This window comes from Staphylococcus sp. LCT-H4, assembly GCF_001866145.1.
In the GTDB taxonomy this organism is placed as follows: domain Bacteria; phylum Bacillota; class Bacilli; order Staphylococcales; family Staphylococcaceae; genus Staphylococcus; species Staphylococcus succinus.
Map to the genome: position 1 here is coordinate 1 of NZ_MODY01000006.1, position 41,468 is coordinate 41,468.

The following is a 41,468-nucleotide window of genomic DNA, read 5'->3' on the forward strand; positions in this document are numbered from 1 at the left end:
TTACACATGTGTAAATTACATTTGTGTAACGAATAATTGCTACAATAACCTATTTAGTCATACTCCTTATACAAACCACTTTGATAATCATTTTTTATCCTATATATAGTTTGTCTTGATAATCCTACTTTTTTTGCTATTTTGCTGATTGCCATTCCCTTATCTATAAATCCTACTACTCTAAAATATACAGCTTGTTTGTGAGGATCTTTAGCATTAGGACTATATAGTTTAGGTCGTCCTTTATATATGCCTTTAGACTTTGCAACAGATATTCCCTCTGCTTGTCTACGTTTACTATCATTTCTTTCTTGTTCTGAAATCATTGCTAATAATTGAATAATTAAGTTTTTTAAAAATTTATCAAACAACTCATTACCGACAATTTCATTCATCATTGGTAAACTTGTTATAATTAACTTAATCTTTTTTTCTCTAAGAAAATCTACCGTTTTTATTACTTCATCATAATTCCGTCCTAGTCTATCTAACGCATCTACAATTAATGTATCTTCTTCTCTTGCAAAATCCATGACTTCTTGAAAAACTTTTCTATCTTTTATATTTTTTCCAGATTGTTTTTCTTCAAATATTTTTGTAGCACCGTACCTCTTTAACGTTTCTATTTGTCTTTCTAAATTTTGTTCTTTTGTAGATACACGAGCATAACCAATTTTCAAATATACACAACTCCTTTTGTTACACCCTAATCATACAATCCAAACCTGTCACTTTATTTGGTATATGAGAATGATTTCACTTAATAAATGAGAAAAAAACAACGTACTTTAATATGGTACGTTGTTTTGTTATTAACGCATATTGTGTTTAACTATCATTGTTTAACTGCTCTCCATATTTCTTTCCGTAATTTTCCATCATGTCTATGATAGGGATTAAGTCTTTTCCTTTTTCTGTTAAAGCATAAATAACTTTTGGAGGAACTTCTGGATAAACAGTTCTACTTATAATGTTATCATCTTCTAATTCTCTAAGTTGCTTAGTTAATGAGCCTTGAGAAATACTTTCCAAAAATTTCTTGATTTGATTATAGCGTCTATCTTTTTCTTTTAAATACCATATAATTAAGTTTTTATAACGACCCGAGAGAATGTTTTGAGTATAGGCAATACCATAGATATCTCGTCCTTCTTCTATAAGTCTTCTGTCAAAACCATAATTACAAATTTTAACCATAAAACCCCTCCAATATAAAATAGCGTACTTTATGTATTATTAAATACATCTCAATTATCAATCCAATTATATACTAGCCTCAAATTAAAAAAACAACAAGGATTAACAGTTATAAAAGCTGTTAATCCTTGTTGTTTTTGGTTAATGTTAATTGCTATTTAAAATAATCTTTTGCCCATTCTTTCATAGTAATACCTGGGCGTCCAACGACTGTTTTTACATCGTCATGAATTATATTTTGATTCCATATTTTATTCTCTAAACCTAATTTCATAGTAATAACAGCGCTTTCCATATAAGCCCGAACTGAAGGTGATTCAATTTGAGAAATATATGCTTCTAAAGTTTCTGGACTACCCATATTGACTTCTATATTTTGGCCAGATACTTCAGATAAAATATCAGCAACTTCTAAGCTTGTAAGCACTTCAGTACTTAACCAATAATTAGCGCCCCCGTGTTTATCAGGACCTTCTTTTAAAACTTTAGCACTTACAGCACCTATATCTTCTGCAAATACCCAACCCTGTGAGGCGTTACCCCAATTGACTGTAAATGATTTTGTTTCTGTTATCGGAGGATCAATAATTAGAGTAGTATCAGCAATGACATTTGGATGAATATGTGTCCAATTAATACCACTTGATTCTATATAAGTTTCTACAAGGTCATGCCAATTAAAATGCGGTATCATATCACGACGAGAAGTAAACACACCTAAATGAACGATATGGTCTACTCCTGCATCAACTGCGGCGTCAACTAATCTTTTACTTTGATGTAACATATCAGAGGTATAGCCTGTTAATAAAAATACACGGTTAACATTTTCTAAAGCTTTTGGAAACGTTTCTGAATTATTAAGATCGAGTACAACGGCCTCTCTACCTTCGTTACTCCATGTTTCAGCTGTTTCTGGACGGCTTGTTGCAAGACGAATTATGATTCCTTCATTATTTTCGTCCAAATATTTAACTACTTTTGAACCGACTCTTCCCGAGGCACCAATGACCAATATTCTTTCATTCATATATAACTTCCTTTCTTTATAACTTTGTTTTTTAGTTAAAATCTATTTGTTAATTATTAATTATATGAGTGTTAGTTCATATTTAAAAGAAGGCAATAAAAATAGTGATGGTACTAAATAAAGTACTATTGTGTCGTTTCAAGTGTTAGAATTATAAATTCCTTTTATAATTCTTCGTTTTAATTGATCGGGGAACATTAACACATATGTTTAGAAAAAGAGTGTGCAGAAAACAACCATTTTCTGTACACTCTTCTTTTATGTCTAAATAAGTAAGAATTACATAGGATTATGTGTTCAAAAACCCAACAAAAAATCTATGTTCATAAAAGACCTTGTAATTAAGTTATGGTACACTAAAGGTGTATATAGGAGGTTTGTATTTTGAAAATAGGTTATGCAAGAGTTTCAACTGGATTACAAAATTTAAATTTACAGGAGGATCGATTAAATACATATGGTTGTGAAAAGATATTTAATGACCATATGAGTGGTTCAAAAAGTAAAAGACCTGGTTTAGATAAAGCAATTGAATTTGCGAGGTCAGGAGATACGATTGTTGTTTGGAGATTAGATAGATTGGGACGTAATATGGAGGATTTAATCACATTAGTTAATGAGCTTAACGAACGAGGTGTAAGTTTCCATAGTTTAGAAGAAAATATAACAATGGATAAATCAAGTTCAACTGGACAATTATTATTTCATTTATTCGCAGCATTTGCAGAATTTGAACGTAATTTAATTTTAGAGCGTTCTTCAGCTGGCCGAATTGCAGCACGTGCTAGAGGCCGATATGGAGGCAGACCAGAAAAATTAAATCAAAAAGATTTAAACTTACTTAAGACACTTTATGATAATGGCACGCCAATTAAGACAATTGCAGAACAGTGGCATGTTTCACGTACAACAATTTATCGTTACCTCAATAAATTGGAGGACAAGGAAGATGAAAAACAAGGAGAAGTATCTAACTAATTTTTCTGAAGCCAAACGTAAAAAAGCTACTCAAAAGTACAATATTATAAAACCTTTTATCCTAGGCGAACAATCTTTATCAAGTATTTCTAAAAGTAAAGGGATTGCGTTAAGCACCCTTTATAGGTGGAATAAGTCATATAAAGAACAAGGACTTAAAGGACTAGTCTATGCGACAAGAGCTGATAAAGGAACACGTAAAATAGAACCAAAGATAATTGATGAAATTGAACGCCTTGCGCTTATGAATAAAAGAAATAGTATTGCTACGATTCATAGGAAAATCGCTAATTATTGTATAGAGAATAATTTTGATAAACCAAGTTATAAACAAGTTTATAGTATTATTAAAGCAATGCCTAAGTCTGTTATTGATTTCTCTCACCAAGGTGAAAAATACTATCAAAATAAGTACGATTTAATACAAATAAGAGAATCCTCAAGACCCAATGAAATATGGCAAGCCGACCATACTTTGCTAGATATTTATATATTAGATCAAAAAGGTAATATCAATAGACCATGGCTAACCATTATTATGGATGACTATAGTCGTGCAATTGCAGGCTACTTTATAAGTTTTGATGCTCCCAATGCTCAAAATACAGCATTGACACTACATCAAGCAATATGGAATAAAAATGATACCAATTGGCCAGTGTGTGGTATACCCGAAAAATTCTACACAGATCATGGAAGTGACTTTACTTCGCATCACATGGAACAAGTCGCTATTGATTTGAAAATTAACTTGATGTTTTCGAAAGTTGGTGTTCCTCGTGGTCGTGGAAAAATAGAACGATTCTTTCAGACAGTTAATCAAACTTTCTTAGAACAACTTCCTGGATATATAAATAATAACGATACACTTAGTGATTTAATTGATTTTCAAAATTTCGAAGAAAAATTACGATACTTTTTAATTGAAAATTATAATCAAAAAGAACACAGTGCTATCCAGAGTACTCCTATCAATCGTTGGAACAGTAATCATTTTTTCCCTAATATGCCAAGCAGTTTAGAACAACTTGATTTATTATTATTAGAAATACCTAAATCCAGGAAAATTCATTCAGATGGCATTCATTTTCAAGGCTTTAGATACAGTAATACGAATCTAGCTGCTTATGTAGGTGAGTATGTACTGATTCGTTACAATCCTAATGATATGGCTGAAATACGCGTTTTTTATAGAGATGAGTTTCTTTGTACAGCTATATCTCCTGATTTAGCTGATTATTCAATTGATATAAAAGATATACAACACGCACGTAGTCAGAGAAGAAAACACTTAAAACAAAACATTGTTAGCCCAAGTACCACTGATTTAATAAAGGAAGAAAAGAATTATGGTTATTCACCTCAAGAAACGACTAAAAACGTCAAAAAATTAAAGAGGTATCGTAATGACTAAAAATCAAAATTTCATTGAAACGAAAGAGTATAAACGCTTTGCTGAATTTTGTGATGCTTGTATTAAATATCAGTATATTGGTATATGTTATGGTCAACCTGGTGTCGGAAAAACTTTATCGTCTAGATATTACACAAATTGGGATACTATTGAAAAACAAGTTAACCATAGAGGTTGGGAAGATTTAGCTAGTAAGACGACCGATGATATACTATCGGTGGATAAAATATTTTATACTGCACCAGCAGAAAAACAAACTAAATTAAGAAATGATTTATATAGTATTACTGCAAGCATTGATTTGGGGCAAAAATTACATGCTGTAAATAAGTATGGACATGAACATAGTAAACATTATAGTGATATGTTTAAATATATTGATTTAATTATAGTAGATGAGATTGATCGTCTTAAAGTGCAACATTTAGAGCAATTAAGAGCTATTTATGATGAACATAATTTAGCAATGATATTTATTGGTATGCCAGGTATTGAGAAGAAATTATCTCGTTATCCTCAATTATATTCGCGCATAGGTTTTGCGCATGAATTTGATAATCTAAGCAAAGATGAAACGCATCATATATTAGAATATAAGTGGCAAGATTTAGGATTTGATTTAAAACTCGAAGATTTTACTGATTATGAGGCAATAACAACGATTATTAAAATTACAAAAGGGAATTTTAGGCTGATTCATCGTTTATTTGCGCAGATAGATAGAATTATGGATATAAATGGTTTAGATAAAATAAGTACAGAAGTCGTAGAAACAGCTAGAGACAGTTTAGTTATAGGTATTCGATAATAGAAAAAGCAACGCATTTTAATATAGTACGTTGCTTTTCTCATTTATTAGGTGAAGTCATTCTCATATATCAAGTAAAGTGACAATCCAAACCTTAAAATAACAACTTTCTATAATTGACTGATTAGGGCTTACCCTAATCAGTCAATATCTAAAAATAAAATAACAAATACATTCAAGATATTTGTTATTTTATTATATAAATTCTTCTATTGTTTAAATTTATTTTTTTCACTTTTTATTTTGCATTTTATTACATATATCTTTTTTTTCATTTTCACTTAACTTTGTTAAACAATGATAAAGATACTCGAAGTGCAACAATAACATTACTGCATTTTGCTTTGTTCCATACTTATTATCATAACCATGCATGATAGAATTTCTATTAATTCCATTCATGTTTCCATCACCAAATTCAAAATTACTTTTTAATTTATATTTATAATATTCCTTAATTTTGTCATAATCATCATCAACATAATAATCATGATTAGATTTATATTTATTTATTGTTTCCTCAATTACAATATTAAAGAGATAGTAACTAGTTCTTCCTTTATAATTTACAGAATTAAATATCAGCCCTTCTAATCTTGCTAATAATGCAGGGATTATAAGATAATAATATCCATGCTTATAACCATCTAGTATCTCTTTTAATATAGTAATTTCTTCTTGGGGTAAGTTGTAAGTGGCTACTTGGCTTTCTAAATGATTAAAATGAATTTCATCAAAATACCTTGTCATTATCAAATTAATATTTTCTTTAGTTATCTGTTGCTGATTTGAATTCATTTCAATATAATTCATGACTTCATGTATATCTATATAATCTATTGGTGGATAATCATATCTAATAAAAATCGAATTTATTTTAGCTACATTATCAGTAAAGCTCTCTAAAGCTTCTTTTAGTTCAACTAAACTAGGCATACTTTCAGCTAAAACTTCCATTGATTCAAATATTTGCTTTCTGAATTCAGAATTTATATCTTCTATATTTTTATATATACTATTAAAATCTAATTTATTTACTCTAATGTGTTGACTAAAGTTATTTTTCATTTTTACAGTCCCTTCTTTGTTTACATAATGACCGTTATCATCATATAAAATTGCTTTTTGTATATTTCTAACTAATAGATAATTATATTAATTTCTTTTTAACTTCATCATTGCAGATACAATAATACTATTTGTACTAATGTTATTCTGATTTATAAAATATTTGAAATCATTTTTTACTTTAAAGAAATATAGTAGTTCTTCTTTATCAAAATTAGTATTTGCTAACTGATTAAACTCATTTATATCTTTCATATTTTCTATGTCACAGATTATTCTTTCTTTAACAGATATAGCAAGTTTATATTGTTTAGCTGTAGCAAATTCAAATGAGTTTTCTTGCATTATTAAACACTCCTTTTACACAAATGTAAGTTACACATGTGTTAATTACATTTGTGTAACTTACATTTACTTTTATATTGCAATATCATAGTCGAATATTGTTATTTGTTCTGAATTGTTTTCTACATAATGTATTAAACCTAATCCATACTCTTTCTTTTCTTTTCTTTCCATTAACCATAAATTAAACGTTTCATTTGTTTCGTATGGAACGTTTATAAATTCGCAAAACCATTTTGTATATTTTTTTAACATATTAAAACGCCTCCTATTGATTTATAGGCATTTATAAATTATTGTGTAGTTATGAGTATTTTTATAAATGCTTTGCTTAAGTCGTAGGGTCTACCAAGAATACCTACGGCTTATTTTTACACAAATGTAATTTACATTTGTGTAATTTACATTTGTGTAACTTACACATTATTTTTTATTTTTCACTCTTCTTAACTTTTGTTCATTCTCCTCAGTTTCTTGCTTTCTGATTTCTTGCTTGTTATCATTTGAAAAATCTTCTGTGAGCTTTTCTAATGCAGCATCTAAAACATCACTTATGCTATCGTATATTCCTATCTTTTTAATTGCTACGGCTTTACTATGAATAGTACCTTTCACTCTCAAACTATGGGTTGGTAATACACTATATCTTTCAGAACTATCCATCATAGTATTTTCATAATTGCTATTTCTTTTCCTATTAAATAAACTATCTTTTTCATTATTCATTACGATCCCTCATTTTCTCTAATAATTCATTTGCTATATTCTCATACATAGTAAGTACGTTTCTATCGTGCATATCTTCATTTTGTATACCTATCGCGTCCCAATACTTAACTCTTTCTCTTTGCATGACTTTATTTTCAAATACGTAATTTCCATAAACATGTTTCAGTAGTTTTATTATAAAATTATCTATCTTACCTTGATTTTTAAACATAACCGGTAAAACTCCAACAATATCAAAATCGTTTCCATGTAGCTCTTGAAAAACTGATAAGTGACTTATTAACTTTTCTACAGCATTAAAACTTCTTACATGTGTTTGTACTACGATTAAACTATAATCACAAGAGTAAATCCCACTATTAGCAAAATCTGATAAAGTTGGTGGCGTGTCAATTAAAATAAAATCATAATCTCCCTTTATTTCTTCTAAGAAACTATCGAAATATTTTGCCCCGTCTACTCTATTGAGTTTTAAATCTTCTAATAAATATGGATATCCTATCATATTAAAATCGGAAGGTACTATTGATAGATTGTCACTTAACTCTATTATTGATTCACCTAATGATTTTCTATCTTTTAATGTATGATATAAATCATTTTCATTTTTATCCTTAGACTTTCTTAGAAGAAGGTCTAATATTTCATCTTCCTTTTCTTCTAACATATTGTCTATATCATTAGAGTTCATAATTTCATTTAATAAATTATTATTATTATTTTCATCAAAAGACTTTAATAGTAAATCAGTCACATCTGCTTGTGGGTCTAAATCAACAACTAATACTTTCCTTTTTTTTAGTTCAGATAAAACGTAAGCAATTCCAGCAGTTGAGGAAGTTTTTGAAACTCCACCTTTAAAGTTATTTATTGATATTACCTCTGTCATAAAAGCCCTCCTAAATGAGTATATATATATTATAACAGCTATGTGTAAATTACACAAATGTAAATTACACATGTGTACATTACATTTGTGTAATTTACACATGTAGTATATACTGTATTATAATAATAATTTTTAATTAGTAGGGGAGATGTTCACATGGATATACAAACAATTCAATTCATCTCATTTACACTCTCATTTTTGATCATTATAAGTTTTATTATATACATTATTGATAAAATGGATTGGTGGGGTGGGGTTAAGAAAACACTCTTTGTAATGTGGAATGTTACATCAGCTATTTTTATTCTACTAGGAACATTGGTTTCTTTGATTTTTATAATGTTAACAGCAATGCTATTTGCAAGTGGGAAAGATTAAATTGGAATGTGAGTAGTTTAACTAGATGATATTTAAAAAGTTTTAAAATTAAATTTTACAATCAACAACAACATGTTATTATTAATTTATAGGAAATAAAAAAAGAGCAACTACTGGAAATAGTTGCCCTTAGGTAATAAAACGTTTTAGCCGACGTTTATTTAATATCAAATTTATACTTGTATTATATAATGAATTACTACTTAGTGCAAGCACCTAAATCATTAAATAAATGTAAAGCTAAATAAAAGCGTTTTATTACCTCTTACCAAACTAAAATTCGGAAAGAGGTTTTTATTATGTCAGGTTTCAAAAGAATTTCAATGCAAGAATTTGAGCAGGAAAGATTTTACAAGTTATATAAATTTTTATTTGAAGATGATTATTTTAAAAAACTTAGCGATTCTTCAAAAATTGCATATTGTATGTTTAGGGATCGCTTTGAACTATCTAAAAAGAATAATTGGGTTGATGAACATGGCAATGTTTATTTAATATTTACTACCAACGATTTATGTGAGCTTTTAAATTGTGGAACTCAAAAAGCAACTAAAATTAAAAAAGAATTGGAAAACTTTAATCTTTTAGAACAAGAAAGAATGGGTTTAAATAAACCAAATAAAATATATATATTAGAGCCAAAAAAACCCGTTGAGAACAGTGATGACAAGGAATTTCGAAAATCAAAATTCCAGAATAGTGAAAATCAAAATTCAAGAGTTTTGAAAATCAAAAAACAAGAATTTCGAAAATCAAAATCTAATGAAACTGAATTAAGCAATACTGAATTAAGCAATACTGAAACTAATGATATGAATGATATGAATGATATAGAGAGTAATACTAATATGAGTTCTCATTCAAATCATTCAAATCACTTCTCATACTCATTTGGTGATAATAACGATAAGAAAATACTCTTAGAAGAATTTCCTGAACAACTAACAAACTATTTACTAAACTATAGTTATACAGACCTAGATATTATTAAACAAACTATTCTTAAAGCAAAAAAAGCATTTAATTCAACTCATGAAGAATCACATTTTATGCTAGAACATATTGAAGATGAATTATTAATATCTTTAAAGAGATTTAAGAAAGCTATTCACGATAGAGAAGTTAAAGGGAAAGTTGAAAGTGTAAAATCAATGCAGGGCTATTTAATGAAAACCATTTTAACAGAATTAGAGGAACTACATTCTGCTGAAATGAGAAGAAAAAACTTTGTAGACAACAATATTTTCAGTCTGTAATATTGTCTGTTTATTAATGATGGTCAACCAATTTAAGTTTAATACATTAAAATTATAAATATATTGACTAAAAAACGTATGGTAAATTAGTTCGATTAATAGTAATATGAAAATTGTAAAAAACTTATATAGACACATAGGAAGTAAATAACTACTTTTGAAGAATATACACTTTGGCATTAAAACGATATTCTATAGTAATTTTAACATTACTGTAGAATATCATTAGCTTAAGTTTACATAGTTTTAAATTAAAGTGGCTCATTAAAATAATGAGATAAAAAAAGATTAAGAACTTGGGATTTTTTTAAATCATGCTTAATTGCAATTTTTTCAATTTTCTTCTTGTTAGTATCTTGTATCATATAAGAAGCTTGTACGTTATCGTAATTTAACTTACTTTTATTTTTGTATATTTTTATTGCTAAATCATTAGATTTAGTAGTTTTTACGATTTGATTTACTAATTCTGAATTGCTCATATCAATTTCAGCACTTTTTATTTTTATTAATTTTTTGAATTTTGGTTTGATTCTAAAAATCTGTTCAGATTTTGCCAATTTTTTAGTGAACCTCCTTGCAAAAGCGTGATAACAATAGTATAATTGAGTTAACTCAAACGAAATCGTTTGAGTGCATTCAACGATCTTTGATAATTACATATGCGTGCCTCCGCATTAACGAAATTCAATGCGGGCTAGGTATACGACTATGGTTAAATAGGTAAGCCAAAACCTATGAATTTCATTCTTATACAAATTTATCCTAACCAAAATCTATAATGTGTATATTGTTGAGAGGGGCAGTTCCGATGAATCAACTGAAATATTATAGACTGGATAACGCGAGTGGGAAGTCGAAAGAACCACAAGGGTCAGGCAGTGAAAAGTGCTAGCAAGCTGAACCCCAACTGAATATTAGGCGTGATATTCAATTGTACTTACGCAATATAGTAAATTTTTGCATGTCACATTTTAATTTAGGAGGCGTTATTAATGATTAGTTATGAGAAATTTGACCAACTAGATTTTTATGGTTTCGTTTTGTTTGCTGATGAAGTTCGTACTTTCGATGGTAAATTATACCGTATCAAAGGTATACGTGGTCAACGTATTGATAAAAAACGTTGTGATCAAGTAGAACGACATAACCTAGAACACCTTTCTCAAATCATGTATCAAGCCAAAACAATTAAAAGTGATAAGCATGGTTTGATAGGATACCGGAAAAAACGATATCAACAAATCAAATGTGTTAAACAATTAACAATTTCTGCATGATAAATTAACTTTGATGTTAATTACACATTTCAACGTATAAGAATGAATTGACCAATGGTGTGCATATGTAATTATCAAAGTAACATGTAAAAATTGTTATTTTAAAGGACTTTTATATAAAGTCCTTTTTTTATTATAAATCATAATTGCAGAAAGGATAAGTGGTTTGATGAAACCTACACAAAATGATATCAATCGTCTTAAGAAACAAGTGCAACAAATAATGAAAATCAATGGTGTTGACCACAATACATGGTTATATGAACAATACCAAGATTATTTAAGTGATAACACAGATGTTATTACTAAAGCATTACAAGAACTTTCAGAAAAACAAAATAATAATACAGCTTTAAATAATAATCAAGATAATACGATGAGTTAGGAGGACTTCATATGTTTGATAAAGCCAATCAGGCCATAATTAACTTTATACAAGATGCACAACCATTAATTATCACTTTACTTGCACTTACATTACTTGCTGCAGGTTTAACAATGATGTTTGGTGATACTGGACGTAGATGGGCAAAGCAAACAATTCTTTGGTCACTTGTCGGTGCAGCTATCGCAGGTGGCGCATTAGTATACGCTCGTGCTTTCCAAAAGGTAATAAATGTAAGTACAATTGCACCTTTAACAAATGATTTTAAATTAGCAGTTATACCATCATTACAATCATTCTTCATGTAATAACTATTTAAAGACTAATCTTTTTGATTAGTCTTTTTCTTTTAGAAAGGAGCCGACATCGTGCTGAAAATTAAAACACCTAATTTTGAAATAGGTAATAGACGTGATTTCTCATTTCAAGAAATGATGGGTTATACAGAAAAAATGGAAGCAAACGAATTTCAAAACATTCCTAAATCATTCGATTATATTCTTTATGATGCTGATGAAGATACAGACATAATCGAGGCAACATATGTAGTGAATGATGGTTATAGAAATATATACGACCATACAAAAGAAATACTAAAAAATGTAAAAGTTGATTCTGAAGATATGAAAGCTATTAAGCGCCAATATTTAAAAGAATTAGATGTAGTTGCTCAAAAATTCAAATCTCAAACAGAATCAAATAATATATCAAAAAGTAATAAACCTAAAAATACTACTTACAATTCTAAAAAGGAAAGTAGAGAAAGTAATAAAGGAAATATAGTTTCTCAACTTAAAGGTAAAAAAGGAATTGGTGCATTACTGTTAGTGATCTTTGTTATAGGTATTTGTTATGCATTTATCGCGACAGACCCTAACAAAGAGAAAAAGGAAGATGATGTTGATAAAGAAGATATATATCAACAAGCATTGTTAGGACATGAAGATAAAGCAATTAAAAATTTCAAAAAATTACCTAAAGAAGAAATGACTAAAAATGATAAATCTATTTATGCAAATTTACTAATAGATAAAGGTAATTTTGATAAAGCAGTTGAAATTAAAAGTGAAAAATATGTTGAAAATAAACTTTACAGTAAATCAGACTTTGATTCATTAGAAAAATTTGAAAGTAACCATTCAACAAAAAATGGTCAATTTGATTTAGCTATTCATAATGAAAAATTCGAAGATGCAACACAGTTAGTTGATGATATTGATAAAACACCTGAAAGAAAAAAATCATTAGCCATTGCCTACATTGAATCAGATCAATTAGATAAAGCTAAGAAGTTAGCAGCAAGCACTGATGATGAAGAAGTAACTAAGATGATTGACGACAAACAAAGAGAAAAACAACATGCACTTGAAAATGATGTAGAAGATAAACAAAAAGAGTATGACAAAGTAAAAAATAATAAGAAGAAGAAAAGTGAATCAAAAGACAAAAAAGAAGCATTAGATAATGCCAAAGATGAATTAGAACAATTTAAAAAAGCTAATAAGTAAAGAGGTGTATATATGTTAAATGAAATTAAGTTTATAGGCCGTATAGCAAATAATTTAGAATTAATCACATATGATGATGACCAAAAAAGATGTACATTCTCGTTAGCAGTAGAAACAGCGTATAGCACTGACTTTCCTAGAATTACAGTTTTTGGTAAGAAAGCTACAAACCTTGTGAAATATAATAATAAGGGTGATTTAATTTTTGTCGATGCTTATATAAGTACAAAGAAAGTGGAAAAAAATGGTGAAGTTAAATTTTATGAAAATATTGTAGCAAATAACATTAGTTATTTAAACCATAAGAAAAGTACAGAAGATGAAAGTGCAGAAAATCCAGATACAGAAAATTTAAAAGATGTTTATGAAAACAACAATGATAAACAAGATGAAACTCAAAAAACACAAGCATTTGAAAAGCAAAAGGCAAAAGGGTTTCAAGATGATGATTTGCCATTCTAATTTAGGAGGTAGTTAAATGAATCCATTTAAGAATCAACATAATCATGGATATCATAGAAAAAAGGCTTCCTTTTCACAAAATAAACATATACTAGCTCACCCAATAGGATTGTTAGCACTATTAGTGGTGGGCTTTATTTTTATCATGTTGGCAGCCAACTTCTTCATAAATATGTTGAATAATCTATTTTTTGCAGATGGCGATATATTCGACAATATGAAGAATATCAATGCAGAATGGACGACTTATTTTTTTAAGATTAGATTTGATTTAGCATTATTCTACATTCCATTTTTGGCGTTGGTAATTATACTTTGGGGCAAAAAAGTATATCAGATACGACAAAAATTCAAATCATTAGATAATCAAGAAAAAGCATCAGGTCGTTTTTCTACTAATAAAGAAATAAAGCAACAATATAAAGCAATTGCTCAAAGAGAAAAACAATTTGAGGGTGAGGGTGGCCTACCTGTTGCGATGTTTGGTGTATATGATTTTGTAACTAAAACTAAACAATATTTAGAACAGAGAAAGACTGCTAGAAACGAAATCAATATGACGCCTGATTTAACACAAGATGAAAGATATAAATTGAAGAAAGAAAAATTAGGACAGATTAATAAAGAGTTTAGCCGTACGTTCCTTTTAAAACGAGAATTCACATTTATTGATGAATCACCTACAAATAATATATTTGTTGGTACCTCACGTTCTGGTAAAGGTGAAGTATTTGTATTATCAATGATTGAAAACTATTCAAGGTCATCACACCAACCATCGTTGGTTGTTAATGATATGAAAGGTGAACTATATTCGGCATCAAATGAAACATTAGAAAATAGAAATTACCATACCGAAGTATTTAATTTAGACCAACCAATGGAATCGACAATGAGTTTTAACTTATTACAACTTGTTATAGGAGAATATCAAAAAGGTGATTTAGGTGAAGCACAAGAAATGACCAAACAAATCACACATACGCTTACTAATAATGAGGGAGTTGAGGATAATGAGTGGAACTTGATGTCGGCTGCACTGATTAATGCGATGATCTTAGCATTGTGTGAAGAAGCGCTTCCTGAACACCCAGAAAGAGTAACGTTATATAGTGTTTCAAATATGCTACAGACATTGAGCGTAAAAAAATTCTACAAACAACTTCAAATAGGTAATCAAGTTAAACTTATTGAATCATCAGCATTAGATGAATATATGGAAAAATTCCCATCACATAGCCCTGCTAAAACACAATATGCAACCGTAGAAGCTGCACCAGACAAAATGCGTTCTTCTATTATAGGAACGGCATTAAAGGCCTTACAACCATTTACAACTGATACTATAGCCAAATTAACAAGTCATTCTTCATTAGACTTAAATAAATTAGGTTTCCCAAGTATTATTGATGGTTTTTCAACGCCCGATGGTACTTTTGATTTAGGTGTTCAAGTTAAAAGAGAAACAGATATTGGCAATGAATATGATGAAGTAGAGGGAATTCATATAGGCGTAAACGAGTATGGTTACTGGCAATATCCATTTAAAACGATATTAGATATTGGTGACCGTATCGAAATAATAGAACGTGATGAATTTGACGATGAAGTAAAATACTATTTTTACGTTACTAATATTGATAAAAAAGGACACGTTACTTTTGAAACAAAAGGCGATATTTATTCAAGCAATGTAAAAATTAGGAAATTCAACAGTTTTTCTAAGCCGATAGCAATTTTCATGGTTGTACCAGATTACAATAGTGCCAATCATGGTATCGCATCAATTTTAGTTAATCAAATAGTTTTTGAATTATCAAAGAATTCCCAATTATATACAGAAAATCAATCAACACATAGACGAGTTATATTCCATTTAGACGAAGCAGGGAACATGCCACAAATTCCCAATTTAGCTCAAAAGGTCAACGTATCACTATCACGTGGATTAAGATTTAATTTCTTCGTTCAAGCCTTTTCCCAAATTAAAGACGTTTATGGCGATGCTTACGATGCGATTATGGACGCTTGTCAAAACAAAGTATTTATTATGGCTACACAAGAACAAACGCTAAAAGATTTTAGTGATTTAATTGGAAGTCAACAAATTACAGTACGTAGCCGTTCAGGTGAAACAGATTCTTTAAAATCAAGTATTACTGAAAACCAAGAAGAAAGACCACTATTAAGAGCAGATGAACTAGCCCACTTGCAAGAGGGGGAAACAGTTGTTGTTAGAAATTTGAAAAGACAAGACAACAAACGTAGAAAAATAATGTCATATCCAATTTTTAATAGTGGAAAATATGCAATGAAATATCGTTATCAGTATTTAGCTGATTTGATGGATACAAGTAGAAGTATTCTTCACTTTAGACCACTACTAAAAGAACGTTGTGAACATAGACATTTACAGTTAGAAACAACTTTAGTTGATTGGGATAAAATAATTGAGAATATGCAAGCAGGTATTGAAGATAATGACAATAACGCTATTGATGATTTTACTAACTCAATGAATAAAGGTATTAGTGAACATGTAAACACTAATAATCCTGAAAGTTATAAAGAAGATAGTAATAAGAAACCAGTTACAAGACAAAAGAAAGTGTTAACACTTAAAGCTCAATTGTCAGCAGAAGAATTTGATAGGTTAACAAGAAGATTTACTAAAACAATTAGGATATACGAAGAAGATGGAAATAGTGTTGATAGATTAACACTATATAAATTAAAACAATATCTTAAATTAAGAGTAAGAAATAATGATATTACAGAAGAACAGAAAAATAAAAGTATCAATTATGTAGAGCAACTCATTGAGGAGGCGAAAGCTAAATGAAGAAATTAAAGTTTTTAGTATTAATTGTGAGTGTTGCAATATTAACATCAGTCATTTTATCAAGTTGTGGTAAAAAGGAAGAACCCAAAATAGAGAAAATTTCTTTGAAAGAAGTCAAAGATAAAATGAACCACCCTAAAAATGAGTTTGTATCAGTAATTGATGCAACACCTGATAATGGTAGAGACGAATATGTTAAGTATTTAAAAAAAATGTTGAGAAAATCAGCAGAAAAACATGAAACTACAGTTTATTATGCAGAATATAATGTTCACGATGATAAGGATTACGATACTTATAAAGGTGAGACATCAATGATATTTTATTCTGAAAAAGGAAAAAAACCTTCCAAAATGAAAATGATATCGTTTGATACAGTTGACTGGAAAGATACGGATAGTGCTGTTGAAGAATTGGACGAGCTATTTAAATATGCTCAAAAGGAGTGATAAATAATGAGTTATAATTTTAATCCTGTTTTGGGCGATATGAGTAATTTGGGTAATCCCGGCTTAGATCCTGCAAATACAGAACAGATTAATAACCATGTAGCTAGTTCTTCAAACCTTTCAGATAAAGATATATTAGATGTTTTTAACAATTATGGTGGAAACTTAGAAATAACGAACATAGTAACTAGTATGTTTAGAAGTATTGGTTGGGCTTTTGTAAATTTTCTTGTTTGGATAACTGATTTAGTTTCAAATTTAGCAATAAATGTATTAACACTATTTGGTTTATTAAGCCAAGATAGTATAACGAAATTATTAATTGAAGCTAAACCAGTATTAATTTCAGTATTAGCATTATCACTTATGTATATTGGTTATAAATTAATGACTGGCAGACAAGTAAATAAAGCAAATATATTCACTTCAATAATTGTTGCTATTATTTTCTTGGGCAGTTTAAATTCAACCATGCAAACAGGTTCAGAACTTGCAAAAGAATCTAGTAAAGCAGTAGAAAATTTTGACCCCGATAGTAGTACACAAAGTGATGATGGTACTAAAGCAGGTTCTTCATTACTTAAAAAGAATATAGTAGATATTAAATATGTAGCAGAAAAGGAATTTCCTAAATTAAAAACGACTAGAAATAACAGTGAATATAATAAGTTAACAGCGAAAACAACAAAGTATATTGATGTTAACGAGGGTATTGATGCAGGCGATGTTAAAAACAAAAATGCAAAAAAGGTTTTAGGCAAAAAAGTATCAGTTGATGAAAATGGTAAACCTAAACTGACAAAATTAAGTAATGGTATGTTTGGTATTGGTCAAGAACAATACTATAGATTCCAAGTAAAATGGTTTACAGCTATTGTTGGTCTTATTTGTTTAGCATTAGGACATTTTCTAGCAGCTTTAAGAGTTGCAAGTATCATTTTAGAATTGGTAGTAACAAAATTTATTGCAGTTGGTTTTTCTTATGCCTTGCAAGGTGAAAAACTGAAATCAACAATAGTAGATATTATAAATGGATTTATAAGTATTGTGCTTATATTCGTATGTTTATTTATCTTTAAAGAAGTAGTTGGATTTTTAAATGATAAGCCATTAGGTATATGGTTTATTGGTTTAATTGCAGCAACATTCTTCATGATTGATGGGCCAAAAGTTATAGAGCGTAAATTTGGTTATGATGCAGGACTTTCATCGCCATGGCGTTCAGCACTTGCAATGTACGGTGCAGCTAAAGCAGGCGCAGGGGTTGCAGGTTCAGGAGTTTCTAAAGCTAGCAGTAAAATCAAACAAACTCATTCAGATTCTAATAAAACAAATAGTAGCTCAAACGATAAATCAAATAATGAAACAAATAGTCGTTCAGAAGCACTAAATCAACAATCTAGCAATTCTAAAAACAATCAAGAGAGTAATACAAAATCGAATGGTGAACGTAATTTGAACGAACAACAAACAGCAACTAGTAATGTTGGAAATGAAACAAACAGTAGAACTGATCAAGAAGCACAAGAAAAACAAAACACTGAATCACAAGATGTTAATAATAGAGAATCATCTAATTCAACATCTGGCAATACGCATCAAACGTTAGACCAAGAAATGAAAGGTTCTGGTCAAGGTTCAAATGACTTTAGAGGTGTTGGAGAGGGTCACAGTGCGTTATGGGCTAATAAACCAGCAAGTGGTTCTTCAAGTCTAATGTCAGAAGAAAATCTTCAAAATGTTGAAAAACAAATTAATAATGGCGGCTCTTCATCAAGTAACAATACAACTAATACACCTACATCGGCAGAATCAGTGAATGGTGGTTCAATTGGAAGTAGCCAACAAAGAAATGCACCTATATCAGCAGAATCGGTTAATGGTGGTTCAACTGGTAGTGGTGAACAAAGAAATGCACCTACATCAGCAGAATCGGTGAACAGTGGTTCATTTGGCAGTGGTCAACAAAGAAATGCACCTACATCAGCAGAATCGGTGAACGGTGGTTCAACTGGTAATGGTGAACAAAGAAATGTACCTACATCAGCTAACACTACAAATCGTGAACCTCAAAATACACCTAAACAATCAAACGGACTTGCTCAACAAAATGAAAGCCAAAAACCTGTAGCAAGTTCAAAAAATAATGGGAGTTCACAGTATCATAGGCCAAAAAGTCCAATGAATGCTAATAGAAGTAATACTCAAAATAGAACGCCATCACAAAAAGCACCTATAAATAGAAGTAATACAGGTTCTTCACAACCGAGAAATTCAGCAAACAATCAATCAAATGTGAGTAGACCCTCACACAGTGGTAAGGCTGTAAATCAGCCTAAACAAGTAAATTCAGTAAAAGCACCGAATAGTGGTTCAAGTAGAAGTGCTAAATCAACGCCCAATAGACCAGTTAATAAAAACAATGCAAAAAAAGTGAATCCCAAACGTTAGGAGTGTAAATAATGGCAAATAGAATACCAGAAAGCACCAGTGTAGAGGCTAAGTTAACTAGATGGTTGTACATGAAAGATGTTGTTGTTATTTTCGCAGTATTCGTTATAGGGTATTTTCTTCAAGCATTAAATATAGTACCCCCGCAGCTAACAGTATATTTATATTTATTAGAAATATTTATAGCAGCAGTGTTATTAATAAGACCTTTTGGAACTAATCCAACAAGACGTAGTTTTAGAGTGTTTATGTTAACTATGACTAAAGATAGAAATACCTACGAAGAAATACCGTACAGTATTATTAGCAAGACTAAGGAGGGCAAAGATAATGCCGTTATTCGAAAGCAATCAAGCTACAAAGATTTCCTCGAAAAACAAAATTAATAATGATAATCAAGAAGTGCTATTTAAAGAGGATAGCACTTCTTCTTTGTTTGGTAAGCAATCAAATAATCCAAAAGAGTCAATGATAAGAGAAAAGACAGAACCCTTATTTAGTAAGCATAGCAGTGATGAACATAGTGAAAAGGAAGAGCATAAAAAGAGTAGTACATTGTTCGCCTCACCTAATATAGAAAAGAAAAAATTCAAATTAAAGAATAGAACGAGAATAAAACGAAAAAATAAACCATTGAATTTATTTAAATCACATAAACCTAAGAAAACATTTTTAGATATAACAAATATTATAGATCGAACTGATGAATCGTCAGGAGGTTTATTTGTTCTAAGAGACGGTACGTACATGAAATTTTTCCAAGTACACCCTAAAGATATTATGAGCCGTAATTCTAATGAACAGTTGTATGATATGGGCGTTCTATTGAATATGTTAAAAGCATATAACAAAGATAATAAAATATTAGCTTTAAATATGCCTATTGATACAGAACAACAACGTACTAATTTAATAAAGAAACACGACAATATAGATAATGATATTCATAAGTATTTTTTAGAAAAAAGAATAGAGAAATTTGAATATCTTGAACAATCATCACGCATGGAACGTTCATTTTTAGCAATGGTATTTGGAACGACGCCCCAAGAATTACGTATAAATTTACAAACATATAAAAATGCAATGTCTGGTGGATTTCCAATAAAAATGATGAGTGAAGAACAAGAAATCAAAATACTATATAAATTAAATAACCAATGCGAAGAAATTAAATAGGAGGGATTACATGAGTTTATATTCTAAAATGAAAGAAAATAATCAAATGAAAAAAAATATAAATAGTGGTGATATGTCAATATCTGATTATAATTTAGATTTATTGGCAAAGATTCAACCTAGAGGTGGCGTTAACTACAAAAATGATTTTTACGTCAAAAAAGGTACTGGTTATGAAGCATGTATTACAATTTATGAAACGCCAACTGATGTAGAAGATTTTTGGTTAGGGCAGTTAATGACAATGGATAATACAATTGTAACAATGGATATGAAAACTAAAACAAGAGAAGAAATTAAAAATGACTTAAAAACAGGTATGACAGAATACTTAGACAGAATGAATAATGATAGAGATATTGTTGCAAGAAGTGAAGCACAAGAAGCCTATTACGAATTAGACAGTCTTTTAAGGAATATTCGTAATGGTGGAGAATCTATTAAAGAAGTTGTATTAAGAATGTATGTAAGTGGCCGTACACGTGATGAAGTAGATGAAAAGATTAATGAAATAATGATTTTCTTAAATTCTATGGATTTTAAAGGTACTGTATACCTCAACGAACAAAAATTTGAAAGCCAAGCACTAACAATGAGTTTAACTCAACAAGATGCATTATTACCTAGAATTAAAAAGGACATTCCTGCACAAACAATTGCAACTGGTGTTCCTTTCCATTCAGTGTCCTTAAATGACCCTAGAGGCGTTTATTTTGGCGTTTCCGATACAGGAGGTAATATAATACTCGATTTATTCCATAAAGATAATAGACGTACTTCATATGACGGTGTATTGGTTGGTACAAAAGGTGCAGGTAAATCACATACACTCAAGAAGATTTTACTTGAAGAATCTATTCAGGGCAATCGTGTTAGAACGATTGATTCAACAGGAGAATTTGTACATTTAGTTAATGTACTAGGGGGAAAAACAATATCGCTTGATGGAACAGACGGAATGATTAATCCACTAGAAGTAAATGCAGTAGCTGTTAAAGAAAAGACAGACGATTTAGGACAAAATATACAAGAAGTTGATGAAGTAACATCGTTTAACCAACATAAACAAAAACTTAGTACATTCTATGGATTAATGAATCCAGATGCAGCTGAAAAAGACAAACAATTATTTAGAATAATGATTCACGATTTTTATAGAGATAAAGGTTTGTGGAGTGCTAATCCAGAAGAACAAACTAACATTACTAATTTGAAATCAGAGGAATATCCAACGTTTTCTGAATTACTTCAATATTTAAGAGAGATTCTATATAAAGATGATAAATTCACTGAAACCAATGAAAATGTAACACAAGATAGAGTTTCACAATATCAAGCAATAGAATTAACGCTTTTAGATATTATAGCTTCTAATGGCCGTATGTTTGATGGACATACTACAATAGAGAATTTTAAAGAACATCAAATCATAAACTTTTCTATTAGACAATTAAATTCAATGGGCGACGAAGTTAAAAAGGCGCAGTTGTTTAATGTGATGAATTTATTGTTCGATGAAATGGTTTATTTTGGATCACCACAATTCCAAGCTTATAACAGAAAAGAATTAGAATTAGATGATGCAGTAAGATATAGATTGATATTTGATGAAGCACATAATTTAATTTCAGCTAACGAAACAGATGCACCGGTAGTTGAGAAGTGTGAGAAATTTATACGTGAAGATAGAAAGTATTTTGCAGGGTTTATCTTTGCTTCACAAGATATTAAAGACTTTATTCCAGAAGATTCTCAACAAGAAAATATTGCTAAAGTAAAAACATTATTCTCACAAACAACATATAGATTTATTATGAGACAAGATACTTCAAACGTAGAAAAATTAGGAAATGTTTTCTCACAAGAATTAAGTGATTCTGAATTAGGAGTTATACCACAATTAGGTACAGGTGAAGCAATTCTTAACATAGCAGGATTAAGAAACGTGAAATTTAGAATTGAAACAACAGAAGAAGAAGATGAACTCTTTGGAGGAGGTGCTTAATATTGCCTAAACGTAATATGGTAAAAGGAGCCTCTAAAAAAGCTACTAAAATGGCAGTGAAATATGCTGCTGCAAAAGCCAACATTGCACTTTGGCAAGTTTGGGCATGGGTGATTGGAATAATTGCAGTTATCCTTTTAATTGTTGTTATATTTGGAACTATAGTAACAGCAATCAAAATTGAAGAAGATAAACAAAAAGAACTAGCAGGTGGTGATTCTGGTGGCTGTTCCGTTAATGTAGGAAACATTGATACTGAAAAGGCTAAAGAAAAATGGAAATCAGCAGACGGAACACCATTAGAGGGCAAAGCAGAAGATATGATAAAAATTGCTAAAAAAGAAGATATTGATCCCGCAATATTCATGGCTATTGTTGCTAATGAAACTGGATATGGTAAAGCAGAAGCAGTCAAAACTCATAACAATGTAGCAGGTATGATGGGGTCAGGTGATTTATTTCATTTTGATTCAATTGATAAAGGTTTAGATGCAGCAGCTAAAAATTTAAATGAATTATACTTCTCTAAGGGTTTAACGACACCAGAGAAAATTGGTAAAAAATATGCGCCAGTGGGAGCAGCAAATGACCCAACCGATTTAAATAGTAATTGGGTTCCCAATGTTAAAAAGTTTACTAGCGACATTTCAAAAAGCGATGGTAAAAGTGCTGATAAAGGAAAAGAAACTGTATCTTGTGATAGTGATGTTCCAGCAGGTAAATCTATTAAAAAACTTGAAAAAGTTATTAAGAAAAATGGAGGGAAACTACCTAAAACAAAACATAAAACGTTTGAGCCTAACACTTATAATTATAAAGAATGTACTTGGTATGTATATAACCGAAGAAAAGAGTTAGGACTACCAGTAACATTGTTATTTGGTAATGGTGGTGATTGGCCAGAACGAGCTAAACAACAAGGATATAAAACAGGTAAAGAGCCCAAGGTTGGCGCAATGGTTTCATGGCCTTACAAATCCGAAGATTTTGGAAGTACAGTATATGGTCATATAGCTTTTGTAGAAGAAGTTAAAAAGAACGGTGAGATTAGAGTTAGTGAACATAATATAAAACCATTTGCTTATGGAGAAAGAACGTTCAAACCGAAAAAGGATTTAACATTTATATATTAATATAAGAGGTGATGATTATGAGTAATAAACAAAATGAAAACAATGAAAAAAAATCTAAATCCACTAAAATATTAGGTTATGCAATTGTACTATTGGTGCTAATAGGAACAATCATTTACTTCATCTATAGCGCACAAAGTAACACTAATTCTGAAAATGATTCATTAAAAAGAACCGTATCAGAATTACAAAAAGATAATAATAAAAAAGAAGATTTAATCAATCGACTTGATGCAAAAAATGTTAATAAAGAGGAAGAAGCTATTAGAAATCAAGCTAAAGAATTTGTGAATGTTTTATACGTTACTGATCCTGAAATGGACGATAAAAAAAGATATGAAGATGCAAAGAAAGTAATGGATAAATCATTAGCCAATAAATATTTTGGAGATAAAAGAAAATCGCCTATTAAATATAAAACAGATATACAAGATGTAAATATATATTCTGAAAGATACTCACCTAAAAAAACAGACTATCATATGTATTTAACTTTATCTCAAGCTATAAAGGACACTGATGGAAAAATAACTTCTACAAGAAAAGTTGCTTCTGAAATAACATTAAAACAAGAAAAAAGTAATGATTGGAAAGTAGTTAAATTTAAACAATTCGATGAAGAACAAACAGAACATGATGATGAAAATGAAGATTAAGAGGTGTAAATATGAAAGAATTATTCACAGCATTTAGAAGTGATAAGACCTCAATAAAAGGTAAAGGCAGTTGGTTGTTTTATGGACTAACTGCTTTTGTATTTGTAGCTGCAATTCTATTGTTATTTGGTCATTTTTATACAGAAGATGAAATAACAAATGCTAATACAGAAGTCGGAAAATGGAATGACTTATCTGCATCTGGTAAGGTTAAAATTGATAAATGGGAATGGAACAAAGATAATAAAACGATGGATTTAGTTTTACAATATCATGATGATGTTGAACAAGGTAAAGACATCAAAAGAAGTTATGAAATGATTCCAAATACAACACCAAACCAAACAGTAGATTATAAAGTTATTGCAAAAACAGATAATAAACAAGCGATAAGAATATATGATGTTACTAAAGGTTTTGAAGTAATGGTTGTAAAAGTGTTTGAAAACTCTGGTTCAGAATCTGGTAAAGGCGAAGAAATAACTAAGCTACTAGGTAATGAAAAGAAAGTAAAAACTAACGCAACTAAAGATGATATGAGTAAAGAAGATTACCAACTTGAATTTGTTCAAAATGATATAAACGATACGAAAAAAGCTAAAAAAGATTTAAATAATTCTAAAGAGAAAGCAGAACAAAAAATTGTTAAAACTGAAAATGAAATTAATGAATTAGAATCTGAAAAGTCTTACCAAACTGGAACAGAAAAAACTGAAACAGACAGTAAAATTGAATCGAAAAAAACAGATATAGATTCATATAATACAGAAATTGATGACTATAAATCACAAATAAAACAAAGTGATGAAAAAATAAAATTATTGAAACAAAAGTATGAAGATACAAAGAAATATAATCAATAAGTGGTGAGACATTAGTGAGACGTTAACTATATATAGTGTCACAAAGGTGAGACAAGCACAATATATAGTGTCACAAAGGTGAGACAAATAGAAAATATTGATATCATAAATAAAGTCTTTAAGTCCTTGGTATGTCTGGCTTCGCCAGACCTATCATTGAAAATGATAGCATATTCCCCTTATGCTCTTAACTAACTATTTCATGATTATGGATATTTAAAGAAAAGGACTGATAATAATGGAGACTACTTCAATAAATATTAGAAACGTAGATAAGGGTTTACACTTAAGAATTAAACAAAAAGCTAAAGATAGTGGATATAATTTAAACGAGTATCTACTAAAAATATTAGAAGATAACGACCCATTAGAACAATATAGAAAGCTATATGAAGAACAAACACATCAACAAGCACAAAACACAAAAGTTTTAAAAGAAGTTACCAATAAACAAGATAAGATATTAAGTATTTTAGAATCTGTTGACTACTAAATATAAGGAATGATTATATGCCTAAAATAGTAACTATGTCTGAATTTGAACAATCACAAAATAAGGCTAACTTTAGTAAATATGTTGATTATGTAGATAGAGAAGAAGCCAAAAAAAATGAGCATGAAGTATTTCAATATGATGTATATGCTCATTACATGTTTGATGAACAGAAAAGTAATTCAATGTTTAACAATAACTCAAATTATATGTCAAAAGATGAAATAGATTTCACTAAAAATAAATTTAATAAAGCACAAAAAGATAATGGCATTATGTGGAAAGATGTAATTTCATTTGATAATGAATCATTACGAGAAGCAGGGATATATGATCCAGATTGTAAATATTTAGATGAACAAAAAATGAGGCAAGCTACAAGAAAGGCTATGGAAAAATTTGAAAAAAAAGAAGGACTAGATAACAATTTAGTTTGGGCTTCTTCTATTCATTACAACACAGATAATATACATGTACATGTAGCAGCAGTTGAAAATGAAGTAACAAGAGAAAGAGGTAAAAGAAAGTATTCAACAATTAAAGAAATGAAATCATCTTTTGCAAATGAGCTATTTGATATGAGTGGTGAAAGAACAAAAATTAATAACTTCATACGAGATAATATAGTTAAGGGAATTAAAGAAGAAAAAGAGCCAGATTATAATTTAGAAATGAAAAATCAATTAAAAAAGATACATGATGAAGTTAAAGACATACCTAAAAAAGAGTGGCAATACAATAACAATATAATGAAAAACGCTAGACCAGAAATTGATAAATTCACTATGATGTACATTAAAAATAATCATGGTGAAGAATTCGACCAGTTTAAATCTGACTTAAAAAAACAAACAACATTATACAAAGAAACTTATGGGGATAAATCAGATTATAAACAATATGAAGCAACTAAAATGAATGACTTGTATTCAAGGGCAGGTAATACAGTATTAAAACAACTGAAAAACTTTAATGAAGAATATAACAATATTAAGTATAAAGAAAACGTTAAGCAAGAAAGTAAAGGTAATAAACCACAAATTAATCCAACTATAAAAAATAAAATGCAAATAGGTTACGCATTGAATGGAACCTTGTATAATACGCAACGTGCATTAAGAAATGATTTCCAAAAAGAAAAAAATATTAATCAATACCATTTTGAATTTGATAAATCATATCAACAAGAATTATAAAAATGAAAGGTTTGATAGTATGAGTTCACATAGAATTCAAAAAAGATTTAGAATAAATCCTGATTATTTAGAACACCTCGAAACTGTTAAGAGAGAAAATAAATTACAAACTAATGGTGAGGCAATAGAACATATTTTAGATGAAAATATAAAACTAAGAAATCAATTATTAGGAAACAATAAAGATGATATAGCTGAAAATACAAGTAAAATATTAAAAGCTGTAAATCAAAGTTCTAAAGATATAAAAACGCTAGTAGAATTTGCTAATACTCATGCATTTAGAGAAATGTTTGAAGAAAATGTAAGTGCTATTGATTCACCAACTAATTGGTTAAAAGAAGCAAAAAGCGAAGTTAATAATCAATTGCAATATAAGAGAACACAAAAATTGTCAGAACATTAAGGAGTGTTGACCAATGGAAAATAACCAATTAATTCAAGATGGTGAAACAGCAAATTTTGTAAAATTAACAGACAACATTATTACTGTTGAAACAGAAGAATTTGAATATGATTTTGAATTATCAAAAGCCCAACTTGAACAATGTTATCAACAATTATCTAAGAATAAAGAACCAGAATTTACAATTAATGCAGATAAAGGAATTATAATCTTTGATACTGAATATACAGTAAAACAACAAGCAGAAATTGATTCCATTGCTGACTACTTCTTTTCTATTGAAGATATGCCGGTCACTACAAAGTATTGTACGGTAGAAAGTATGTATGATTTAAAAGAGAAAAAATATGCAGATATTTTAACAGAAGATAATGAGGAATTGACTTTATATTTAAGGGACGATGTTCATGATTTAATATTAGATTCACTACAAAAAGCTAAGAGTGATGATCAGATAGAAGAAGTTCAATTTATGTATAGTCCAGAGTTCCATAAAATTATATTTAATGATATGAGTGATTTTGATTCGGGGGATTTAGAATTAGGTAATATGATAATAGGGGAAGATGGTGAATAGAAATGAAGCAATCTGAATTGAACAAATTTATTAAAGAAACATCAGAACAGGCATTAGAACAACTTGATAAATTCTTTCAGTCACCAGATGATATTAAAGAGTATATTGAGTTTGCTTCACAATTTTATAATTACTCAAATAGGAATCAAATGCTAATTGCAAATCAAAACGAAGGTGCTAGTATTGTAGCGCCGTATAAAAAGTGGCAGCAATTAGATGCACAAGTAATGAAAGGCGAAAAGTCTATAAAAATTATGGTACCAAGTGAACGAAAAACTTTTGTTCGTCATAATGGGGAAGATAAAAATATTGTTCCAATTAGTAAAGCAACACCAGAAGAAAAGGATAAAATAAAGAACAATCAAATTAAGGTGAATAAACAAATAACTTTTGTTAAAGGTAATGTATTTGATGTTAGACAAACTAATTTACCGGAAGAAAAGTATCCACAAATAATGCAACAACTACGTGGTGAAGTTCCAGATTATGATGAAAAAATTGGGAATTTAACTAAAATTGCTAACGCATTTAATATTAATGTACAACAAAGTACAGATAGTATGAAAGGTGCAAGAGGTGCCTATATAGAAACTGGCAGTGGAGAAAAAATAATTGAATTAAATAAAGATAATGAAGAACAACAAAATACAAAAACAATGATTCATGAATTAGGTCATGCCCTTATACATGGAAAAGATAAGATTGTTGAACCTAATAAAGATTTAAAGAAAGAAGATAGAGAATTTCAAGCTGAAATGACAGCTTTAATTGTAGGTAAACATATGGGATTAAATAATGATGATTATTCTATTAAGTATATTCATGGTTATGCAGGACAGTTTAATGAATCTCAAAAAATGGATTTAATGAAAGATGTACAAAAGGCATCAAGTGAATTAATCAAAGCAATTGATGGAAATGACAGTAAGCAAATATATTTAGAAGCTAATCAAAATAAGGATAGAACATATATAAAGCCAGATAATATTAAGAACAATTCATTTATGAGAGAGAACCAGTTATATACAGTGCAAGATGCAAACTTTTTCTCAAAGGAAATGTATAGTCAGTTCACACCCCAAATGATTTATAACAGCCCTAAAGACAATAGAACCAAAATATTACAAGGTAGAGAATTTAGTTATGCACCCAATCAAACAGAATTATCACAGCCTAATCTTTACGATTACTTAAGACAGTATGTAGCGCCACAAGAACAAAGTGGACGTAAAATGGTTAACAGTGAAGAAAGAATTGATAACCGATCTAACTTTAAACCAGTTGAAAATAATAAAAATATAGAAGTTGTCAAAGATGATAATGATATATCAAGATAATTTAAGGAGTGTTATTTATGAATCAAAATGAAATGGGTAAACAATACCAGACGTATTTACTAAAAGAGTTTTTTTCCGACAAACCATTATTTGACGTACCAAAATTGAGTAAAGAAGAACAAGATAATATGCAAGAAATTAAAGAAAATATTAATCCGAATGTGAAATCAGTTATAGAGGAAAGCGTACAAGATGCTACTAAGAGTTTTTCAAAATTAGATAGCGCAGTAAAAAATCTACACGAAGTAGAAGAACAGATGGAAGATATAGAAGATATACAATTAAAAGATAGAGCTTATCGCCCTTTAGAAAATGAAGTGTTTACTGAATATAATAAAAATAAGGAAGAATTTAATAGAGTTAATCAACAATATCAAATAGCTGATATAAAAACACAAGAAGATATTGAAGCACCATCTAAACACTGTTTCGTTTCTAATATTGATAATGGAACAATTGAATTAGAAACCGATGAAGCTATTTACACTGTTACTATTCCACATCAAGAATATTTAGAATTAATTGAGAATCCTAATAAATATGAATTCTCATTAGATAAGGAAACAGAGAATATAGTATATAGAGAATCTACTGAATCAGTAGAAATGGAAAATGATGGTTTAGATAAGACACCACGCTTTAATAAAAAACAGATTGTAGATGAAAGTGATAATGAACTAGAAAGATAAAAAGGGAGTAATAATATGGAAACGCCAATTAAAGATATTTTAAAAGAGAAATATAAAATTGATTTTGATAAACAAGATTTACAAGAACTTATATCAAAGCAGGTAGACCAAGAATTATTAAAAAGGCTAGATAAACCAGATAGACAACAACTAAATCAAGATAGCTACTTTAAAGAGCTACAGCAATCACTTGTAGGCATGAAAGAACGTTTGAGTAATGTCTTTACAAGTGATTTTATTATGCAACAAGTTAATGGTGTGAAAGACTTTTTTAATGACCATGCTATAAATCCCGAAACAATAAAAAATAATATTAAAGATTTAGTAACATGGAACCAAGACAGCCCAACTGTTGAAAACATAACATCAACTTTTGATAAGGTCAGAGATATTTTTGTTGAAGAACAAGACCAATTTTCAAAGATTGAAAAAGAACAACCATCATTAAGTAATCAATTTGATAGTTTAAAAGATATGATGAAATCTAGTTATCAAACTATTAATCAAGGTGCAGATATTCAAAATTTAAGAAACTATGAACAGGTATCAAGATTAGAAATTATCAACCAAAAATTAGAATTACAATCTGATACGCAAGAAACACCGTATAATTTTGAAACGCTAAACCAAAATATTGAATGGAGTAATCCAGATAAAAAAGAAAATATCATTGATCTTTATAATTATCTAAAAGATGCACATAATACTATCGCTTATAGTGAACCTTATTCAAATGATACAAATATAGATAAGTTAAAAATTGAGCAATTTACATTGCAAGGTATTCAAAGCATTGAAGAACAAATAAGTCCTAAAGAATTGAATGAGAGTAGAATTGAACATTTAGAGAATAATAATCTAAGTAAACCACAGTATGATGCTATCAATGATTTTGATAAAGCGATTAAAAGTGTAGAGAAAAACCTACCAAATGAAGCAAGAGAACAGATTCAAGAATCTGAAAAATCCGAATCAGCTCAAAACAATATAATTAAAGAAGCATATAATATACAGCAAACAGAAGTGTTTCAATCATTAAATGAAAAAAATGAATTTAATGAGTTGGCACAAAATACAGATGATAAGCAAGTTACAGCTAGTTTATTAGATGTAGACGGGGATAAAGTGATTGTTGAAGTTGGTAATGAACAATATGCACTTACTTTAAATGAAACAGATACCGAGAAAATCCAAACGAACGAAGAAGCATTTTCATTTAACTTCAATACTGAAACAAATGAATTTAATTATCTAATAGATGAAGAAGCAATTAGCGAGACATTACAGGAAAATGATAATGAAAAAAAGTCACATACCCCTGAACAGCAAGCAGAACCTAATACACTACCACAAGAATATATAGATATGGCAGAAAATAATGACTTTGAAAGATAAACAAGGAGGTTTTCTAAATGAAAACAGTTATATTTGCTGAAAAGCCATCACAAGCTAGAGATTATGCTAATGCGTTAGGTATTAAAAAGAAACATAAAGAATATATTGAAATTAAGGATAGTGAAATTATAAGTAACGCGATTGTTACATGGGGATATGGTCACTTAGTAGAGTTGAAATTACCAAAGGATTATAAAGAGCCAGTAAATAATTGGAAAATCGAAAATTTACCTTATAAGCCCGAACCTTTTGAATTTAAAGTAGGAAAAGATAAAAATGCTCAATTCAATGTAGTTAAGAAATTCTTTAAAGATGCAGACCTAATCATTAATGCAACAGATATTGATAGAGAGGGTAGTAATATTTTTTATTCAACACTCAATTTAACAGGTGCTAAAAGTAAACCAATAAAACGCTTATGGATCAACTCAACAGTTGATTCTGAAATAATAAAAGGATTCAAAAATTTAAAAGACAATAATCAAGACTATCAAAGCTATCAAGAAGCATACGCTAGACAGATAAGTGATTATTTAATAGGAATGAATTTAAGTCCTCTGTATTCAAATGTTTTTCGTTCACAAGGATTAAATGAAACCTTTTCTATTGGTAGAGTTCAAACACCTACTTTATGTATGATTTATGAAAGAGAGCAAGCCATTAAAAACTTTAAACCAGAAAAATTTTATGAAGTAGTTGGGGAATTCAAAGCCCAAAATGGTAAATACAATGGTAAGGCTAAAATAAAGACATTTGATAAAGCAGAGCTATTTGAATTAGAAGCTAAACATAAACTTAGTATCGTCACCCAAGGTAATATAAATAAAGTAGAAACAAATGAGAAGAAACAACAATCACCTAAATTGCATTCCTTGTCTACACTTCAAACTAAAATAAATAAACAGTACAAATATGGTACTGAAAAAACTAAAAAGATTGTTCAAACATTGTATGAACGTAAAATTTTAAGTTATCCACGTACTGATAGTAATTTAATTACAGAAGAAGAATTTAATTATTTAAAACAAAATTTAGATGACCTTAAAAAAGTCTACAATAAGAATTTTGATGTATGCCATTCAGAGCCACGTAAACGATATGTAGACGGTTCAAAGGTACAAGAACATTATGCGATTATACCGACTTCAAAGACACCATCTAAACAAGATATAGAACAATTAAGTGGAGATGAATTAAACGTATTAAATGAAGTTGTGAATACAACATTAAGTATGTTTGCTGATGATTATATTTATGATGAAACTGTTATTGAAACTGATGTGAATGGACTAATTTTCTATACAAAAGGAACAGTTGAGAAAAATAAAGGTTGGAAATCGCTATTTCAAAAAAATGATAAGCAAAAAGATAATGAAAATGAAAACAAGCTACCAAAAGTTGAATTAAATGAAGAAGTAGCAGCTAAAGTAAAAACACAAGAGGGCATTACAACACCTCCCAAACCTTACACAGAAGGTGAATTAATAACTTTAATGAAAACATGTGGTAAAACACTTGATGATGAAGATGCAGCAGACATATTGAAAGATATTCAAGGACTAGGTACAGAGGCTACAAGAGATGGAATAATAAAAGGTTTGAAATCAAAACAGTATATAAAAATAACAAGTAATAAAGTAGGAATCACAGAAAAAGGTATCTTACTTTGTGAAGCCGTTAAAGGCAGTTTACTATCAAGTCCTACAATGACAGCAGAATGGGAAAAACGCTTAAAATATATCGGGCAAGGTCAAGCTAATGTAAATGGCTTTATTGATGTAACAATGAAATTCATCAATAAAGAGTTAGAACAATATAACGAAAAAACACAAAATATAGATGTACAGAAACAAGTTGAGAAAACTATTGATGAACATACTATTGGCAAGTGTCCTAATTGCAATAAAGGTGAGCTAATAGACAAAGGAAAAATAATTAAATGTAGCACTTGTGAGCAAGTATTCTTCAAAAACTTCTTCAAGAAAAAAATACCAGATAAACAGTTGAAAGCATTGATAACAAACGGGAAAACTTCTCAAAAACTTAAATTCAAAAGTAAAGCAGGCAAACCGTATGAAGCTTATTTAAAATTAGAAGATGATAAAGAAAAGAATATAAAAAAATATTCTATTTCATTCAACTAAGGAGGCTATATGTTGAATAATATGAATGATAACAAAGAATACTTTTCCATAAAAAAATTTATTGGTAATTCTTCTGAAAGTAAAAAGGAAATTTTGGTAGGTATAGCTGTCACATTCTATTTAGTTATTAAAAGCTTTGTAACACAAGAATATATTTACATTTTAACCTATTTTGATTTAGCAAAATCATTACAAGCAATAGGTGGTGTACTAAATGATCTAATTCTTGCATATATACCTATCGGCGTTTTAGCATTAACATTTGAAGGCACCAAATTTGAGGGTACTAGTATTGGAGAAAGGTTAAGAACTGTAATATTTTCTATATTGGCTATTCCTATTTTTATACTAATGCTCTACTTTTTTATATGGTTAGACACAGTCATACCAAGACATTACACTGTATTAACCGCAATACTTAATTTTATATACACAACACCCTTAAAATTATTACTTCTATTTATCGTTGTTAGTACATTTATTACATTCATGAGTATGATGGTCAGTAATATAATAATTAGTATATTTATCTACCTGAAAAATATTAATAGAAGTGAAAACACTATCTCAATAGAAGAAGATATATATATTGATAATAATTATATTAATATATATAACTTTTGGTATAGGTATAATTATAATCCCTCACTTAATCTCAAAAAATACGTTAGGGACGTTTATTTTATTAAAGTATATATAAAATCTCATAAAGAAAACAAAGCTATTATCAATATTTATGATGCCGAAGAAAAATTAATAAAATCAAAGAAAGAAACACAAGTTAAGTTAACTAATCATATAAAGGAAATAGAACTTGAAGCTAAAATAAAACCAATAGTAAAAAATGTAGTAGAAAATTTCAAAATGGCCAAGCAACCCTAATAATTAGGGTTGCTTTTTTTAGGAGGTTTTTAATATGTCAAAAAATCACAGAGCATTTACTGATGAAGAAAAAGCAAAAGCTAGAGATGTGGATATCAGAGAAATTGGGGAACAAAATGGATTATCATTTTCAAGACAAGGTAAGTATGATCGTTGCAACGAACATGATTCATTAATTTTAAAAGGTCAAAGTTTCTACTGGAATTCTACAGGTAAAAAGGGGAATGGTGGTTTATCATTTGCCGTTGAAGTATTAGATATGAAATTCAAAGATGCTATGACAATGTTAGTAGATGGTGAATATGGTCAATATGATGCTTCTAAAGCACCTAAAGATGAACAAAAAGAACTTAATTACAATACAAGTTATGAAGTGGAAAATACCAAAATTTCAAGAGATTATCTAATTAACGAGCGTGGTTTAGATGAAAAATTAGTTGATTGGTCGTTTAAAACAGGTGCTGTTGCACAAGATGGTTTTAACAATGTGTGTTTTAAATGGCTTGATAATGAAAATAATATCGTTGGTGCAGATAAGAGAGGTACAGGTGACAAACCATTCAAACAGGTAGTGCAAGGTTCCAAAGAACATGGTGGATTTCACCTTGACGTTCTACAAGATAAAAATAAGGGTATAAAGAATATCGTTTTTACGGAAAGTCCAATTGATGCTTTAAGCTATTATGATGCACATAGAGATATTGAACAAACTCGTATTGCGTCATTATCAGGATTAAAACTTGAAAGTTTAAAAGAGCATGTTAATGAAGTAGGTAAATATAATGTTGAAAAAGGTGAACACCCAAGAGATTATCCCCTTAATAGTATTGTTCTAGCCGTAGATAACGATGAAGCAGGCAAAAACTTTGTTAGGAATGTGATTAATTCATATGAAACTGAATTTAAACTTGATTTACCTACAGAACGTAAAGATTGGAATGAGCAATTAAAAAAGGACAAAGCGATAACTAATGGTGAACCTACTTATGAAAAACCTAAAGAAGCTAAACGACAAATGCAATATATAGATAATGAAAAAGATTCAGGTGTAGAACGATGAATATAAATAGCATATCAGTGTTTAATATTTTAATAATCGTAGGTATATTAGTTATCGCTTATAAAAGTTTGCCAGTCATAATAAAACTCCTTAAAAAGAAAAAGATTCAAAATCTATATAGAAAAGCTAGAGTGCATGATGTAGATAAAATGGACGGTATCGAGTTTGAATATTATTTAGAAGCATTATTTTCTAAATTGAAATATAAACCCACAGTAACTAAAGCATCACATGATTATGGTGCAGATTTAATACTAAAAAATGAAAATAAAAAAATAGTCGTACAAGCGAAAAGAAGTAACGGAAAAATTGGTATCAAAGCTGTACAAGAAATATATGCAGCTCAAAGATATCATAATGCAGATGAAGCATGGTTAGTAACAAATAGTTTTTATACTAAAAGTGCAATCGAATTAGGTAATGCTTGCTCAATAATAATGAAAGATAGAAATACATTATCCAAATGGATAATCAAGATTAACCCAGATTTTTCTAATAGTAAGAGTTGCCCTAAATGTAGAAATGAATTAGTGGTTAGAACAGGTAAAAACGGGCAGTTTTTAGGTTGTTCTAACTATCCAAATTGCAAATATACTAAAAATATATAAGAGGTGTGTATATGAATAGAGAAGAAATTGAGAAACATTTAAAAGAAGTTGAACCATTAGATAAGTTTTTAACAAATAGAGGTGTAGAAATATCAGATTTACATGCAGCAATGAATGATAAAGTAGATTATGTACCTGAATTTGATTATTATTACGATTCTAAAGAAAAACAAACTCAATTAGCATGGATTGATACTAAATATATACATGCACCTGCTAGATCTGGAAATAACGGTCATAGTTGGTATAACCTTTTATTTTGGGGAGTTTATGGACTTCCTCAAAATAAAGATGCTAATTTATCAACTATAAGATTCTATGATTTATTAACAAATTTAACCAAAATGAATTTCAAAGAGTTAAAGGCATTATATGAAGATGGAAATAGTGGATTATCTTTATATGCCTTTAATAAATATATTAAAACAGGCGAAAGCCCAATATATATTGGGGTGAATGATGGTACACATAGAATTATATTAGCAAAAGTATTAGGTGTTAATTATGTAACTTCTAAAAAGGTTTATGTATATGAATATAATCCCGAAAAACATAGAATATATGAAGATTTAAAAATAATTATAGAGAAACTACAATCATTCTTAAAAACTAGTAAGGCATTTAACTTATCAGATGATGGAGAATTTATTAAAATAAACGCTAAAAGATTTACTTATATGGGAGTAATATTTGAAGATATTAATCCATATACTTTTAATAAAAATGCTAGTGAATATATTGAACACATAGCTATACTAAACAAGTATTATTCAATTCTCAAAGAGATTGAAATAGACTATAATAAGCAAATTAATATCTATAAGTATATTCCTAAAGGAATTTTAAACTTTATGGGATTAGCACATAAAGATATTTATTTAGAAGAAATAGAAGATAATAAAAAGCTATTATTAAAAAAGGTTAAAATATTAAAGGCCTTAGATTCAAAATAAACATATAAAAGCAGTGCAATTGATTGCTGCACTGCTTTTAATTATTATTTAAGTTTATCTTTTCTCATGAATTGCTTATTCTTCCAGCTATTCAAATATTCTTCTTCAAGCATAATTGTTTTCAAACATTTTTTTACTTCTTTAATGGAATTTTCATGAATTGTACTTGCTTCTGTGGTTGTCGAAATATAATCATCTTTTAAATTTAACCAACAACCGTCAATGTCTTTCCAAAATTCTTCTACATAAGGTATATACTTTTGAGGTATATATTTTTCTACTGATAATACTTTATACATAATAATCACTCCTGAAATTTTTCTTTTAGAAATTAGTTTTAATGTGAATGTGGTGTGTGTGCGTTATGCACATCACATTCACTCCTTATGGTTCGGCTTTGTTTTTGGCCGTTTTATGCCAAAAGCAAAGCCCCCGATATTATCGAGGGCTAGTCTTAATTAACAATTTTGATAGTATTCTAATTGTTTATCAAACAATTCTTTATCTAGGAAATTATGAATCTGCTTACTATTAATAAAATACTCTGCCATATTGCTTAAATATTCTTCATCTTCAATACCAGTTTCAAAACAAAATACAGCTTTTAAAGTTTCTTTATATTCCATTTTCTTCATTTCTGCTACTAATTTTTTGTAACCTTTAGCTTGTTCCATTTTTAATGGCCTCCTAGTAAATTTAATATTTTGCATGTTTTTTATTAAATGTTTCTTGTAATTCATCTACATCAACATCAGTCATAATTAAATCATCAAAGTTAAGGTATTCCGTCATTAACGCAATATCATACCAACTATCAAAATAATCGCATTCTATATAATTATCATATAGATGTGACAATTCCCTAATTAATCTATTATTCTTTAAATCTAATGAAACTTGGATTTCAAATTCTTCATCATCACCTTTTGTAGTATATGCTAAATCACATTTTAAATTAGAATCAAATACTTCTTCATGCTCATTGTAAGCACGTTGAAATTCTATCATTTCGTATTCTTTGATATCATCACAAATTTTCATGTAACTTTCTGACGCTTTCAAATTTTCTTTATTAATCATATTAACTCCTCCTGATTTTTTTCTTTTAGAAATTATTTATTTTTGCTGTGTTGTGAAGCCACTGCAACAAGCCGTTACGTTGATCTTGCAAGGGTTCAAGCAATAAAAGTTTTTAGACTGGCCGTATGGCCACAAATAAAAAGTTTTTTGCCCCTTGTAAGATTGAGTAGGCTTGTTAAAAGTACAATCTTTGATTGTACGTGTGAGCGTTTCAACACAAAAAAATAAATTCTAAAAAATGGAAATAAAGGGAAAGTGAATTCTCACTTTCCCTCCTTTTTTGAATTCAGTTTTTAATGCGAGTGTATATGTGCGCCTTTACGCATATACACTCGCCCCTTTTGTTTTCGATGCAAATGAGAGCTTCTCACAGCGCCTTGTTTTCAGATACATTATTGCTTAAATAGAACGTATGTTCTATAATGATTTAGAGGTGTTCTTAATGAAAATAATTAATCCTGATATGCCAGAACCATATAAATATGAAACTGATTATAGAAAGATACCTAGAGAATATCTTAATCCTCGAATACCTAAAGGTAGAAATATTGTAAAATGGCAACCATTTAAGAGTTTGCCGATTCAATACGAAATGCTAGACCAATATGTAGAAGATCAAAATAAAATAGATATGCCTTTATTATCTCAGGAACAATTGGAAGAGATTAATGATAAAGTAAGCTATAAAATTGAAAATAATATTATTTCCGAAATTAGTTATTGGGAGAATGGATATGTCTATTCAATACAATGTTATATAAAGAAAGTTGATGAAATAAATGGAATTATGATTATTATGAAAGAAAATAACAATGGTAAAATACAATTACCGTTAAGTAGTATAATGAGTGTTGAATAAATAATTATACTATTTTAAATCGTAAAGGAATGAAAGTATTGTTAAGTAAAAAATCAGAAAAAATATTAAAGGAACTATTACAAAAAGAAAAAGATTTTGAAATATTGCCTGAATCAGAAAAGGAATTGAATACCTCAAAAACAAGTTATTCTGAAATAAGAGAGATGTTCCCATTAAGTTCTCATATTTCAACTGCTATGTTAGTGAAATATCTATTAGAAGAAAAATATATATATAATCATATTGGTGGTAAAGAAAATACTTTTGAAATCAAAAATTTAGAAATGGGTACTCTTAAGATAGTTATTGGAGAAAAAGGCATATCTTATTTAGAACATAAAAAATATGTTCTAATGGCAAAAACTATTCCGTTAATAATAGCTGCATTAAGTTTTATATTCTCCATATACACTTTTATTACTTCTTAATTTTTCCCAAAAAAAGAAAACCTAATACTTAGGTTTTCTTCATATATCCTTATATTCTATTATCTTAAATTTCTTTTTACTTCCGTCATATTTTAATACATACTCGGATTTAACCTTATTTCCACTTAACTCCTTTGTTAAAACTATTGTCACTTTATCCTTATCTTTCTTGATATTTTGAAATTCTAAATTACTGTATTTATTTTTTGTTTTTGAGGTAACCATTTTTTTCATATGTTTTGATACTTTAGTATCTTCTTTTATATGTTCACTAATGTATTTATAATTAGATTTTTTATATGCCGTATTTAATCCTTTAGTATATTCTTTCATAAAATCTTTTGCTTTAGATTCTATTTTTTTATTTTCCAATTTATACTTATTTATCTTATCTTGATTAAATCTTAAATTTAATTCTTGTGGACTTTGATATTTATTTCTTTCCACTTCTATGTCATTACTTTTAAAATTTTCTCCGTCTATTTCCCCTATTGCATATACATTCAACTCATTGGCATTATAGTAATTACCATAAACTTTATTTTTTTCATAATCTTGCACTTTATCATTAATCACAACTTTTTTAGTCTTATCCTCTAAATCATCACTATTTTTCAAGTTGATTTTGAAACTAGACTGATTGAAATCTTGCATGGCAACTACATTATTATTTTTGTTAGTTACCTCTGTATTAAACTCTAGTTTTCCATTACTTACACCTGTTAATTCTGTATCTTCAATTTTCTTTTTAGTATCCATACTATATTTACCAGTAAAAAATTCTCCAATACTCGAAAAACCATTTTTATCTGATGCAACATGACGTTTTTTATCATTTTTATAATCATATATCCCAGTATTATCGTTTTCTTTCACATAAATATTAGTATACTTTGGCTTAAAAAGAACTTTATCTATAAATAAAAATTTCTTACCATTTTTTTTAACATCTATTATATTTCGGTTATTATTATCTGTTATTGATCCTAACTTCAAATCATAATTATCATTATCTTTTATATTATCTTCGATTACTTTTATTTCTTTATCAAATCTCTTTTTATTTTCAGGTTCATTTATATATTTTGCAAATGCCTTTGCTTCCATATTTGATAAATCACGTTCACCACTAGATAAATAAGCAGTAAGCTTTTTATAGTCTTTATCATGTGCTGCATTTTTAAAATCCTCAATCTGTCCTTGTGCATTTGTTTGACTTAAAATGAAATAGATTAGCAATCCCACTAAAAGTAAGACACTTAAAATATAAGAAATAATTATGTATTTCTTCTTTATATTTTTTGTATTATTATCTTCGTTATTAGTCATATAAATGTCCTTTTTAAATATTATATTAAATTATTAGTTTTCTTCATCTTTACTAAACCAACCGGAAATTTTATCTTTAATATCATCTAATTTACTATTAACTTTATTTAGTTCCTCTTTCACTTTACTATCATCACCATTTTGTTTTGCTGTATTTGCTTCATCTAGCTGATTTACAGTATCTTGATAATCATTTGCTACTTTTTCTGTTTTTTCATTACTAGCATTTTGCTTTAAACTATTCACTTCATCTTTTAAACTTTGTAAAGTTGATTGAGTATCTTCATTTGAGTTTTCTATACTAGATTTTGTATCTTCAATTTTGCTTTGAATATCATTGTCTTTTTGTTCTACATACTGTTCATTGTTTGGTTGTTGTTGCTGCTGTGATGGACTATCTGATACATTTGATTGCTCTGTATTATTATTACTACAAGATTTAAAAGCAAATACCATTGCAACTATTAATAAAATTACAACAAGGAATGATAGTCCTCTTTTACTACGTTTATTTTTTCTGTTTTCCTCATATAATTCTTGTTCGCGTCTATAATCTCTGTCATTATAATATGACCTTTTACGTTCTTCTTCTTCAAGATAAGCCTGTCTTTTACGTTCTTCATCATAGTATTGTTGCTGTCTCTTTTCTTCTTCGTATCTCTCTCTATCACTTCTATTCATATAACCACTCCTTTTTACACAAATGTAATTTACACATGTGTAA

The 41,468-nt window shown here is 28.9% G+C and carries 47 protein-coding genes; 33 read left to right on the forward strand and 14 right to left on the reverse strand.

Translation table 11 applies throughout. From position 1 onward, the window contains the following. Positions 1-53: 53 nt before the first annotated feature. The 3 genes from BK821_RS12040 to BK821_RS12050 all read right to left on the reverse strand — a co-directional run bounded on the left by BK821_RS12040 (position 54) and on the right by BK821_RS12050 (position 2,227). Complete coding sequence (locus tag BK821_RS12040; protein WP_071331715.1) at positions 54-680, reverse strand: recombinase family protein; 627 nt, start codon at positions 678-680, stop codon at positions 54-56. Between the two features lie 148 nt (positions 681-828). Further along, positions 829-1,197, reverse strand: a complete 369-nt coding sequence (locus BK821_RS12045; protein WP_071331716.1) for a winged helix-turn-helix transcriptional regulator — start codon at positions 1,195-1,197, stop codon at positions 829-831. A gap of 154 nt (positions 1,198-1,351) precedes the next feature. Further along, a complete protein-coding gene (locus BK821_RS12050; protein ID WP_071331717.1) occupies positions 1,352-2,227 on the reverse strand; it encodes an NmrA family NAD(P)-binding protein in 876 nt (291 codons plus the stop codon). A 384-nt stretch (positions 2,228-2,611) separates the two neighbouring features. Between BK821_RS12050 and BK821_RS12055 the strand changes: the two genes are divergently transcribed. From BK821_RS12055 to BK821_RS12065, 3 genes are read left to right on the forward strand one after another with little or no spacing between them, the layout of a single operon-like run. After that, entirely contained in the window at positions 2,612-3,205 is a 594-nt protein-coding gene (locus tag BK821_RS12055; protein WP_000690638.1) for a recombinase family protein, read from the forward strand. Continuing rightward, positions 3,177-4,619, forward strand: coding sequence for a Mu transposase C-terminal domain-containing protein (locus tag BK821_RS12060; RefSeq protein ID WP_071331718.1), 1,443 nt, complete (start codon positions 3,177-3,179; stop codon positions 4,617-4,619). Before BK821_RS12055 ends, BK821_RS12060 begins: the two co-directional genes overlap by 29 nt. Continuing rightward, the gene (locus tag BK821_RS12065) at positions 4,612-5,427 is read left to right on the forward strand and encodes an AAA family ATPase (RefSeq protein WP_002510813.1); all 816 of its coding nucleotides are present in this window, start codon (positions 4,612-4,614) and stop codon (positions 5,425-5,427) included. Before BK821_RS12060 ends, BK821_RS12065 begins: the two co-directional genes overlap by 8 nt. Before the next feature lie 231 nt (positions 5,428-5,658). Here the strand turns inward: BK821_RS12065 and BK821_RS12070 are convergent, their stop codons facing one another. The 5 genes from BK821_RS12070 to BK821_RS12090 form a co-directional block, all read right to left on the reverse strand. Further along, a complete protein-coding gene (locus BK821_RS12070) occupies positions 5,659-6,495 on the reverse strand; it encodes a hypothetical protein (RefSeq protein ID WP_071331719.1) in 837 nt (278 codons plus the stop codon). Positions 6,496-6,582: 87 nt separating this feature from the next. Then, positions 6,583-6,840, reverse strand: a complete 258-nt coding sequence (locus BK821_RS12075; protein WP_071331720.1) for a hypothetical protein — start codon at positions 6,838-6,840, stop codon at positions 6,583-6,585. Between the two features lie 72 nt (positions 6,841-6,912). Next, a complete protein-coding gene (locus BK821_RS12080) occupies positions 6,913-7,095 on the reverse strand; it encodes a hypothetical protein (RefSeq protein WP_071331721.1) in 183 nt (60 codons plus the stop codon). 168 nt (positions 7,096-7,263) lie between these two features. Further along, the gene (locus BK821_RS12085) at positions 7,264-7,566 is read right to left on the reverse strand and encodes a hypothetical protein (protein WP_071331722.1); all 303 of its coding nucleotides are present in this window, start codon (positions 7,564-7,566) and stop codon (positions 7,264-7,266) included. Continuing rightward, positions 7,559-8,458 carry a ParA family protein gene (locus BK821_RS12090; RefSeq protein WP_071331723.1) on the reverse strand — a complete coding sequence of 300 codons (900 nt, stop codon included), beginning with the start codon at positions 8,456-8,458 and terminating at the stop codon, positions 7,559-7,561. Before BK821_RS12090 ends, BK821_RS12085 begins: the two co-directional genes overlap by 8 nt. A gap of 156 nt (positions 8,459-8,614) precedes the next feature. Between BK821_RS12090 and BK821_RS12095 the strand changes: the two genes are divergently transcribed. Together BK821_RS12095 and BK821_RS12100 are read left to right on the forward strand one after the other, a co-directional pair. Further along, a complete protein-coding gene (locus BK821_RS12095; protein WP_071331724.1) occupies positions 8,615-8,839 on the forward strand; it encodes a hypothetical protein in 225 nt (74 codons plus the stop codon). Between the two features lie 299 nt (positions 8,840-9,138). After that, entirely contained in the window at positions 9,139-10,095 is a 957-nt protein-coding gene (locus BK821_RS12100) for a replication initiator protein A (protein WP_071331725.1), read from the forward strand. A 251-nt stretch (positions 10,096-10,346) separates the two neighbouring features. Here the strand turns inward: BK821_RS12100 and BK821_RS12105 are convergent, their stop codons facing one another. After that, positions 10,347-10,655, reverse strand: a complete 309-nt coding sequence (locus tag BK821_RS12105; protein ID WP_071331726.1) for a hypothetical protein — start codon at positions 10,653-10,655, stop codon at positions 10,347-10,349. 435 nt (positions 10,656-11,090) lie between these two features. Here BK821_RS12105 and BK821_RS12110 point away from each other — a divergent pair, with 435 nt between their 5' ends. The 26 genes from BK821_RS12110 to BK821_RS12235 all read left to right on the forward strand — a co-directional run bounded on the left by BK821_RS12110 (position 11,091) and on the right by BK821_RS12235 (position 37,048). Continuing rightward, positions 11,091-11,375, forward strand: coding sequence for a hypothetical protein (locus BK821_RS12110; protein WP_071331727.1), 285 nt, complete (start codon positions 11,091-11,093; stop codon positions 11,373-11,375). A 169-nt stretch (positions 11,376-11,544) separates the two neighbouring features. Then, positions 11,545-11,760: a hypothetical protein gene (locus BK821_RS12115; RefSeq protein ID WP_071331728.1), complete on the forward strand. Its 216-nt coding sequence runs from the start codon at positions 11,545-11,547 to the stop codon at positions 11,758-11,760. 11 nt (positions 11,761-11,771) lie between these two features. Next, positions 11,772-12,068, forward strand: coding sequence for a hypothetical protein (locus BK821_RS12120; protein ID WP_071331729.1), 297 nt, complete (start codon positions 11,772-11,774; stop codon positions 12,066-12,068). A 60-nt stretch (positions 12,069-12,128) separates the two neighbouring features. Then, positions 12,129-13,268, forward strand: a complete 1,140-nt coding sequence (locus BK821_RS12125) for a hypothetical protein (RefSeq protein ID WP_071331730.1) — start codon at positions 12,129-12,131, stop codon at positions 13,266-13,268. Between the two features lie 12 nt (positions 13,269-13,280). Next, a complete protein-coding gene (locus BK821_RS12130) occupies positions 13,281-13,730 on the forward strand; it encodes a single-stranded DNA-binding protein (RefSeq protein ID WP_071331731.1) in 450 nt (149 codons plus the stop codon). A 16-nt stretch (positions 13,731-13,746) separates the two neighbouring features. After that, the gene (locus tag BK821_RS12135) at positions 13,747-16,572 is read left to right on the forward strand and encodes a VirD4-like conjugal transfer protein, CD1115 family (RefSeq protein WP_071331732.1); all 2,826 of its coding nucleotides are present in this window, start codon (positions 13,747-13,749) and stop codon (positions 16,570-16,572) included. Beyond that, positions 16,569-17,021 carry a hypothetical protein gene (locus BK821_RS12140; RefSeq protein ID WP_071331733.1) on the forward strand — a complete coding sequence of 151 codons (453 nt, stop codon included), beginning with the start codon at positions 16,569-16,571 and terminating at the stop codon, positions 17,019-17,021. Before BK821_RS12135 ends, BK821_RS12140 begins: the two co-directional genes overlap by 4 nt. Before the next feature lie 6 nt (positions 17,022-17,027). Next, positions 17,028-19,472: a pLS20_p028 family conjugation system transmembrane protein gene (locus BK821_RS12145; protein ID WP_071331734.1), complete on the forward strand. Its 2,445-nt coding sequence runs from the start codon at positions 17,028-17,030 to the stop codon at positions 19,470-19,472. Between the two features lie 11 nt (positions 19,473-19,483). Next, on the forward strand, positions 19,484-19,858 hold the full coding sequence (locus BK821_RS12150) for a DUF5592 family protein (RefSeq protein ID WP_071331735.1): 375 nt from the start codon (positions 19,484-19,486) through the stop codon (positions 19,856-19,858). After that, complete coding sequence (locus tag BK821_RS12155) at positions 19,803-20,651, forward strand: hypothetical protein (protein ID WP_071331736.1); 849 nt, start codon at positions 19,803-19,805, stop codon at positions 20,649-20,651. Before BK821_RS12150 ends, BK821_RS12155 begins: the two co-directional genes overlap by 56 nt. A gap of 10 nt (positions 20,652-20,661) precedes the next feature. Next, on the forward strand, positions 20,662-22,656 hold the full coding sequence (locus BK821_RS12160; protein WP_083390174.1) for a VirB4 family type IV secretion system protein: 1,995 nt from the start codon (positions 20,662-20,664) through the stop codon (positions 22,654-22,656). A 2-nt stretch (positions 22,657-22,658) separates the two neighbouring features. Continuing rightward, a complete protein-coding gene (locus tag BK821_RS12165; RefSeq protein WP_256201635.1) occupies positions 22,659-23,789 on the forward strand; it encodes a CHAP domain-containing protein in 1,131 nt (376 codons plus the stop codon). Between the two features lie 17 nt (positions 23,790-23,806). Then, on the forward strand, positions 23,807-24,445 hold the full coding sequence (locus BK821_RS12170; RefSeq protein ID WP_071331737.1) for a hypothetical protein: 639 nt from the start codon (positions 23,807-23,809) through the stop codon (positions 24,443-24,445). Positions 24,446-24,456: 11 nt separating this feature from the next. After that, positions 24,457-25,308, forward strand: coding sequence for a coiled-coil domain-containing protein (locus tag BK821_RS12175; RefSeq protein WP_071331738.1), 852 nt, complete (start codon positions 24,457-24,459; stop codon positions 25,306-25,308). 238 nt (positions 25,309-25,546) lie between these two features. Further along, the gene (locus tag BK821_RS12180) at positions 25,547-25,801 is read left to right on the forward strand and encodes a hypothetical protein (protein ID WP_071331739.1); all 255 of its coding nucleotides are present in this window, start codon (positions 25,547-25,549) and stop codon (positions 25,799-25,801) included. A 17-nt stretch (positions 25,802-25,818) separates the two neighbouring features. Beyond that, positions 25,819-26,997, forward strand: a complete 1,179-nt coding sequence (mobP2, locus tag BK821_RS12185) for a MobP2 family relaxase (protein WP_071331740.1) — start codon at positions 25,819-25,821, stop codon at positions 26,995-26,997. Between the two features lie 19 nt (positions 26,998-27,016). Then, entirely contained in the window at positions 27,017-27,403 is a 387-nt protein-coding gene (locus BK821_RS12190) for a hypothetical protein (RefSeq protein ID WP_071331758.1), read from the forward strand. 13 nt (positions 27,404-27,416) lie between these two features. Beyond that, the gene (locus BK821_RS12195; RefSeq protein WP_071331741.1) at positions 27,417-27,980 is read left to right on the forward strand and encodes a hypothetical protein; all 564 of its coding nucleotides are present in this window, start codon (positions 27,417-27,419) and stop codon (positions 27,978-27,980) included. A 2-nt stretch (positions 27,981-27,982) separates the two neighbouring features. Then, entirely contained in the window at positions 27,983-29,317 is a 1,335-nt protein-coding gene (locus BK821_RS12200; protein WP_071331742.1) for an ArdC-like ssDNA-binding domain-containing protein, read from the forward strand. A gap of 17 nt (positions 29,318-29,334) precedes the next feature. After that, the gene (locus BK821_RS12205) at positions 29,335-30,006 is read left to right on the forward strand and encodes a hypothetical protein (protein WP_071331743.1); all 672 of its coding nucleotides are present in this window, start codon (positions 29,335-29,337) and stop codon (positions 30,004-30,006) included. Between the two features lie 15 nt (positions 30,007-30,021). After that, positions 30,022-31,401 carry a hypothetical protein gene (locus BK821_RS12210; protein WP_071331744.1) on the forward strand — a complete coding sequence of 460 codons (1,380 nt, stop codon included), beginning with the start codon at positions 30,022-30,024 and terminating at the stop codon, positions 31,399-31,401. Positions 31,402-31,418: 17 nt separating this feature from the next. Further along, on the forward strand, positions 31,419-33,545 hold the full coding sequence (locus tag BK821_RS12215; protein ID WP_071331745.1) for a type IA DNA topoisomerase: 2,127 nt from the start codon (positions 31,419-31,421) through the stop codon (positions 33,543-33,545). Positions 33,546-33,557: 12 nt separating this feature from the next. Continuing rightward, positions 33,558-34,427 carry a hypothetical protein gene (locus tag BK821_RS12220; protein WP_141768370.1) on the forward strand — a complete coding sequence of 290 codons (870 nt, stop codon included), beginning with the start codon at positions 33,558-33,560 and terminating at the stop codon, positions 34,425-34,427. A 34-nt stretch (positions 34,428-34,461) separates the two neighbouring features. Further along, a complete protein-coding gene (locus BK821_RS12225; protein WP_071331747.1) occupies positions 34,462-35,487 on the forward strand; it encodes a DUF3991 and TOPRIM domain-containing protein in 1,026 nt (341 codons plus the stop codon). Continuing rightward, complete coding sequence (locus tag BK821_RS12230; protein WP_071331748.1) at positions 35,484-36,095, forward strand: restriction endonuclease; 612 nt, start codon at positions 35,484-35,486, stop codon at positions 36,093-36,095. The genes BK821_RS12225 and BK821_RS12230 overlap by 4 nt, the downstream gene beginning before the upstream one ends. Positions 36,096-36,106: 11 nt before the next feature. Next, complete coding sequence (locus BK821_RS12235; RefSeq protein WP_071331749.1) at positions 36,107-37,048, forward strand: hypothetical protein; 942 nt, start codon at positions 36,107-36,109, stop codon at positions 37,046-37,048. A 44-nt stretch (positions 37,049-37,092) separates the two neighbouring features. Here the strand turns inward: BK821_RS12235 and BK821_RS12240 are convergent, their stop codons facing one another. The 3 genes from BK821_RS12240 to BK821_RS12250 all read right to left on the reverse strand — a co-directional run bounded on the left by BK821_RS12240 (position 37,093) and on the right by BK821_RS12250 (position 38,128). Next, positions 37,093-37,347 carry a hypothetical protein gene (locus tag BK821_RS12240; protein WP_071331750.1) on the reverse strand — a complete coding sequence of 85 codons (255 nt, stop codon included), beginning with the start codon at positions 37,345-37,347 and terminating at the stop codon, positions 37,093-37,095. Positions 37,348-37,506: 159 nt separating this feature from the next. Further along, the gene (locus BK821_RS12245) at positions 37,507-37,722 is read right to left on the reverse strand and encodes a hypothetical protein (RefSeq protein ID WP_071331751.1); all 216 of its coding nucleotides are present in this window, start codon (positions 37,720-37,722) and stop codon (positions 37,507-37,509) included. Between the two features lie 22 nt (positions 37,723-37,744). After that, positions 37,745-38,128, reverse strand: coding sequence for a hypothetical protein (locus tag BK821_RS12250; RefSeq protein WP_141768371.1), 384 nt, complete (start codon positions 38,126-38,128; stop codon positions 37,745-37,747). Between the two features lie 442 nt (positions 38,129-38,570). Here BK821_RS12250 and BK821_RS12255 point away from each other — a divergent pair, with 442 nt between their 5' ends. Continuing rightward, positions 38,571-38,987 (forward strand): YolD-like family protein, encoded by a 417-nt coding sequence (locus tag BK821_RS12255; RefSeq protein WP_071331752.1) that lies wholly within the window; start codon positions 38,571-38,573, stop codon positions 38,985-38,987. Between the two features lie 29 nt (positions 38,988-39,016). After that, positions 39,017-39,415: a hypothetical protein gene (locus BK821_RS12260; protein WP_141768372.1), complete on the forward strand. Its 399-nt coding sequence runs from the start codon at positions 39,017-39,019 to the stop codon at positions 39,413-39,415. A gap of 39 nt (positions 39,416-39,454) precedes the next feature. On the opposite strand, the gene BK821_RS12265 is transcribed toward BK821_RS12260, so the two are convergent. Both BK821_RS12265 and BK821_RS12270 read right to left on the reverse strand, forming a co-directional pair. Further along, a complete protein-coding gene (locus BK821_RS12265) occupies positions 39,455-40,744 on the reverse strand; it encodes a TcaA NTF2-like domain-containing protein (protein ID WP_071331754.1) in 1,290 nt (429 codons plus the stop codon). Between the two features lie 33 nt (positions 40,745-40,777). Next, a complete protein-coding gene (locus BK821_RS12270; RefSeq protein WP_071331755.1) occupies positions 40,778-41,425 on the reverse strand; it encodes a hypothetical protein in 648 nt (215 codons plus the stop codon). Positions 41,426-41,468: the final 43 nt, after the last annotated feature.

Excerpts from the sequence above, each read along its gene's own strand:
- BK821_RS12195 (WP_071331741.1), top strand. The coding sequence starts at position 27,417 with ATGGAAAATAACCAATTAATTCAAGATGGTGAAACAGCAAATTTTGTA.
- BK821_RS12215 (WP_071331745.1), top strand. The coding sequence starts at position 31,419 with ATGAAAACAGTTATATTTGCTGAAAAGCCATCACAAGCTAGAGATTAT.
- BK821_RS12205 (WP_071331743.1), top strand. The coding sequence starts at position 29,335 with ATGAATCAAAATGAAATGGGTAAACAATACCAGACGTATTTACTAAAA.
- BK821_RS12100 (WP_071331725.1), top strand. The coding sequence starts at position 9,139 with ATGTCAGGTTTCAAAAGAATTTCAATGCAAGAATTTGAGCAGGAAAGA.
- BK821_RS12070 (WP_071331719.1), bottom strand. The coding sequence starts at position 6,495 with ATGAAAAATAACTTTAGTCAACACATTAGAGTAAATAAATTAGATTTT.
- BK821_RS12060 (WP_071331718.1), top strand. The coding sequence starts at position 3,177 with ATGAAAAACAAGGAGAAGTATCTAACTAATTTTTCTGAAGCCAAACGT.
- BK821_RS12200 (WP_071331742.1), top strand. The coding sequence starts at position 27,983 with ATGAAGCAATCTGAATTGAACAAATTTATTAAAGAAACATCAGAACAG.
- BK821_RS12095 (WP_071331724.1), top strand. The coding sequence starts at position 8,615 with ATGGATATACAAACAATTCAATTCATCTCATTTACACTCTCATTTTTG.
- mobP2 (WP_071331740.1), top strand. The coding sequence starts at position 25,819 with ATGCCTAAAATAGTAACTATGTCTGAATTTGAACAATCACAAAATAAG.
- BK821_RS12175 (WP_071331738.1), top strand. The coding sequence starts at position 24,457 with ATGAAAGAATTATTCACAGCATTTAGAAGTGATAAGACCTCAATAAAA.
- BK821_RS12225 (WP_071331747.1), top strand. The coding sequence starts at position 34,462 with ATGTCAAAAAATCACAGAGCATTTACTGATGAAGAAAAAGCAAAAGCT.
- BK821_RS12145 (WP_071331734.1), top strand. The coding sequence starts at position 17,028 with ATGAGTTATAATTTTAATCCTGTTTTGGGCGATATGAGTAATTTGGGT.
- BK821_RS12110 (WP_071331727.1), top strand. The coding sequence starts at position 11,091 with ATGATTAGTTATGAGAAATTTGACCAACTAGATTTTTATGGTTTCGTT.
- BK821_RS12160 (WP_083390174.1), top strand. The coding sequence starts at position 20,662 with ATGAGTTTATATTCTAAAATGAAAGAAAATAATCAAATGAAAAAAAAT.
- BK821_RS12085 (WP_071331722.1), bottom strand. The coding sequence starts at position 7,566 with ATGAATAATGAAAAAGATAGTTTATTTAATAGGAAAAGAAATAGCAAT.
- BK821_RS12190 (WP_071331758.1), top strand. The coding sequence starts at position 27,017 with ATGAGTTCACATAGAATTCAAAAAAGATTTAGAATAAATCCTGATTAT.
- BK821_RS12130 (WP_071331731.1), top strand. The coding sequence starts at position 13,281 with ATGTTAAATGAAATTAAGTTTATAGGCCGTATAGCAAATAATTTAGAA.
- BK821_RS12250 (WP_141768371.1), bottom strand. The coding sequence starts at position 38,128 with ATGATTAATAAAGAAAATTTGAAAGCGTCAGAAAGTTACATGAAAATT.
- BK821_RS12050 (WP_071331717.1), bottom strand. The coding sequence starts at position 2,227 with ATGAATGAAAGAATATTGGTCATTGGTGCCTCGGGAAGAGTCGGTTCA.
- BK821_RS12255 (WP_071331752.1), top strand. The coding sequence starts at position 38,571 with ATGAAAATAATTAATCCTGATATGCCAGAACCATATAAATATGAAACT.
- BK821_RS12180 (WP_071331739.1), top strand. The coding sequence starts at position 25,547 with ATGGAGACTACTTCAATAAATATTAGAAACGTAGATAAGGGTTTACAC.
- BK821_RS12265 (WP_071331754.1), bottom strand. The coding sequence starts at position 40,744 with ATGACTAATAACGAAGATAATAATACAAAAAATATAAAGAAGAAATAC.
- BK821_RS12230 (WP_071331748.1), top strand. The coding sequence starts at position 35,484 with ATGAATATAAATAGCATATCAGTGTTTAATATTTTAATAATCGTAGGT.
- BK821_RS12140 (WP_071331733.1), top strand. The coding sequence starts at position 16,569 with ATGAAGAAATTAAAGTTTTTAGTATTAATTGTGAGTGTTGCAATATTA.
- BK821_RS12155 (WP_071331736.1), top strand. The coding sequence starts at position 19,803 with ATGCCGTTATTCGAAAGCAATCAAGCTACAAAGATTTCCTCGAAAAAC.
- BK821_RS12135 (WP_071331732.1), top strand. The coding sequence starts at position 13,747 with ATGAATCCATTTAAGAATCAACATAATCATGGATATCATAGAAAAAAG.
- BK821_RS12090 (WP_071331723.1), bottom strand. The coding sequence starts at position 8,458 with ATGACAGAGGTAATATCAATAAATAACTTTAAAGGTGGAGTTTCAAAA.
- BK821_RS12240 (WP_071331750.1), bottom strand. The coding sequence starts at position 37,347 with ATGTATAAAGTATTATCAGTAGAAAAATATATACCTCAAAAGTATATA.
- BK821_RS12150 (WP_071331735.1), top strand. The coding sequence starts at position 19,484 with ATGGCAAATAGAATACCAGAAAGCACCAGTGTAGAGGCTAAGTTAACT.
- BK821_RS12115 (WP_071331728.1), top strand. The coding sequence starts at position 11,545 with ATGAAACCTACACAAAATGATATCAATCGTCTTAAGAAACAAGTGCAA.
- BK821_RS12245 (WP_071331751.1), bottom strand. The coding sequence starts at position 37,722 with ATGGAACAAGCTAAAGGTTACAAAAAATTAGTAGCAGAAATGAAGAAA.
- BK821_RS12170 (WP_071331737.1), top strand. The coding sequence starts at position 23,807 with ATGAGTAATAAACAAAATGAAAACAATGAAAAAAAATCTAAATCCACT.
- BK821_RS12270 (WP_071331755.1), bottom strand. The coding sequence starts at position 41,425 with ATGAATAGAAGTGATAGAGAGAGATACGAAGAAGAAAAGAGACAGCAA.
- BK821_RS12080 (WP_071331721.1), bottom strand. The coding sequence starts at position 7,095 with ATGTTAAAAAAATATACAAAATGGTTTTGCGAATTTATAAACGTTCCA.
- BK821_RS12210 (WP_071331744.1), top strand. The coding sequence starts at position 30,022 with ATGGAAACGCCAATTAAAGATATTTTAAAAGAGAAATATAAAATTGAT.
- BK821_RS12045 (WP_071331716.1), bottom strand. The coding sequence starts at position 1,197 with ATGGTTAAAATTTGTAATTATGGTTTTGACAGAAGACTTATAGAAGAA.
- BK821_RS12075 (WP_071331720.1), bottom strand. The coding sequence starts at position 6,840 with ATGCAAGAAAACTCATTTGAATTTGCTACAGCTAAACAATATAAACTT.
- BK821_RS12120 (WP_071331729.1), top strand. The coding sequence starts at position 11,772 with ATGTTTGATAAAGCCAATCAGGCCATAATTAACTTTATACAAGATGCA.
- BK821_RS12260 (WP_141768372.1), top strand. The coding sequence starts at position 39,017 with ATGAAAGTATTGTTAAGTAAAAAATCAGAAAAAATATTAAAGGAACTA.
- BK821_RS12235 (WP_071331749.1), top strand. The coding sequence starts at position 36,107 with ATGAATAGAGAAGAAATTGAGAAACATTTAAAAGAAGTTGAACCATTA.
- BK821_RS12065 (WP_002510813.1), top strand. The coding sequence starts at position 4,612 with ATGACTAAAAATCAAAATTTCATTGAAACGAAAGAGTATAAACGCTTT.